Annotated in this window: 48 protein-coding genes and 3 pseudogenes (1 of these 51 cut by a window edge); 26 read left to right on the top strand and 25 right to left on the bottom strand. The window is 72.3% G+C overall.

Going from position 1 to position 56,269, the window contains the following annotated elements:
* Positions 1-224: 224 nt before the first annotated feature.
* From ACGFNN_RS29445 to ACGFNN_RS29435, 3 genes and pseudogenes are all read right to left on the bottom strand, one after another.
* Positions 225-1,370 carry an RNA polymerase sigma factor gene (locus ACGFNN_RS29445; protein ID WP_393560403.1) on the bottom strand — a complete coding sequence of 382 codons (1,146 nt, stop codon included), beginning with the start codon at positions 1,368-1,370 and terminating at the stop codon, positions 225-227.
* Between the two features lie 8 nt (positions 1,371-1,378).
* Positions 1,379-1,786 carry a YciI family protein gene (locus ACGFNN_RS29440; RefSeq protein WP_362548690.1) on the bottom strand — a complete coding sequence of 136 codons (408 nt, stop codon included), beginning with the start codon at positions 1,784-1,786 and terminating at the stop codon, positions 1,379-1,381.
* A gap of 205 nt (positions 1,787-1,991) precedes the next feature.
* A pseudogene (locus tag ACGFNN_RS29435) lies at positions 1,992-3,042 on the bottom strand (DUF3533 domain-containing protein).
* 155 nt (positions 3,043-3,197) lie between these two features.
* Between ACGFNN_RS29435 and ACGFNN_RS29430 the strand changes: the two are divergent.
* The 3 genes from ACGFNN_RS29430 to ACGFNN_RS29420 all read left to right on the top strand — a co-directional run bounded on the left by ACGFNN_RS29430 (position 3,198) and on the right by ACGFNN_RS29420 (position 8,717).
* Positions 3,198-6,692: a DNA polymerase III subunit alpha gene (locus ACGFNN_RS29430; protein ID WP_393560401.1), complete on the top strand. Its 3,495-nt coding sequence runs from the start codon at positions 3,198-3,200 to the stop codon at positions 6,690-6,692.
* Entirely contained in the window at positions 6,689-7,687 is a 999-nt protein-coding gene (locus ACGFNN_RS29425; RefSeq protein WP_393560399.1) for a hypothetical protein, read from the top strand. The genes ACGFNN_RS29430 and ACGFNN_RS29425 overlap by 4 nt, the downstream gene beginning before the upstream one ends.
* Before the next feature lie 154 nt (positions 7,688-7,841).
* Complete coding sequence (locus ACGFNN_RS29420) at positions 7,842-8,717, top strand: esterase/lipase family protein (RefSeq protein ID WP_393560397.1); 876 nt, start codon at positions 7,842-7,844, stop codon at positions 8,715-8,717.
* A 52-nt stretch (positions 8,718-8,769) separates the two neighbouring features.
* On the opposite strand, the gene ACGFNN_RS29415 is transcribed toward ACGFNN_RS29420, so the two are convergent.
* The 3 genes from ACGFNN_RS29415 to ACGFNN_RS29405 all read right to left on the bottom strand — a co-directional run bounded on the left by ACGFNN_RS29415 (position 8,770) and on the right by ACGFNN_RS29405 (position 12,355).
* Positions 8,770-9,795: a lytic polysaccharide monooxygenase gene (locus tag ACGFNN_RS29415; RefSeq protein WP_393560395.1), complete on the bottom strand. Its 1,026-nt coding sequence runs from the start codon at positions 9,793-9,795 to the stop codon at positions 8,770-8,772.
* 141 nt (positions 9,796-9,936) lie between these two features.
* Complete coding sequence (locus tag ACGFNN_RS29410; protein ID WP_393560393.1) at positions 9,937-10,686, bottom strand: hypothetical protein; 750 nt, start codon at positions 10,684-10,686, stop codon at positions 9,937-9,939.
* Between the two features lie 94 nt (positions 10,687-10,780).
* Positions 10,781-12,355, bottom strand: a complete 1,575-nt coding sequence (locus tag ACGFNN_RS29405) for an alkaline phosphatase D family protein (protein WP_393560391.1) — start codon at positions 12,353-12,355, stop codon at positions 10,781-10,783.
* Between the two features lie 157 nt (positions 12,356-12,512).
* Between ACGFNN_RS29405 and ACGFNN_RS29400 the strand changes: the two genes are divergently transcribed.
* Positions 12,513-13,982: a trifunctional class I SAM-dependent methyltransferase/NUDIX hydrolase/VOC family protein gene (locus ACGFNN_RS29400; RefSeq protein WP_393560389.1), complete on the top strand. Its 1,470-nt coding sequence runs from the start codon at positions 12,513-12,515 to the stop codon at positions 13,980-13,982.
* 77 nt (positions 13,983-14,059) lie between these two features.
* Here the strand turns inward: ACGFNN_RS29400 and ACGFNN_RS29395 are convergent, their stop codons facing one another.
* Complete coding sequence (locus ACGFNN_RS29395; protein WP_393560387.1) at positions 14,060-15,409, bottom strand: amidohydrolase family protein; 1,350 nt, start codon at positions 15,407-15,409, stop codon at positions 14,060-14,062.
* 492 nt (positions 15,410-15,901) lie between these two features.
* Between ACGFNN_RS29395 and ACGFNN_RS29390 the strand changes: the two genes are divergently transcribed.
* Positions 15,902-16,933 (top strand): isopenicillin N synthase family dioxygenase, encoded by a 1,032-nt coding sequence (locus ACGFNN_RS29390; RefSeq protein WP_393560385.1) that lies wholly within the window; start codon positions 15,902-15,904, stop codon positions 16,931-16,933.
* Between the two features lie 255 nt (positions 16,934-17,188).
* Here the strand turns inward: ACGFNN_RS29390 and ACGFNN_RS29385 are convergent, their stop codons facing one another.
* Complete coding sequence (locus ACGFNN_RS29385; protein WP_393560383.1) at positions 17,189-18,361, bottom strand: hypothetical protein; 1,173 nt, start codon at positions 18,359-18,361, stop codon at positions 17,189-17,191.
* A 384-nt stretch (positions 18,362-18,745) separates the two neighbouring features.
* On the opposite strand from ACGFNN_RS29385, the gene ACGFNN_RS29380 reads away from it, so the two are divergent.
* Entirely contained in the window at positions 18,746-19,525 is a 780-nt protein-coding gene (locus ACGFNN_RS29380; protein ID WP_393560381.1) for an ABC transporter ATP-binding protein, read from the top strand.
* On the top strand, positions 19,522-20,427 hold the full coding sequence (locus ACGFNN_RS29375) for an ABC transporter permease (RefSeq protein WP_393560379.1): 906 nt from the start codon (positions 19,522-19,524) through the stop codon (positions 20,425-20,427). Before ACGFNN_RS29380 ends, ACGFNN_RS29375 begins: the two co-directional genes overlap by 4 nt.
* 30 nt (positions 20,428-20,457) lie before the next feature.
* On the opposite strand, the gene ACGFNN_RS29370 is transcribed toward ACGFNN_RS29375, so the two are convergent.
* A complete protein-coding gene (locus tag ACGFNN_RS29370; RefSeq protein ID WP_393560378.1) occupies positions 20,458-20,844 on the bottom strand; it encodes a hypothetical protein in 387 nt (128 codons plus the stop codon).
* A gap of 330 nt (positions 20,845-21,174) precedes the next feature.
* On the opposite strand from ACGFNN_RS29370, the gene ACGFNN_RS29365 reads away from it, so the two are divergent.
* Entirely contained in the window at positions 21,175-21,834 is a 660-nt protein-coding gene (locus ACGFNN_RS29365; RefSeq protein ID WP_393560376.1) for a GntR family transcriptional regulator, read from the top strand.
* A gap of 8 nt (positions 21,835-21,842) precedes the next feature.
* Here ACGFNN_RS29365 and ACGFNN_RS29360 read toward each other — a convergent pair whose 3' ends face one another.
* Positions 21,843-22,343: a DUF402 domain-containing protein gene (locus ACGFNN_RS29360; RefSeq protein ID WP_393560374.1), complete on the bottom strand. Its 501-nt coding sequence runs from the start codon at positions 22,341-22,343 to the stop codon at positions 21,843-21,845.
* Between the two features lie 49 nt (positions 22,344-22,392).
* Positions 22,393-22,673, bottom strand: a pseudogene (locus ACGFNN_RS29355) (GNAT family N-acetyltransferase); the annotation flags it as partial.
* A 92-nt stretch (positions 22,674-22,765) separates the two neighbouring features.
* Between ACGFNN_RS29355 and ACGFNN_RS29350 the strand changes: the two are divergent.
* Positions 22,766-23,152: a GntR family transcriptional regulator gene (locus tag ACGFNN_RS29350; RefSeq protein ID WP_393560372.1), complete on the top strand. Its 387-nt coding sequence runs from the start codon at positions 22,766-22,768 to the stop codon at positions 23,150-23,152.
* A 67-nt stretch (positions 23,153-23,219) separates the two neighbouring features.
* Here the strand turns inward: ACGFNN_RS29350 and ACGFNN_RS29345 are convergent.
* A pseudogene (locus ACGFNN_RS29345) lies at positions 23,220-24,349 on the bottom strand (DUF5925 domain-containing protein).
* 203 nt (positions 24,350-24,552) lie between these two features.
* Between ACGFNN_RS29345 and ACGFNN_RS29340 the strand changes: the two are divergent.
* Positions 24,553-25,359 (top strand): SGNH/GDSL hydrolase family protein, encoded by an 807-nt coding sequence (locus ACGFNN_RS29340; RefSeq protein WP_393560370.1) that lies wholly within the window; start codon positions 24,553-24,555, stop codon positions 25,357-25,359.
* 126 nt (positions 25,360-25,485) lie between these two features.
* Here the strand turns inward: ACGFNN_RS29340 and ACGFNN_RS29335 are convergent, their stop codons facing one another.
* On the bottom strand, positions 25,486-26,610 hold the full coding sequence (locus tag ACGFNN_RS29335) for a serine/threonine-protein kinase (protein WP_393560368.1): 1,125 nt from the start codon (positions 26,608-26,610) through the stop codon (positions 25,486-25,488).
* Positions 26,611-26,818: 208 nt separating this feature from the next.
* On the opposite strand from ACGFNN_RS29335, the gene ACGFNN_RS29330 reads away from it, so the two are divergent.
* Positions 26,819-27,082, top strand: a complete 264-nt coding sequence (locus ACGFNN_RS29330) for a hypothetical protein (RefSeq protein ID WP_362548646.1) — start codon at positions 26,819-26,821, stop codon at positions 27,080-27,082.
* Positions 27,083-27,256: 174 nt separating this feature from the next.
* On the opposite strand, the gene ACGFNN_RS29325 is transcribed toward ACGFNN_RS29330, so the two are convergent.
* Positions 27,257-28,480, bottom strand: coding sequence for a type ISP restriction/modification enzyme (locus ACGFNN_RS29325; RefSeq protein ID WP_393560366.1), 1,224 nt, complete (start codon positions 28,478-28,480; stop codon positions 27,257-27,259).
* 72 nt (positions 28,481-28,552) lie between these two features.
* Positions 28,553-29,326 carry a GntR family transcriptional regulator gene (locus tag ACGFNN_RS29320; protein ID WP_393560364.1) on the bottom strand — a complete coding sequence of 258 codons (774 nt, stop codon included), beginning with the start codon at positions 29,324-29,326 and terminating at the stop codon, positions 28,553-28,555.
* Between the two features lie 152 nt (positions 29,327-29,478).
* On the opposite strand from ACGFNN_RS29320, the gene ACGFNN_RS29315 reads away from it, so the two are divergent.
* On the top strand, positions 29,479-30,642 hold the full coding sequence (locus tag ACGFNN_RS29315) for an RNA-guided endonuclease InsQ/TnpB family protein (protein WP_393560362.1): 1,164 nt from the start codon (positions 29,479-29,481) through the stop codon (positions 30,640-30,642).
* Between the two features lie 138 nt (positions 30,643-30,780).
* Here the strand turns inward: ACGFNN_RS29315 and hmgA are convergent, their stop codons facing one another.
* Positions 30,781-32,100: a homogentisate 1,2-dioxygenase gene (gene hmgA, locus ACGFNN_RS29310; RefSeq protein ID WP_393560361.1), complete on the bottom strand. Its 1,320-nt coding sequence runs from the start codon at positions 32,098-32,100 to the stop codon at positions 30,781-30,783.
* A 112-nt stretch (positions 32,101-32,212) separates the two neighbouring features.
* On the opposite strand from hmgA, the gene ACGFNN_RS29305 reads away from it, so the two are divergent.
* The 6 genes from ACGFNN_RS29305 (at position 32,213) to ACGFNN_RS29280 (ending at position 40,866) form a co-directional block, all read left to right on the top strand.
* Complete coding sequence (locus tag ACGFNN_RS29305) at positions 32,213-32,839, top strand: TetR/AcrR family transcriptional regulator (protein ID WP_393560359.1); 627 nt, start codon at positions 32,213-32,215, stop codon at positions 32,837-32,839.
* Between the two features lie 335 nt (positions 32,840-33,174).
* On the top strand, positions 33,175-35,355 hold the full coding sequence (locus tag ACGFNN_RS29300) for a molybdopterin oxidoreductase family protein (protein ID WP_393560357.1): 2,181 nt from the start codon (positions 33,175-33,177) through the stop codon (positions 35,353-35,355).
* A 120-nt stretch (positions 35,356-35,475) separates the two neighbouring features.
* Positions 35,476-36,894 (top strand): CitMHS family transporter, encoded by a 1,419-nt coding sequence (locus ACGFNN_RS29295; RefSeq protein ID WP_393560355.1) that lies wholly within the window; start codon positions 35,476-35,478, stop codon positions 36,892-36,894.
* A complete protein-coding gene (locus ACGFNN_RS29290; protein WP_393560353.1) occupies positions 36,894-38,144 on the top strand; it encodes an MFS transporter in 1,251 nt (416 codons plus the stop codon). Before ACGFNN_RS29295 ends, ACGFNN_RS29290 begins: the two co-directional genes overlap by 1 nt.
* Positions 38,145-38,361: 217 nt before the next feature.
* Entirely contained in the window at positions 38,362-39,756 is a 1,395-nt protein-coding gene (locus tag ACGFNN_RS29285; RefSeq protein ID WP_362669907.1) for an aldehyde dehydrogenase family protein, read from the top strand.
* A gap of 30 nt (positions 39,757-39,786) precedes the next feature.
* A complete protein-coding gene (locus tag ACGFNN_RS29280) occupies positions 39,787-40,866 on the top strand; it encodes a Zn-dependent alcohol dehydrogenase (RefSeq protein ID WP_393560351.1) in 1,080 nt (359 codons plus the stop codon).
* 54 nt (positions 40,867-40,920) lie between these two features.
* Here the strand turns inward: ACGFNN_RS29280 and ACGFNN_RS29275 are convergent, their stop codons facing one another.
* The 5 genes from ACGFNN_RS29275 to ACGFNN_RS29255 form a co-directional block, all read right to left on the bottom strand.
* Positions 40,921-41,256, bottom strand: coding sequence for a hypothetical protein (locus ACGFNN_RS29275; RefSeq protein WP_393560349.1), 336 nt, complete (start codon positions 41,254-41,256; stop codon positions 40,921-40,923).
* Between the two features lie 28 nt (positions 41,257-41,284).
* Positions 41,285-41,467: a hypothetical protein gene (locus tag ACGFNN_RS29270; RefSeq protein WP_393560348.1), complete on the bottom strand. Its 183-nt coding sequence runs from the start codon at positions 41,465-41,467 to the stop codon at positions 41,285-41,287.
* Between the two features lie 150 nt (positions 41,468-41,617).
* Entirely contained in the window at positions 41,618-42,610 is a 993-nt protein-coding gene (locus ACGFNN_RS29265; protein ID WP_393560346.1) for a DMT family transporter, read from the bottom strand.
* Between the two features lie 10 nt (positions 42,611-42,620).
* Positions 42,621-43,388, bottom strand: coding sequence for an ArsR/SmtB family transcription factor (locus ACGFNN_RS29260; RefSeq protein WP_393560344.1), 768 nt, complete (start codon positions 43,386-43,388; stop codon positions 42,621-42,623).
* A gap of 14 nt (positions 43,389-43,402) precedes the next feature.
* On the bottom strand, positions 43,403-44,077 hold the full coding sequence (locus ACGFNN_RS29255) for a TetR/AcrR family transcriptional regulator (RefSeq protein WP_362548608.1): 675 nt from the start codon (positions 44,075-44,077) through the stop codon (positions 43,403-43,405).
* A gap of 65 nt (positions 44,078-44,142) precedes the next feature.
* Between ACGFNN_RS29255 and ACGFNN_RS29250 the strand changes: the two genes are divergently transcribed.
* The 3 genes from ACGFNN_RS29250 to ACGFNN_RS29240 all read left to right on the top strand — a co-directional run bounded on the left by ACGFNN_RS29250 (position 44,143) and on the right by ACGFNN_RS29240 (position 46,448).
* On the top strand, positions 44,143-45,294 hold the full coding sequence (locus tag ACGFNN_RS29250; RefSeq protein WP_393560342.1) for an acyl-CoA dehydrogenase family protein: 1,152 nt from the start codon (positions 44,143-44,145) through the stop codon (positions 45,292-45,294).
* Between the two features lie 81 nt (positions 45,295-45,375).
* Positions 45,376-45,666 (top strand): YiaA/YiaB family inner membrane protein, encoded by a 291-nt coding sequence (locus tag ACGFNN_RS29245; protein WP_393560341.1) that lies wholly within the window; start codon positions 45,376-45,378, stop codon positions 45,664-45,666.
* 158 nt (positions 45,667-45,824) lie between these two features.
* Positions 45,825-46,448 (top strand): TetR/AcrR family transcriptional regulator, encoded by a 624-nt coding sequence (locus ACGFNN_RS29240; protein ID WP_393560339.1) that lies wholly within the window; start codon positions 45,825-45,827, stop codon positions 46,446-46,448.
* A gap of 40 nt (positions 46,449-46,488) precedes the next feature.
* Here the strand turns inward: ACGFNN_RS29240 and ACGFNN_RS29235 are convergent, their stop codons facing one another.
* Positions 46,489-46,950: a MaoC family dehydratase gene (locus tag ACGFNN_RS29235; protein ID WP_362548596.1), complete on the bottom strand. Its 462-nt coding sequence runs from the start codon at positions 46,948-46,950 to the stop codon at positions 46,489-46,491.
* 158 nt (positions 46,951-47,108) lie between these two features.
* Between ACGFNN_RS29235 and soxR the strand changes: the two genes are divergently transcribed.
* The gene (gene soxR, locus ACGFNN_RS29230) at positions 47,109-47,579 is read left to right on the top strand and encodes a redox-sensitive transcriptional activator SoxR (protein ID WP_362548593.1); all 471 of its coding nucleotides are present in this window, start codon (positions 47,109-47,111) and stop codon (positions 47,577-47,579) included.
* A gap of 66 nt (positions 47,580-47,645) precedes the next feature.
* Here soxR and ACGFNN_RS29225 read toward each other — a convergent pair whose 3' ends face one another.
* Complete coding sequence (locus ACGFNN_RS29225) at positions 47,646-48,257, bottom strand: hypothetical protein (RefSeq protein ID WP_393560337.1); 612 nt, start codon at positions 48,255-48,257, stop codon at positions 47,646-47,648.
* A 209-nt stretch (positions 48,258-48,466) separates the two neighbouring features.
* Between ACGFNN_RS29225 and ACGFNN_RS29220 the strand changes: the two genes are divergently transcribed.
* Positions 48,467-51,295: a penicillin acylase family protein gene (locus tag ACGFNN_RS29220; protein WP_393560335.1), complete on the top strand. Its 2,829-nt coding sequence runs from the start codon at positions 48,467-48,469 to the stop codon at positions 51,293-51,295.
* A gap of 70 nt (positions 51,296-51,365) precedes the next feature.
* Here ACGFNN_RS29220 and ACGFNN_RS29215 read toward each other — a convergent pair whose 3' ends face one another.
* A complete protein-coding gene (locus tag ACGFNN_RS29215) occupies positions 51,366-52,628 on the bottom strand; it encodes an exo-beta-N-acetylmuramidase NamZ domain-containing protein (RefSeq protein ID WP_393560333.1) in 1,263 nt (420 codons plus the stop codon).
* A 172-nt stretch (positions 52,629-52,800) separates the two neighbouring features.
* Here ACGFNN_RS29215 and ACGFNN_RS29210 point away from each other — a divergent pair, with 172 nt between their 5' ends.
* Genes ACGFNN_RS29210 through ACGFNN_RS29200 form a run of 3 tightly spaced genes read left to right on the top strand, consistent with a single transcriptional unit; the run spans position 52,801 to position 55,861 of the window.
* A complete protein-coding gene (locus ACGFNN_RS29210) occupies positions 52,801-53,565 on the top strand; it encodes an SDR family oxidoreductase (RefSeq protein WP_393560331.1) in 765 nt (254 codons plus the stop codon).
* A complete protein-coding gene (locus ACGFNN_RS29205) occupies positions 53,562-55,229 on the top strand; it encodes an AMP-binding protein (RefSeq protein WP_393560329.1) in 1,668 nt (555 codons plus the stop codon). The genes ACGFNN_RS29210 and ACGFNN_RS29205 overlap by 4 nt, the downstream gene beginning before the upstream one ends.
* Before the next feature lie 38 nt (positions 55,230-55,267).
* Positions 55,268-55,861 carry a TetR/AcrR family transcriptional regulator gene (locus ACGFNN_RS29200; protein WP_393560328.1) on the top strand — a complete coding sequence of 198 codons (594 nt, stop codon included), beginning with the start codon at positions 55,268-55,270 and terminating at the stop codon, positions 55,859-55,861.
* Here ACGFNN_RS29200 and ACGFNN_RS29195 read toward each other — a convergent pair.
* Positions 55,842-56,269, bottom strand: partial view of a LysR family transcriptional regulator gene (locus ACGFNN_RS29195; protein ID WP_393560514.1) — the end only. 484 nt of this gene lie beyond the right edge of the window; the window shows 428 of its 912 coding nt (coding positions 485-912); its start codon lies off the right edge, out of view; its stop codon occupies positions 55,842-55,844. The two genes, ACGFNN_RS29200 and ACGFNN_RS29195, sit on opposite strands and share 20 nt — an antisense overlap.

Genomic DNA, 56,269 nt, shown 5'->3' with positions numbered 1-56,269 from the left:
GAGGCCGCTCCAGAATGCCGCCATGCACCTGTCATGGCTAGTGGCTTCGCTCACTGGTCACCAGGAGTTCGACCGTGCCTCGGGCGCTCCGGCAGGAGTGCCCGCCCTCGTGGCGGGTCAGGGCGTACGGAAGTGCCCCGGCCGCGGTGCTCGACACGTGTGAGCACTACGGCCGGGGCGCGCCTCGGGCCTCAGGCGGCGGAAGGATTCCGGCGGTGGGTCCGTCAGAGGTGCCGCCGGGAGTTGAGCCGGGCTGCCTGGCGGGTCAGGTGGTCGCGTTCGGCGAGGTTGGATGCCGCGCGGGCCGCCTCGGCGTACAGCCGTGCCGCCGTGGCCGTGTCACCGTCGCGCTCGTGGAGGTAGGCCGCCACCGCGGTGTGGCGGGGAAGGGAGGCGTCCAGCTCCGCGAGCGCCGCCAGGCCGGCGCGCGGTCCGTCGGCCTCCCCGACGGCGACCGCCCGGTTGAGCCGCACGACCGGGCTGTCGGTCAGGCGCGCCAGTTCGTCGTACCACTCGACGATCTGCACCCAGTCGGTCTCCTCGGCGGTGGGCGCGTCGGCGTGGAGTGCCGCGATGGCGGCCTGCGCCTGGAACTCGCCCAGCCTGTCGCGGGCGAGGGCCGCCTGGAGGATCCCGACGCCCTCGGCGATCAGCGCGGTGTCCCACCGGCCGCGGTCCTGTTCGGCGAGCGGGACCAGGCTGCCGTCGGGCGCGGTCCTGGCTCCGCGCCGGGCGTGGTGGAGCAGCATGAGGGCCAGCAGTCCCGCCGCCTCGGGGTGGTCGACGGCGGCGGTGAGCTGCCGGGTGAGCCGGATGGCCTCTCCGGCGAGGTCGACGTCGCCGGAGTAGCCCTCGTTGAAGACGAGGTAGAGGACGCGCAGCACGGTGGCGACGTCCCCGGGCCGGGTGAACCGCACGCCTGACACGGTGCGCTTCGCCCGGCTGATGCGCTGCGCCATGGTGGCCTCGGGCACCAGGTAGGCATCGGCGATCTGGCGTGTGGTGAGACCGCCGACGGCGCGCAGGGTGAGCGCGACGGCGGACGCCGGGGTGAGTGAGGGGTGGGCGCAGAGGAAGTAGAGCTGGAGCGTGTCGTCCACCTCGGGCGCGGGCCCCGGGGCCGGTTCCTCGTCGACGAGGTCCTCGCGGCGGCGTCGGGAGGCGTCCGCCCGGGCCCCGTCGAGGAACCGGTGCCAGGCCACGGTGACCAGCCAGCCCTTCGCGTCCCGCGGAGGTTCGGCCGGCCAGACGCGGACCGCTTGGAGCAGTGCGTCCTGCACGGCGTCCTCGGCCGCCGCGAAGTCGGCTCCGCGGCGGACGAGGATCGCGAGCACACCGGGGGTGAGGCTGCGCAGCAGTGCCTCATCCATGGGTGGGATCACTCCGTGACGGTGGGCAGCTCGGTCAGGAACGGGCGCAGCTCCAGCCACTCGTGGATCGGCTCCCCGCCGGCTCCGGGGGCGGCCGACAGCTCGCCGGCCAGTTCGACGGCGCGTTCGTAGGTGTCGACGTCGATCACCATCCAGCCGGCGATGAGGTCCTTGGTCTCGGCGAACGGGCCGTCGGTGACCGGCGGGCGTCCCTCGCCGTCGTACCGGACGAACGTGCCGGTGGGTGCCAGGGCCTGGCCGTCGACGTACTCGCCGGTCCCTTCGAGCCGGGTGGCGAAGTCCTGCATGTACTGCATGTGCGCCGAGATCTCCTGGGGCGTCCACTTCTCCATCGGTACGTCGTTGGCCGGGGCCGGGGCGCCGCGGTAGTGCTTGAGAAGCAGGTACTTGGCCATGGTGTTCCTCCTTGCCGGTGCGACCATTGTGGTCGCGTTCACCACGGGGACGGAGCCGGTCCCGGGTTCTCGACATCGCCGCCCGATATTTTTTCGGAGACCTGGCTCCGGACGTGCGGGCGCTGCGGTGAACGTCCCCGAACGTCCCTGTACGCCGTGGTCCCAGGTGCCGCATCCCGTACGCGGGGTCCCCGTACGCGGGGTCTCAGCCGAGGTGCGAGCCGCCGCGGGGGACGGTCGTCGTCCGCCGCGTCCCGGCGGCGTCGCCCCGGCGGCGCATCGACAGCAGCAGGGTCAGGGCCGTACCCGCCACCGCCCAGGCGGAGAGGACCAGCAGGGGGCCGGTGACCGCGTTGCCGTGGAAGTACGCGACTGAGCGGGCGACCCACGTCCCCGCGCCGGGTGGCAGGGCAGGGCCGATCGCCCGCCAGAAGTCCGGCAGCATCGGCAGGGGGAAGGCGCCGCCCGCGCTCGGGTTGCCCGCGACGACGATGATCAGGACGGCCAGGCCGATGCCGACGATGCCGGTGAGCGCTTCCAGGGCGAGCGTGGTCATGCCGACCGCGAAGACGGTCAGGGCGCCCAGGCCGGCCAGGGCCCACACGCTGCCCGGCAGTGCTCCGAGGACCGGCCCGATGATGACCGCGCCGCCGATCCCGCCCGCGATCGAGTACAGCGCCATCACCGCCGTGCGGATCACGGCGCGCTGCCGGTCGGCGGGCTTGGCGCCGGCGCTGATCGCCAGGATCGAGGCGCAGAGGTAGCCGCCGACGCACCAGCCCACGACCAGGTAGAACGACGAGAGCCCGTCGAAGTCGTCCGGGGACGCGCGGGGCCACGTCCACGGTCCGTACCGTGCGCTTCCGGGGGCCTTCGGTCTCCTTGATGACCGTGGCCAGCGAGGTGGCCAGCACGGTGCCGCCGCCGGAGGCGACGAGCAGGGTGTCGGTCGTTCCGGTGGGGCTGACGATCAGGGCGCCGTCGATGTCGCGGTTCTCGACCTGCCGGCGGGCTTCGGCCGCGTCGGGGACCGCGCGTGGGTCCAGCGGTCCTCCCGGCAGGCCGTCGAGCTGGGTGACGAGCTGCCCGGACACCTGCTGCGGGGCGACGACCCCGAAGGGGACGTCCGTCGGGTCGGGCCGGTGCAGCGCGCCGACGTAGGAGGCGATGAACAGCAGCTGCAGTGCCAGCACACCGACGACCAGCAGCGCGGCCCGTGCGGTGACGGCGTTCTTCACCTCGTCAGCGAAAGCCATGCCCCCACGGTCGGAGAAGGGCGACGTCCGCGCAGGCGGGGGCGGGCCGAATGGCGGAGGGGGTCCCGTACCCCGGTTATCGTACGAACGTTCGAAACTTGGTTTATGGTGGAGAGCGAGGGGGTGGCGAGTACGGATCGGTCCAGGAGGTGCGGGTGCCCGGGTTCACGCATCTGCATACCGTCTCCGGGTTCTCCCTGCGCTATGGGGCGTCCCATCCGGAGCGGCTGGCCGAGCGTGCCGCCGAGCGGGGGATGGAGGCGCTGGCGCTGACCGACCGCGACAGCCTCGCGGGTGCGGTCCGCTTCGCCAGGGCCTGCGAGAAGGCCGGGATACGGCCCCTCTTCGGTGCGGAACTCGCGGTGGCGCGCTTCGCGACGGAAGGGGAGGCGGGCGCGCCCCGGAGAGCTCGCACGCCGGTCCGGGGCGGTTCCTTCGTCGATGAATCGGCACCCAGGGTGACCTTCCTCGCCCGGGACGGTGGCCTCGGCTGGGCCGAACTGTGCCGGCTGGTCACCGCCGCCCACTCCGGCAGCAGGGCCCCGGGCGCCGGGCAGCCCCTCGTCGGCCTGGACGCGCTGCCCGCCGAAGGGCTCACCGTGCTGCTCGGCCCCGCCTCCGAGGTGGGCGCCGCGCTCGCCGCGGGGCGTCCCGACCTGGCCGCCGCGCTGCTCGCGCCCTGGCGGGAGATGTACGGCGACGCCCTGCGTCTCGAAGCCGTCCACCACGGCCGCGAGGGCACCGGTCCCGGATCGCTGCGGCTCGCCGCCCGTACCGTCGGCCTCGCCGCGGAGCAGGGGGTGCGGGCCGTGCTGACCAACTCCGTCCGGTACGCCGACCCCGGGCAGGGGCCCGTCGCCGACGTGCTCGACTCGGCCCGCCGGCTCGTCCCCGTCGACCCGCGCCGCTCGCCCCTCGACACCGGGGAGCGCTGGCTCAAGGACACCAGGGCCATGCGGGAGACCGCCGAGCGGATCACCTCCGCCGCGGGGCTCGGGCGCGACGCCGGGGAGCTGCTGCTCGCGGAGACCCGGCGTACCGCCGACGCCTGCGCCGTCGATCCCGCGGACGACCTGGGACTCGGCAGCGTCCACTTCCCCGAGCCGCGTCTGGTCGGGGCCGGCCGGCGCACCGCCCAGCGGGTGCTGGCCTCGCGCGCCGCCGCGGGCATGGTGCGGCACGGTTACGACCGCAGGCGTGACTACTGGGAGCGGATGCACCACGAGCTGGACATCATCGCCCACCACGGTTTCGCCACCTACTTCCTGACGGTCTCCCAGGTCGTCGACGACGTGAAGAACATGGGCATACGGGTCGCGGCACGTGGCTCCGGGGCCGGATCCCTGGTCAACCACCTGCTCGGGATCGCCCACGCGGATCCGCTCGAACACGGACTGCTCATGGAGCGGTTCCTGTCCAAGCGGCGCTTCGTACTGCCCGACATCGACATCGACGTGGAGTCGGCCCGGCGGCTCGAGGTCTACCGCGCGATCATCGACCGCTTCGGTCCTGAGAGGGTCGCGGCCGTCTCCATGCCCGAGACCTACCGGGTGCGGCACGCCATCCGCGACGTCGGCGCCGCGCTCTCCATGGACCCGGCCGAGACCGACCGGCTCGCCAAGGCGTTTCCGCACATCCGCGCCAGGGACGCCCGCGCCGCCATGGAGGAACTGCCCGAACTGCGGGCCGTGGCGGGCACGAAGGAGAAGTACGGCAGGCTCTGGGACCTGGTGGAGTCGCTGGACGCGCTGCCGCGCGGTATCGCCATGCACCCGTGCGGGGTCCTCCTGTCGGACGACTCGCTGCTGCGGCGCACCCCGGTCGTGCCCACCAGCGGGGAGATCCCCCACGGCCCCGGCGGCGAGGGCGGATCGCCCATGCCGATGACGCAGTTCGACAAGGACGACGTGGAGCACCTCGGGCTGCTCAAGCTCGATGTGCTCGGTGTCCGGATGCAGTCGGCGATGGCGCACGCGGTGACGGAGCTGAAACGCGCCTCGGGGCAGGAGGTGGACCTCGACGCCGTCCCGCAGGGTGACCCGGAGACGTACCGGCTGATCAGGAGCACCGAGACGCTCGGCTGCTTCCAGATCGAGTCGCCCGGCCAGCGCGACCTGGTCGGCCGGCTCCAGCCCGCCACCTTCCACGACCTGGTGGTCGACATCTCGCTGTTCCGTCCGGGGCCGGTCGCCGCGGACATGGTGCGCCCCTTCATCGAGGCCAGGCACGGGCGGGCGCCCGTGCGCCATCCGCACCCCGACCTGGAGGGCGCGCTGCGCGACACCTACGGGGTGGTCGTCTTCCACGAGCAGATCATCGAGATGGTGGACATCATGACCGGCTGCGGGCGCGGCGAGGCCGACCGGGTGCGGCGCGGACTCTCCGACCCCGAGTCGCGGGACCGGATCAAGGTCTGGTTCGCGCAGCGCGCCGCGCAGCGGAAGTACGGGGCGGAGGTCGTCGCCCGCACCTGGGAGATCATCGAGGCCTTCGGCAGCTACGGCTTCTGCAAGGCGCACGCCGTCGCCTTCGCCGTACCGACGTACCAGTCCGCCTGGCTCAAGGCCCACCATCCGGCGGCTTTCTATGCCGGGCTGCTCACGCACGACCCCGGGATGTACCCGAAGCGGCTGCTGCTCGCGGACGCGCGGCGGCGGGGGGTGCCGGTGCTCCCGCTGGATGTGAACCTGTCGGCGGCAGCCCATCGGATCGAACTGGTGTCTGGCGAAAAGGGTGAGAAATGGGGACTGCGGCTGGCCCTCTCGGATGTCCACGGCATCAGTGAGGCCGAGGTGGCCCGGATCGAGGCCGGGCAGCCCTACGCCTCGCTGCTGGACTTCTGGCAGCGGGCCAGGCCGGGGAAGCCGGCCGCCGAACGGCTGGCCCAGGTCGGTGCGCTGGACGCCTTCGGCGCCAACCGCCGGGACCTGCTGCTGCACCTGTCCGAGCTCCACCGGGCTCAACGGGGTTCCGGCCCCAGGACGGCGGGTGCCCAGCTCCCGCTCGGCGGCGGACGGACCACCGGCGGCATCGGACTGCCCGACCTCAACGACGCCGAACGCCTCAGCGCCGAACTCGGCGTCCTCAGCATGGACGTGTCCCGTCATCTGATGGGCGACCACCACGCCTTCCTGGAGGAGCTCGGCGCGGTCTCCGCGAAGCGGCTGCGGGATGCCAGGCACGGGGAGACCGTGCTGGTCGCGGGTGCCAAGGCGGCCACCCAGACCCCACCGGTCCGTTCCGGGCGCCGGGTCATCTTCACCACCCTCGACGACGGCACCGGCCTGGTCGACCTCGCCTTCTTCGACGACAGCCACGCGGCCTGCGCGCACACCGTCTTCCACTCCTGGCTGCTGCTGGTGCGCGGGGTGGTCCAGCGGCGCGGCCCCCGCAGCATGAGCGTGGTCGGGGCAGCGGCCTGGAACCTGGCGGAGCTGGCCGAACTGCGGCGTACCGGGGGTCTCGACGCGGTCGCCGCGCGGCTGGCCGAGGAGCCCGCCTCCGGTGCCGAGGAGGCGTCGGACGACGGCCGCCGTATCCAGATGCCGACCGGATACGAGATGAACCCCTGGGCCGACCTCCAGCCGCCCGGCGAGGGGCCGCCCACAGGGAGGAAGCTGTGGCACCAGAGCCAGGGGAGCGCGGGATGAACGACCGGCCGGCCGTCCTGTGCCTGCGGTTCCGCCGGATCGGCGGCGGACTGCCGGACAGCGCGGGCTACGAAGGGCTGCTCGCCCTCCTCGGGGCGTTCACCCCGGTCGTCGAGGCGGCCCCGCCGGGGTCCGCGCTCGCCGATGTCGGCGGTGCGCTGCGCTACTTCGGGCAGGACGCGGCGGGTCTCGCCTCGGTGATCCGGGTGCGCGCCCTGGCCCTGCACGGCGTGGACTGCGCCATCGGGGCGGCCGCCAACCCCATGCTGGCCAGGATGGCCGCCCGGCAGGCGGCTGCCGGGACCACCTTCGTGGTTCCTCCCGGCGAACACGCCGGCTTTCTCGCCTCCAAGCCCGCCGCCGCGCTGGACGGTGTCGGCACGGCGACCGCCCGCACCCTGTGCGGATACGGCCTCGACTCCATCGGCCGGATCGCCACCGCACCCCTGGCCACCCTCCAGCGGATCATCGGGGTGAGGACCGGGCGCGAGGTGTGGGAGCGGGCCAACGGCATCGACCGTACGCGGGTCGTGCCCAACGCCGCGGCCCGGTCGATCGCCGCCGAACGGCCCTTCCCACGCGACGAACTCGACCCGGAACAGCACCGCCGCGCGCTCCTCTCCCTCACCGAGGAGCTGGGTGTCAGGCTGCGCGGCGACGGACTGGTGTGCCGCTCCCTCGCGGTCTCCGTGCGCTACGCCGACCGGACCGGGTACGCGACGCTGACCCGCAGCCGTACGCTCCCCGAGCCCACCGCCCACTCGGCGGCGCTCACCTCGCTCGCGTACCGGATCCAGGACTCGTTCGCCCTGCAACGGGCGAGGGTGCGGGGGATCGGACTGCGGGCGGAAGGGCTCCAGGACGCCGAAGGGGCCTCCCGGCAGCTGTCGTTCGACCCCGTGGACGAACGGGCGCGGACGATCGAGGCGGTGTCCGACAGACTACGGGCCCGGTTCGGCCCACAGGCCGTGAAACCGGGGCGGCTCGCGGCCTGACGCGATGGCGCGAGGTTTTACCGACGCGTAACTTCCCCAGCGGCCCTACCGATGCGTAACTTGGCATGAGCACGTTGAAAGTGAGATCCGCTGTGGTCCGGACCGCAGGGCGCACCGACATCGCAACTCCCTTGAGCCGCAAGGAGAAAACCCGATGCTGCCCTGGAACCGCCCCCTGCGTACAAGACGCGCGCTCGCCGCGCTGCTCCTCACCCTCGCCGCACTCCTCGCCCCCACGGCGACGGCCGGCGCCGCGGAGACCTCGGCTCCGTCGCGCGGGTGGAACGACTACTCCTGCAAGCCCGCCGCGGCGCACCCCCGCCCCGTCGTCCTCGTCCACGGGACCTTCGGGAACTCGATCGACAACTGGCTGGTGCTCGCGCCCTACCTCGTCAGCCGGGGCTACTGCGTCTTCTCGCTCGACTACGGCCAGCTCCCGGGCGTGCCGCTCTTCAACGGCCTCGGCCCGATCGAGAAGTCGGCCGGCCAGCTGGACGTCTTCGTCGACAAGGTGCTCGCCGCCACCGGCGCGGCCGAGGCCGATCTCGTCGGCCACTCCCAGGGCGGGATGATGCCCAACTACTACCTGAAGTTCCTCGGCGGTGCCGCCAAGGTCAACGCCCTCGTCGGAATCGCCCCCGACAACCACGGCACCACGCTCCTGGGCCTCACCAAGCTGCTGCCCTACTTCCCGGGGGTCGAGGACCTGCTCACCGCGAACACCCCGGGGCTCGCCGACCAGGTGGCCGGCTCCGCGTTCGTCACCAAGCTCAACTCCGTCCCCGACACCGTGCCCGGAGTGCGGTACACGGTCATCGCGACCCGGTACGACGAGGTCGTCACGCCGTACCGGACGCAGTACCTGGACGGGCCGAACGTACGCAACGTCCTGCTCCAGGACCTCTGCCCGGTCGACCTGTCCGAGCACGTCGCGATCGGGACGATCGACCGGATCGCCTTCCACGAGGTGGCCAACGCGCTCGACCCGGCGCGCGCCACCCCGACCACCTGCGCCTCGGCCGTCAGCTGACGGCCGACGCCGGGCCCCCGCTCCCCGGTACCGGGGGCCCGGCGCCACGGGATCAGGCGCGGTGCGCGCCGCCCGAGGTGCGGCGGCGGACGGAGACGAACAGGGCGCTCGCCCCGAGCGCCAGGGCCGCGGCCCCGCCCATCGCCAGGTACGAGGTGGTGCTGCTGCCACCCGTCTCGGCGAGGACCTCACCGGCGGGCGCCGTCGTCGCCGGAGAGGCGGCGACGTTGTTCGGCTCAGGCGCGTTGGCCCCGGCGGCCTCGGCCGGCGCGGCCGCCTCGGTCACCTCGGAGTTGGTCGAGGCGTCGTCGTCGCCGTGCCCGTGGTGCTCGACGGAGGACTGGCCCGCGCCCGCCTCGATGTCCTCGTCCGACGGGGCGGAGGCGGCCGGCGCCGGGACGGCGGCGACATCGCCGCTGCCGGACTCCTCACCACCGAAGACCACGTCCGAACAGGCGTAGAACGCCTCAGGGGAGTCGGACCGCTGCCAGACCGTGTAGATCAGCTGACGCCCCGAGGCCTGCGGCACGGTCCCGTCGAAGACGTACGAGCCGTCCTGGAGCGTCGGGTCGGTGGCCGTGGCGAAGGGCTTCTCCTGCAGGTCCGACCACTTCAAGGGCTGCGCCGGGTCGTAACCGGGCTTGGTCAGGTACAGCTCGAACGAGCCCTTGTGCGGGGCGGTGGCCCGGAAGCGGAAGGTGTGGGAACCCGCCTTCATGGGCGTGGACGGCCAGTCGGCGCGCGGCAGGTCGAGCCCCTTGAACTTGTCGTTGCCCGCGCTGCAGAGCTTGCCGTCCGGGATCAGCTGCCGGTGGTTCCCCGCCGCGTTGGCGATGTTCACACCGTTCCAGTCGTACAGCGCCTGGGTCCCGCCTGCCGCCACCGCCGCCTGGCACGCCCCCGACCGGGGGTTCTCCGGTCCCTCGGCGAAACAGGCCGAGACCCTGCTGACCGGGTCGCTCAGCGAACCGTGGGCCGCGGCCGGGGCGGCGGCGAGCCCGGTCAGCGCGAGGGGCACGGCGCCGAGCGCGACGACGGTTCCGGCGGTCCTGCGGCGAGCGGTGGTGAAGACGGGCATGGTGAGGGTTCTCCTTCGGCGGCACGGCTGTTGACCAGGTCTGGTGATCAGCAAACTAGCCGTCGCCGAGAGGGATTTCGGGCGTGGAAAGCCGCAGGTGGCGATCGTTATGGCGGGCTTAAGGGACGGTTAGGGGAGGGCTCAGGGAGCGGAGGACGCATCTCGCTCGGACCGGGCCCAGGCCTTCCCCGTGGACCGCCAGGAGGTCAGGACGGACACCTCGGCGTCGGGTGCCAGGCGCAGGCCGGCCGCAGCGAGGAAGTCGGGCAGGGAGATCTCCCCGCCGCCGGTTCCGTCCTCCCAGAGGGTCAGGAGCCGGGACCCCTCACCGTCCCAGGTGTCGCTGTCCTCGCTCGGGTGCTGCTCGACGGTGCCCTCGCCGTGCCGGTAGCGCAGGTACAGGTACTGGCCGTCCGTCGTCCAGGCGTCCCATTGCGAAGGGCTTGCCAGGCAGGTCCGGACGACCTGGGCCAGGGTCACGTCCTCGTGCAGGAAGTCCTCTATCGGGCCGAGGGCCGGAGCCCCGCCGTGGGCGAGGACCAGTTCCCCGTCGAGGGACAGCAGCCTGAACCAGCCCCCGGGGAAACGGAATGTGAGACCGCACGGCCGGTCCACCGGGCCGTTCCGGTAACGGATCTCCCGTACCGAGCGCACTTCCGTACCCGTGAACCGGTCCACCTGGAGGTCACGCACGGGGAACGCCGCCGCGGCGGCGCCCGGATCCAGGACCGGCGAGAGGCCGGCGTCCCCGGCGTCGAACCGGACCGGACCAAGCTCCTCGAAGTGGAGCCACAGCCGGGAGAGCGGGGCCGGGAGGCCGCTCCCGGCGGTCACCCCCAGCAGCCGTCTGCCGAGCAGATCGGAGGTGTACAACTCCTCGACGTCGGTCATGCGGCCGATGCTGGCAGGCGACGCGACACGGTGTCGAGGTGGTTTCGGTGCCGTCGGGGACCGGCCCCCGACGGCACCGAGGCGGTACAACACCTCAGATCTGCACGCCCGGCCTGCTGTCCTCCACCACCACGCTCGCGCGGGTGCTGACCGGGGCGTCAGGCCGGGTGACGTAGGGCACGACGCGGAAGTCGCTGGTCCAGCGCTCACGGTCCACCGTGACGCGCACGTAGCCGCGCTGGCTGTTGAAGAACTTCATGTGCGGGTTCGCCGCGAGGAAGGTCTCGCCCTGCGCCGTCATGTCGGCGCCGTCGCCGCCGCTGGTGATCGACGTGCCGACGAACTCCGAACCGACGGTGGCCGAGCCGGGGTCGGCGTAGTCGCGCTTCAGGTCCCAGGCGTAGTTCTGGTGGCGGTCGCCGGTGATGACGACCAGGTTGCGCACGCCACGGGTGTCCGCCTCCGCCAGCAGCCTGTTGCGCTCGGCGACGTAGCCGTCCCACGGGTCGGTCCACACGGTCACGCCGGCGCCCGGGTCCTGGTCGGTCTGGCCCATCGGCGCCTGGTTGCCCAGGATCTGCCAGCGCGCCTGCGAACGGCTGAAGCCCTTGAGGACCCAGTCCCGCTGACGGGAGCCGAGCAGGGTGCGGTTCTCGTCGAAGCGCTCGGCGCAGTCGGCCGTGGTGCCGTCACCGCACGCCTGGTCGTCGCGGTACTGGCGGGTGTCGAGCATGGTGAAGTCGGCGAGCCGGCCGTAGGGGAGCCGGCGGTACATCTGGACGTCGGGGCCGCTCGGCAACTGGGCCCGGCGCAGCGGGGCGTGTTCGTACAGGGCCTGGAAGGCGGCGGCCCTGCGGAGCAGGAAGGTCTCCGGGTCCTCGTTGTTCTCGGACGTCTCGTCCGCCCAGTTGTTCTCCACCTCGTGGTCGTCGAACGTCATGATCCACGGGAAGTTGGCGTGCGCCTCGCGCAGCGGGGCCTCGGACTTGTAGAGGCCGTACTGGAGCCGGTAGCGGGCCAGGTCGATGGTCTCGGTGTGGAACTTCGGGTCCGTCGTCACCCCGCGGCTGTTCGTCTTCACCCCGGACTCGTAGAGGTAGTCACCGAGGTGCACGACCAGGTCCAGGTCCTCCTGCGCCATGTGCTGGTACGCCGTGTAGTAGCCGGCCTGCCAGGCCTGGCACGACGCGAAGGCGAACTTCAGCTCGCGCGGGGAGTCCCACGGCGCGGGGGTGGTGCGGGTGCGGCCCACCGGGGAGATGGCGGAGCCGGCCTTGAAGCGGAACCAGTACGTGCGGTCGGGGGCGAGCCCGTGCACCTCCGGGTGTACGGAGTGGGCGAGTTCGGGACTCGCGACCACGCTGCCGCGGCGCACCACCCGGCGGAACCTTTCGTCGAGCGCCACCTCGTACTCGACGCGGACGAGGGTCGCCGGCATGCCGCCCATGCCGTCCTGCGCGAACGGGTCGGGAGCCAGCCGGGTCCAGAGCACGAAGCCGTCCCAGGTCGGGTCGCCGGAGGCCACCCCCAAGGTGAACGGATCGCCCTTCAGAGCGGGGGCGGCGTACGCGGACTGCGCTTCCCACGCCCCCGTGCCGAGCATCAGCGCGGCGGCCGCAGCGCCACCGAATCCGAACATCTGCCTGCGGGAAACGGAACTCACGACCACGGGTCCTCCTCGGTTGCCCTGCGCCAACCCGGGACACGCTGCCGGTGGTTGATGTCATGTGCACACGCAGCGCATGGCCGGAGGCCGAGCGATACGTGAACAGGACAGCCAGATGCGGTCGTGAGGTTCTGTCAGTGGTGGCTGGGAGTATGGACGCATGACCACGACCGACTGGGACGCCGCCGCGGACACCTTCGACGAGGAGCCGGACCACGGGCTCCTCGACCCCGTGGTGCGCAGCGCCTGGGCACACCGCATGGAGACCTGGCTGCCCACCGCCCGCTCCGCCGTGCTCGACCTCGGATGCGGGACGGGCAGCCTGTCCTTGCTCGTCGCGGGGCAGGGGCACCGGGTCACCGCCGTCGACCGGTCGCCACGCATGGCCGAGCTGGCCCGCGCCAAACTGGCCGGCACCGGCAGCGAGGTGCTCGTCGGGGACGCGGGGCGCCCCCCGGTCGGCAAGCAGCGCTTCGACGTGATCCTCGCCCGGCACGTGGTGTGGCTGCTCCCCGACCCCGCCGCCGTCCTGCGGCACTGGTTCTCGCTGCTGCGCCCGGGAGGCCGGCTGCTGCTGATCGAAGGTGTGTGGAACGGCGTGGGCATCCCCGCCGACCGTCTGGCCGCGATGCTCGCCGAGCACACGGAACGGGTCCACCACGAGCCGCTCTCGGGGGACGCGCGGCTCTGGGGCAAGGAGGTCGACGACGAGAGGTACGCCCTGGTGGCGCGTGCCGAACCGCCGCTCCGGCACGCGGAGGTGGTCGACGTCCACCTGATCCTGCGCAAGGGACCGGAGGTGCTGCTCGCCCGCCGCTCCGGCACGGGTTACGCGGACGGGCTGCTCCACGCGCCCTCGGGCCACGTGGAGGACGGCGAGGACGTCCGCGCCGCCGTGATCCGCGAGGCGGCCGAGGAGATCGGCGTCCGGCTCGATCCGGACGAGCTACGGGTCGCCCTGGTCATGCAGCACCGGGGCCCGGCCGGGCGGCCCCGGACGGGCTGGTTCTTCGAGGCGGACCACGACCCCGCCCGCCCGCCGCGCAACGCGGAGCCCGACAAGTGTTCCGAGGTGGGATGGTTCCCGCTCGACGCACTGCCCGACGACATGGTGGCGTACTGCCGCGCCGGACTCGACGGATACCGGGCGGAGCAGCGCTTCCTGATCCACTGGCACCAGGACACCGACGCGATCGCGTACGCGCCTCGGGAGCCGCGCCGCGCCGTGGCGCTCCCGGTCGCGGCGGGACCGACCGGCCGGCTGCACCACGTCGAGCTGAGGGTGCCGGATCTCGCGGAGGCCGAGAGGGAGTGGGGATGGCTGCTCGGCCTGCTCGGGCATGTCCCGTACCAGCGCTGGCCGGAGGGGTGCAGCTGGCGGAGTGGCGACACCTGCGTGGTGGCGGAACAGGACCCCACGGTGCGGGAGGGAAAGGCCCCCGGCGCTGGCCCACTGGCGTTCCACGTGCGCGACCGTGCGGAGCTGGAGGCATTGGCGGCGCTGGCGCCGGGCCACGGCTGGCGTCCGCTGGTGCCGCCGGGCGACGCCGGTCACGCGGGGGAGAGCCGGCCGCTCGTGGTCCGTCTCGCCAACAGGACCGGCCACGAGGTGGAGTTGATCGCTCCCTAGAGCCGAGGGGCGCGCGTCCCGGGGCCGGGCGGAGGGGGAGTCACCCGTCCGGCCCGGCGTGACCGTGCCCTCGTACCTCAGTGCTGCCCGGGGGCACCCACGCGATCGGGCGAGTTCCGCAGCAGCCTCCTGACGAGGTCCTCCTCCGATATCCGGGTGCTGTGACCGTCCACGACCACGGCCTCGCCGTCCACCATCACCGCCGCCACGGTCCGGCCGCCCGCGCAGGTGAGGAGGGTCGCGCCGGGGTCCCGCACAGGGAGGACCGCGTAGTCCCGCGCGAAGTGGTGCAGCACCAGGTCGGCCCGCGCGCCGGGAACGACGCCCAGGGCCCCGGACTCCAGCCCCAGGGCGGCGTTCGCTCCGTCCGTGCCGATCGCGATCATCTCCTCGAAACCGAGCAGATCGGCCTGTCGGCGAGAGGCGCGCTGGAGGTAGGAACCGATCCGCAGGGCTTCCATCACATCCTGTGTGTCGTTGCTCGCCGCGCCGTCGACCCCGATGCCGACGCGCAGGCCCGCCGCGAGGAAGTCCGGGACCGGCGCGACACCGCTGCCGAGACGCATGTTGCTGAGCGGGTTGTAGGAGACCGCCACCCCGTGGGCGGCGAGGGTGCGCTGACCCGCGGCGTCGAGCTCGACACAGTGCACCGCGAGCAGCCGGTCCCAGAGGAAGCCGGCCTCCGCGAGGTACTCCACCGCGCCGAGCCCCGTGTGCTCCCTGCACATGTTCTCGTCGGTCGGTGTCTCCAGCAGGTGGATCGAGACGGGCATGGACCGCTCCTCGGCGAACGCCCTTACGGCCCGCATGCCTTCGGGCGTCAGTGTCCTCGGGTTCGGCACCGCCAGGCCGACACCGACACGACTGCCGCGCGCGGCCCGGCTCAGCGCCTCGGTATGGGCGAACACCTCGTCGAGCGGCTGCATCAGCCGTGGGTCCATGCCCCATCGGCGGCTCGGATCGGGCCGGTCGCACACCCCACGGCACAGCACGGCGCGGATCCCCGAGTCGTCGAGGGCGGCCAGCACCGCGTCATGGACCTCGGTCGACGGATGCGGCCACATGTGCTCGACGAGGGTGGTGGTCCCGCTCCGCAGCGCCTCCAGGGCGGCCGCGGCCGCCGCCGTGTACGCCTGTTCCGGAGTGAGGGCCACCGTCTCCTCGCCGACCAGGTGGAGCCAGTCGAGGAGCGGTCGCCCCTCCCCGATGCCCCGCATCCGTGCCTGGTGGAGATGGGTGTGCGTGTTCACGAGGCCGGGGATCAGATGGCCTCCGGAACCGTCCAGGGCTCGCGCCTCCCCGGGCACGGGCAGGCTGCCGGCGGGTTCGACCGACACCACCCTGCCGTCCGCGATCCGCACGTCCTGGCCGGGCAGCCACGCCCCACGGCTCCACACCGTGACGTCGGTGACGAGATCGACACGCATCACACGGCCTCCTCGTCGCCGGACCGGACGCGGCCTGCGGGGCGGGTGATGCCGGGCACGAGGCAGCCGTGTGCCATCGCTCCTCCTCTGCGGGGAAGGGGTGACGGCTGGTTCGCGACGCCGCGCGGCGTGGTGCCCGCCCGGAGGAGCCCACCGGCCGTTGCAGCCATGACCGGTGTGGCCCCGACGGTAGACGCCCTTTGTTTCCTGGCTGTTGCGTCGCCCCGGCGGGCCTGAACCACCGGATCGGAACACGGGCGTAACGCGCCGACACGCCGTCGCAACACGGTGCGGGCAGGCTCGGTCCATCGCGTACGGCCCAGGCCGTGCCAGCCGCGCCCCGGATCCCGGCCCTCACGGCCCCCGGCGGCGCAGCCGCGCCCCCGCGGTCCCGGGGAATCCGGTTCCGCCGACGGCAGCGGACGAGGAGCAGGGGCGGTGACTGCACCTCTCGCACCCACATCCGCGAGACGCGCACAGGGAGACACCGCCTTGAGACAGCACACCGACGACACCCTCCGCCCGGAACCCGCCACCGCGCCCATGGTCGAACTCGACCGGGAGTCCGCGATGGGCGGGCTCGGCGAGGAGACCGCGCGGCGCGACATCCGACGTATCGATCTGACCGACTTCGAGGCACGGCGCGCGGAGATCGGCGAGCAGCTCTGGGAGGCGGCCACCGACATCGGCTTCTTCCAGATCACCGGGCACGGGATCACCCCGGAGGAGACCGACGCCGCCTTCGCGGCCTCGGCCGCCTTCTTCGCGCTGCCCGCGGACGTCAAGCGGCGCTGTGCGATGGAGCCGGGCACGAACGCGGGCTGGGAGCACCGCAGTCAGGTCCGTCCTTCGGTCGGCATCCCCGACGAGAAGGAGTCCTACCAGCTCACACGCCCGCGCATGGAGGGGATGTGGCCCGGCGACGAGGAGGCCCGGGGCTTCCGCGAGACCGTCCTCGGTTTCGAGTCGCACTGCAGGGAGGTGGCGATGAGGGTGCTCTCCTGCTTCGCCGAACGGCTCGGCATGGAGCGGGACTTCTTCGCCCGAGCCCACGACCCGAACAGCCCGGGGCACCAGTCGACCCTCCGGCTGCTGCACTACTTCGAGGCGCCCCGGGTCCCGGCGGAGGCGGGCGTGTGGTGGCGGGCCGGGGCGCACACCGACTTCGACTGCCTGACCCTGCTCTTCCAGCGGGAAGGCCAGGGCGGACTACAGGTCTGCCCCGGGGCGGAACGCGAGGCGCAGGAGTGGACCCCGGTGCCCGCCACCGCCGACGCCATCACCTGCAACATCGGCGACATGCTGATGCGCTGGAGCGACGACCGTCTGCCGTCGAACTTCCACCGGGTCAAGGCCCCGGGCCCCGGTGACGACCACGGCGCCCGCCAGTCCATCGCCTACTTCGCCCAGGCGGACCGGGACGTGCTGATCGAGAGCCCGCAGGGTCTCTACCCGCCAATCACCGCCGGCGAGTACATCAAGCAGCGCATCGCCGCGAACTTCGCGGACGCCCCACGCGGCTGATCCGGCCGTATACGACCGAGCGCGCTGACGCCCCGCGGCATGTGGTCTCCTCCACGGCCGCGGGGCGTCCGCGCGTTCCCCGGGGTTCGCACCTGTTCCCCCGTGCCCGCGCCTTCCCTCGCCTTCCCTGGCATTCCCGCGCGTGACGGCCGTGGGGGCGCCCCGGGGCGCAGACCACGCGCCCGTACGCCGGGGCCCGAGGCCGGCGTACGGGCGCGCGGCACGAGACCCCGGCGTACGGGGGCGGAGATCCGGTCAGCCCAGGCCGACGGTGTGATCCGTGAAGGCGTCGGTGAAGATGTCCCCGGGCTTCAGGCCCGTCGGCACGGAGGACCCCTTCTCGCGTATCACGGGGGCGAGTTCGCCGGTGAAGGATGCCACGCGCTTCATGTCGTAGGTACCGAGCGAGCCGTCGGCCTCCTCCGCGATCAGTCCCTCCCTCTTGAGGAACGCGGCGCTGTAGTCGGCCTCGCCCTGGGTGTACGGGGCGTAGGAGCTGTCCTGGGAGACCACGTCGACGATCGTCTCGTTGGTGGCCTTCGGCTCACTTACGTAGGCGGCGCCCGCCTTCTGGACGAGCGGGACCAGCTTCTTCAGGCAGGGCGTGAGCTCCTTCAACCGGTCCGCGCGGACGGCCATATTGGAGGCGTAGACGTTGTACCCGGCGTCCCTGAGGAGCTCGAAGCCGACCTTCCTGCCCCAGGCGGGGGTCTCCTTCTCGTAGGTGTAGGGCTCGGAGTTGGCGAAGCCCTGCTGGACGACGTCCGGGTCGCCTACGAAACGGGCGGGGTTGCCGTCGTACCCGGTGTCGAGCTGCCGCTTCCGCACCAGGCCCTTGGCGACCAGCCAGTCCGGGTAGAACTGGTCCTTGGACACCAGCACCGTGGCACCGGAGCCCGCCAGCTTGTCGAGGGTGAGGCCGGGGTGCGCGGACGGGTCCCACATCAGCATGGCCGGGCTGTACTTGAGGAGCGGGGTGACCCCCACGACCCGCCGGCCTCCCGATGCGGCGATGAGCTGGTCGGAGTGGACGAGGCCGAAGTCCACCGTGTCGTCGGTGTACATCTGCGACGGTACGGACTGGAAGCCGATGGCGGGGCCGCCCGCCTTGAGGGTGAGCTCCACCCCGGTGTCCTTGCCATCCGCGACGAGGGGGCCCGTCACGGACTTGTCCGATGCGTCCACCCGGTAACCGGGGCCCAGCATCTCGAAGAGCGCGCCCATGTCGGACTGGGGCTGCCACTGGAGCTGGACCACGACGGTCGAGGGGCAGACCCCGTCCAGCCGCTGTGCCGCCGGAGCCGGCGCGATGTCCACCGATGCCGCGGCTGACCCTGCGTCCCCGCCCGAGCAGGCGGTGGTGGTGGTGAGGAGCGGACCGAGGGCGAGGGCGAGAGCGAGGGAACGGCGGACGGTCATGGGCCTCATGCGTTTCTCCAGGGATGTCGCGCCGGGAGGGCGGATACGGACGCTCCGGGGCACGCCGGCGGCGCGGTGTGCGGAGCGACTGGTGCGTCGATCCGCCACTGTGACCGAGCTCTGTTACGACGCTATTACATGCAATCAATGCGATGAGTAGTTCTTGCTCGGCAGATTGCATGTGATGCGCTCCGGGTTCGATCTCTCTGCCCGGTCGCCCTGGAATGAGCTGTTCACCAGCGTAAGGGCGAGTCGAAGCGCCTCGCGTCACACGAAGTTAACGTCACTCTCCTTGTGGTGAGTTACATGTAGTCAGCAGACTGGCACGCATTCCGGCCCGTCGATCCGCCGACCACGGCCGGGTACCCCCGGGACCAGCAGAACGGAGAGCCCGTGCACCTCGTCGACACCCTGCGGGACGTGGACGCCAGTCATCTGATGAAGGGGACGCGGGTCTCCTTCGATCACGTCTCGGTCCGCTACCCCACCGGCACCCAGGCCCTCGACGCCGTCACCCTGGAGGTGCCGGCGGGCCAGTTCACCGCCGTCGTGGGTCCCTCCGGCTGCGGCAAGTCCACCCTCCTCCGTCTCGCCGCCGGGCTGGAGAGGCCCACGGCCGGATCGGTCGCCCTGGACACCTCCTCCGTCGGATTCGTCTTCCAGGAGGCGACCCTGCTTCCCTGGTGCACGGTCCGGCACAACATCGGACTCCTCGCCCGGCTGGCGAAGGTCCCGAAGGCGGAACGCGAGGAACGCGTCGACGCCGTGATCCGGGCCGTCGGCCTCCAGGACTTCGCCGGCCAGCTGCCCCGGGCGCTCTCCGGCGGCATGCGGATGCGTGTCTCGCTGGCCCGGGCACTCGTGCTGCGCCCCGAGGTGATGCTCCTCGACGAGCCCTTCGGCGCCCTCGACGAACTCACCCGCCAGGACATGCAGGCCGAACTCCTGCGCCTGTACCAGGAGCGGCGCTTCACCGCGCTCTTCGTCACCCATTCCGTCGCGGAGGCGGTCCTGCTCGCCCAGAGGGTCGTCGTCATGTCCCCGCGCCCCGGCAGGATCGCCGCAGTCGTCGACATCGACCTGCCTCGCGCACGCGGCCCCGAACTCCGCTACGACCCGCGTTACGTGGAACACGTCGCGGCCGTCTCCGCTCTGCTCCAGGAGGTCCGATGACCCGCACGCTCGACCCCGCCACCGAGGTCCGCGGCGCCGCGCCGAAGAGCGCCGGGCCCGCCCGCCCGGCCGTCACCGCACCCGGGACCGTGCCTCCCCGTCGCCGGGGCCCCGTCCGGCGCGCCGTGTCCGCCGTGGGCGTGCCCGCCCTGGCGCTCGCCCTGGGCGTCGGCGTCTGGTACGCCGTCAGCTATCTGCTGCTGGTACCCGCCCGGCGCTTCCTGCTCCCGCCCCCGCACCAGGTGGTCGCGCGCTCGCTCGCCGACCCGGTCCACCTCGAGCCCATGCTCCAGGCGCTCGGCGTGACGGCCAGGATCGCGGCGATCGGCTTCGTGCTGGCCGCCCTGATCGGGATCGGCGTCGGATCACTGATGAACCAGGCCCGCTGGATCGAGCGCCTCGTCTATCCCTACGCCGTCATGCTCCAGGTCATCCCGGTCCTCGCGATCGTGCCGCTCATCGGACTCTGGTTCGGCTTCGGTACGGGCTCCCGGGTCGTCGTCTGCGTGATGATCGCGCTGTTCCCCGTCATCACCAACACCCACTTCGGGCTGCGTTCCGTCAACAAGGGGCTGCACGAGCTCTTCACCCTCGGCCGGGCCTCCAGGCCGCGCCGCCTGATACGCCTCGAACTGCCCGCCGCCCTGCCGTCGGTGTTCACCGGGCTGCGCATCGCCGCCGGGCAGGTCGTCATCGGCGCCATCCTCGGCGACATGTTCTTCGCCAAGGGCGAGCCGGGCATCGGCACCCTCCTCGACACCTACCGGGCGACCTTGCGCTCGGAGGACCTCATCGCCGCCATCGTCCTCGCGTCGGCTTTCGGAATCGCCGTGTACACCGTCTTCACGCTCGCGTCGCAGGCGGTCGTGGGCCGCTGGCACAGTTCGGGTGACAGGGGATGAGCAGCCGGCCGTCGCGAGGGCGGGCAGGGCTCATCTCCCGCCGGTCGCCGCGCCGCCCTTCCCCGTCGTCAGCCACCGCCAACGCGGCAGCTCGGCGACGAGTGCCGCCGCCGCCAGCGCGGTCACCAGGCACCCCGCCCACACGGGCCAGGCCAGCCAGGCCGACACGAGAGCCGCCGCCAGTTGCAGCAGGACGAGCAGGACCGTGACCGAACCCGGCACCGCGACGATCACCCGGGCCTTGTCGCCGGGCGTGGATAAGACCGTGGGCAGCCCGATCAGTACGAACACCGCGAGGACCGCGAGCCACCAGGAGTGCGAGGACAGCGCCCACGGGGTGGCCACCCAGGCGACGAGCTCGGTCGAGAACCGCAGGAACGATGCGACCCGTTCGTCCGGGCGGCTGACGGCGCTCATGTCTTCCCCCACACCGTTGTCGGATCAAGTGCACCACACGGTATGCCGGTTGAGGCGAACCTGACGGAGTGCGGATCTCCGTGCCGGTGCGCAGGGGGAGCGGCCCTCCGGTTCCGGAAGGGCGCCGACGCCGGCCTGCCGGCCCTTCCCGCCCTGCCCCGGCCCAGAGGGGCACACCACCGACCAGTTGCCGCGCCCACTATGCTCGGCCCGGAATGTGAGGGACGACCACCCCGCATGACCACCACACCAGCCCCCGCCGTCCCGCTGCCGGGACGCGGAACCGCGCGCCGGGCCCCCGGTGGCGCGGGACCCGTGCCCAGGAGAACGATGACCACCGACAGCGGCGAGCTCCTGGCCGACGCGGTCTACCACCGCCTGCTCGACCGGATCTTCGGCGGAGACCTGGCGCCGGGAGCCCCGCTCAGCGTCCCCGCGCTCGCCGCCGAGATGGACGTCAGCCGCAGCCCGGTGCGTGAGTCCGTCCAGCGCCTCATCTACGACGGCCTCGCGGTGCACATCCCGCACGCCGGCGCGAAGGTCGCCCAGCTCGACCAGGAGTCCGTCTTCGCCGTCCTGCAGGTGCGCGAGGTGCTGGACGGCCTGGCCGCGAAGGAGGCGACCCTCCGGGCCTCGACGCGCGACATCGGCGCTCTCGAAGCGCTCGTCGCACGGCAGGAGGCGCTGCTCGGCGAGGCCCCCGACCCGCAGCGCGAGGCGGCCCTCGACCTGGAGTTCCACACCGCGATCCGCGCGCTCGCGGACAACACCGCGCTCAGCGACGCCCTGCACCGGCTGGACGCCCAGGCCCACCTCTACCGTTCGGCCCTCTGGTCCTCCCAGCACAACCGGGAACTGGCCCTCAGGGAGCACCGCACCATCCTCGCGGCCATCGACGCCGGCGACGCCCCCGCGGCGCAGAGCGCCGCGGCCGCCCATGTCGCCGCCCTCACCGTCAGGATGCGGCGCTGGGCGGCCGCGGAGGAGTGACCATCGGGTCAGCGCAACAGAGCCGCGATCCCGTCCGCGCGCGCGAGACGCTCCAGTTCGTCCAGGGCGCGGATCGCCTCCGCCGCCGCCGGCGGGTCGCGCTCCGCCAGACCGCTCTCCTCGAACTCGTCCTCGTCCAGCCGCAGCACGCACGAACCGTCGGCCGACATCCAGAGATCCAGGTCCAGGTCCTCGACCACGAGCTCCCCGTCCCGCAGCACGGCGGGCCGGGTGATGTCGCAGTACCAGCCCTTCAGCTCGCCGTCGGCCGTGCGGACCTCCTTCACCGCGTACCACCGGTCGCGCCAGTAGTGCTCGGTGAAGACGTCGCCCGGCTCGAACCGTACGAAGCCGAAGTCGCGGACGCCGGGAGCCGCCCAGTGCGCCCGCACGGTGATCCAAGTGCCGTCGTCGCCGGCTGGCTCGGCCGGGTAACGGATCTTGGTGCGGCCCCCTTTGACGAGGGTCACCGTCAACGTGGGGGCGGCCTCAGCCGAGGGTTCGGACATGGCATACCTCCGTCGCGCAGATCTCGTAGCCGAACCAGCGGTTGACCGTCAGCAGCGATCCCGCGCCCCGGCGCCTCCTGTCCGCACATACGTATTGCAGAAGCCCTGCCCCGGCAGCGGGCTCTCGTGGGAGATGCCCACCTGCGCGGTCCCGATCACCTCGCCGTCCTCCTCGGCGACCAGCAGCCGGTAGCACCGGTCGGGATGAGCGTCGGCGAGATCGCTCAGGACCTGCTCCGGAGTCGTCACCATGTAAGGCAGGGCGGCACGCCGCACCCGTACCCAGGCCTCTCCGTCGGCGGCCAGGAAGTCACGCACGCGAACCGTCATGCGGGGACGCTAGCCCGGGACCGCCGCCGGACGCCTCCGGTTTTCCGGTGGTGGGACCGGTGGCGGGACGCCTGGTGGGAGAGAATCGGTCCGTGACCCTCAAGATCGCCGTTGATCCGGACTCCGCCACCGCCCCGTACGAGCAGCTGCGTGCGCAGCTGTCCGAACAGGCCCGCTCCGGCACGCTCCCCGTCGGCTACCGGCTCCCGACCGTGCGGGGACTCGCCGGCGAACTGGGCCTCGCGGCCAACACGGTGGCCAAGGCGTACCGCGCCCTGGAGGCCGACGGGGTGATCGAGACCCGTGGGCGCAACGGCACGTTCGTGGCCGCCGCCGGTGACGCCGCGGCGCGCCACGCGGCGACGGCGGCGCAGGAGTACGCCGAACAGGCGCGGCGCCTCGGCCTGTCGGAGGCCGACGCACGGGCGCACGCGGAGGACGCGGTCCGCGCCGCGTACGCCCGCCAGGGCCCGCATTGAGCTCCCCGTCGCCCGCCCTACGGGCGGACGACGCGGAACTCAACACAGGCCCTTGGGGCCCGCCGCCTCAGAGGTACAGCCCCGCGTCCGATCCCGCGTCCTGCCTCGGCACGGACGCGGGGCCGCTGCCCCGGCGCAGTGCGTAGAGCTCGGCGAGCGTCGCCCCCTCGCGGCCGACGCCCTCCTCGGTTCCCAGCCAGGACACCGACTCCGCGCGGGTCAGCGATCCGACCTCGATACGGGCCAGGCATCGGCCGGGCCGCACGACGGCGGGGTGCAGGCGCTCCAGGTCCTCGTTGGTCGTCACCCCCACGAGTACGTTGCGGCCCTGGCCCAGCAGCCCGTCGGTCAGATTGAGCAGCCGTGAGAGCGCCTGGCCGGCCGTGTGCTTCGCCTCGCCGCGGATCAGCTCGTCGCAGTCCTCCAGCAGCAGCAGCCGCCAACGGCCCTTCGCGGAACCGTCGTCCTCGCCGATCGCGATGTCCATCAGATAGCCGACGTCGTTGAAGAGGCGTTCCGGATCCAGGACGCAGTCGACCTGGCACCAGTCACGCCAGGACCGGGCCAGGGTGCGCAGCGCGGAGGTCTTCCCCGTTCCCGGAGGCCCGTGCAGCAGGAGCAGCCGGCCGGCGATGTCGTCGGGGGTGACCTTCATCAGCCGGTCCATCGCGCCGGCCACCGGGGCCGTGTAGTTGGACCGGACCTCGTCCCAGGTGCCGGCGGCGATCTGCCGGGTGGTGCGGTGCGGCCCACGACGGGGGGAGACGTACCAGAAGCCCATGGTCACGTTCTCCGGCTGCGGTTCCGGTTCGTCCTTCGCGCCGTCGGTCGCCTCGGCCAGGACCTTCTCGGCCAGTTCGGGGCTCGTGGCGGTGACGGTGACGTCGGCGCCCCTGCTCCACCGCGAGACCAGCAGGGTCCACCCGTCGCCCTCGGCGAGGGTCGCACTGCGGTCGTCGTCACGGGCCGCCCGCAGGATCTCGGCGCCGGGGGGCAGCAGGGTCGCGCCGGACTTCACCCGGTCCAGGGACGAACTGTGCGAGTAAGGCTGCTCGCCCGTCGCGAAGCGGCCCAGGAAGAGCGCGTCCACGATGTCGGACGGCGCATCGCTGTCATCGACGTTGAGCCGGATGGGCAGCGTGGACTCGGGATTGGCAGGCATGGGGCCATGATCCGGCACGGCCGGGTGGAGCGCATCAGGTTTCGTGAGCTGCCATCCGGGTGGCGGACGGCTGCCGTCCGCCGGCCGGCCCGGAGGCGAAACACAGGCTGATGGAACGTCAACTGACCCAGGGGCAAAGGCCGGACGTCCTCGCGGAGCCATTTTGGCATGAACACTTCCGGAGATCGGGTCGATGGGCTACTACGTAGTAGGCAGAGATCCTGCCCAAGGAGGTTACATGAAGATGTCCAGACCCGTGGCTTTGTCGTTCTCCCTCCTGCTCGGTGCCGTACTCGCTCTGACCGGCGCGGGTGTCGCCCAGGCCCAGGCGTCCGCGGCCGTCGACTACGTCGCCCTGGGCGACTCGTACGCGTCGGGCGTCGGCGCCGGCAGCTACGACAGTGCCAGCGGCGACTGCAAGCGCAGCACCCGCGCCTATCCCGTCCTCTGGCAGGCGGCCAACAAGCCCTCCTCCTTCGCCTTCACCGCCTGTTCGGGGGCCAGGACCGGAGATGTGACGGCAAGTCAGCTGGGGCCGCTGAACTCCGCGACCGACCTGGTGTCCATCTCCATCGGCGGCAACGACGCAGGGTTCGCGGACGTCATGACCACCTGCGTACTGCAGTCCGAAGCCACCTGTCTGAGCCGTGTCGCCACCGCACGCGCCTACGTCGACTCCACCCTGCCGGGCAAACTGGACTCCGTGTACGCGGCGATCAGCGCCAAGGCGCCCTCGGCCCATGTCGTCGTCCTCGGATACCCCCGCTTCTACAAGCTCGGCGGCAACTGCATCGCCGGGCTGAGCGAGAAGGAACGCTCCGCCATCAACGGCGCGGCCGACTACCTCAACGCCGCCACCGCCAAGCGCGCGGCCGATCACGGCTTCACCTTCGGCGACGTCACCCCGACCTTCACCGGGCACGAGATCTGCTCCGGCAGCGCCTGGCTGCACAGCGTCAACTGGCTCAACATCGGCGAGTCCTACCACCCCACCGCCGCAGGGCAGTCGGGCGGCTATCTGCCGGTGCTCACCTCCAAGGCCTGACCGGACCCCGGTCGGCCGGGGATGCCGGTGGGCGGCATCCCCGGCCGACCGGCGCCTTCCGGGGAGGAGGCCGGTGCCACCGGTCTCCTCCCTCCCGGCTCAGCCGCCCGTTCCCTACCTCCCGGGTCATGAGGACGACGGCGCGCCCCATGTGCTCGCGGGGGCCCGCACGCCGCTCGTGCCCTCCGGGTCGTCGTCGGACATCAGAGCCCAGACGATTCCTCCTGCCAGGATCAGAGCCACCAGTGCCACCGCCAGCAGGATGCCCGGGCGCCGGACCGGACCGGCGGTCTCCGGCTCCGTGTCGCCGAGGACCGGTGCGCCGGCCGTCGCCGGCCCGCCCGGCTCCGACGTCCCGCCGCCCACGGGGAGAGCGGGGCCGGAGCCTGCGCCCGGTGAGCCGTTCCCTCCGGCCGCGAGGATCCGCAGGCGGCGCTCGGCCTCCTCGGCCGAGAGCCGTTCCGCCGGGTCCTCGCGCAGCAGTCCCTCGATGACCGGAGCCAGCGCACCGGCGCGCACGAAGGGCGACGGCTCCGCGGCCGTGGCGCGACGGGTCGCCGGCCCACCGTCCGGCGGGAAGGGCGAGCGGCCCTCGGTGACGGCGTAGAGGAGCACACCGAGCGACCAGAGATCGGATCCGGGCCCCGGCTCGCGCCCCGGCGCACATTCGGGAGCGCGGTAATCGGGCGCCCCGTAGGACAGTTCGACCGCCGGGGTGGCCGCGGGTGAATCGCCGGCCCCGGACGCCGCCTCGGCCGGAAGGCCCGCGAAGTCCGTGAGCATCACCCGGCCGTCGTTGGCCAGCAGGACGTTGCCCGGCCGTACGTCCAGGTGCAGTACCCCGGCGTCGTGCGCTCCTCGCAACGCCGCGAGCACCTCCGCGCCGATCCTCGCCGCGCGCCGGACGGGCAGCGGTCCGTCCGCCTCCAGCACCTCGGAGAGCGGGAGTCCGCGGATCAGCTCCCTCACGATCCAGGGCCGGGACCCCTGGCTGACCACGTCGTGGACGGTCACGACGTTGCGGTGGCTGACCCGGGACGCGTCCCACGCCTCGCGCTCCAGCCGGGAGTGGAGGCGGTGAGCGCCGGCCTCGTCCAGTCCTGCCGGGGCCCGCACCTCCTTGACGGCCACCTCACGCCCCAGTACCTCGTCGCGAGCCCGCCACACGATGCCGGTCCGCCCCTCACCCACGGGGTCCAGGAGGCGGTAACGGTCGGCGATCACAAGTCCGTCGTCCGGAACTTCGTTCATCGGTGACCCTCCATCAGCAGCGGTGTGCAGTACGGACGAATCCCCTCCAAGCTAACTCAAGTCGCCCGTCGGCCGACAGGATGCGGTAACGGGGCGTCAACAGCGTTGCGCAGGTGTGTAATCATCCGGCCGGGATACACGAGTGTCACCGCGGGACGATAGGGTTAACCTGCCCGGGCCGGGTGCCCTCGTACGGGTGGGGAGTGACATGGAACAGATAACGGTGCGCAGCAGGCCGCGTGTGCCTGCCATCACATGTGGGAGCGGCGCGACCAGTTCGCGGCTCGACCGCCACCTCGCGGTGCTGGGCGGTCCCGCCGTTCCGCAGCGGGAGACGGCGGAGGCGACGCTGCTCATGCTGGAACTCACCGCGCGGGACGCCTCGCACAGCCGACGGAGCAGGAGCGCGCGTGTCTCGCTCTTCGCTCCGCTGCGGCGGCTGCGGCGCTCGCTCTTCGGTAGCCGCCACTGACCGACGGCTGTCACCACAGGTACGGCCCTGTCTCCGGGGCCGTGTCCACGACCACTCCGCCCGGCGCGGCGCCGCTGTCCGCCCGGTCCGTCATCCCCCGGGCCGCGGCGTCGCGCCGGTGCGTTCCCCTGGGCCCGGCGCCGGCCCGGCATCCACCGGCGCGGCTGATTCGACTCACAGGAGGGCGAACTGCCCCTCGGGCCCTTCCTCCTGGTGGTCCAGGACCGAGGCCGGCCGACGGTGACGCGCGGGCACGGGAAGTATCCCGGCCGCTCCCAGGTCCTGTCGTGTGAGGGTGGCAGCGCTGTCGAGGCGCCCGCGCAGTTCCCGTTGCCGTGGCCGCAGGCCGGCGAGCAGGGCGAGCACGGTCACCAGTTCCAGCAGCTCCGAGGTCCGCTCCCGCGGCCAGTCGCGAGGCCCCACCGCCGCAAGCCCCTCCCCGGCACCGGCGCGGCGTCCGAACCAGAGCTCCAGCATCCGCACCCCCGAGACGTGGAAGTCCCAGGCACCCGCCGGGACCGGGGAGATCCGTCCCTCGCCGAGGACGAGCGCCTCCTCCCCGGCCTCGTAGCGCAGGCCGTCGGGCCGGGCCGGGACGGTGGCCCGTACGTACGGTCGCCGTCCTCCGGGCAGACGGGGGCGCTCGCCGCCGTGCGCACCGCGCAACTGCACCCGCAGGATCTCCCGGCCGAGCTCCACACCACGGGCCCACAGGCCGCCGTCGGCGGGCAGCGGCACGAGCGGTCCCGACGGGGAGGGGAGCGCGGCGGCGAGCGTCCAGGCGAGGAAGGACTCGGCGGAGACGGGCTCGCCGTAGCGATCGGCCAGCAGCTCCGGCAGCCCGGCTGCGAGATTGGGCTCCTGCCCGCCGGGCCGCCGGTAGAGCGGCCGGATCCGGCCCGGCCGGCCGGCGGGGGAGTGCCCGTCCGGCAGCAGTGCTGTCGCCGAGAGCGCGGGGCCGTCCTGCCCGGGGACGTACCCGTGCTCGACGGCGAAGAGCTGACGGCCGTCGGCGACCCGCCACAGTTCCGGGCGCGCCGCGTCGAGCAGCCGGTGGTCGGGGATCAGCCACTGCTCGTCGAACGGCCCGTGCAGGATGCGCACCGGGTCGGGATACGGCCCGGGGTCACGGGCGAAGGCGCTCGTACCGCCGGCCCGGCCGGGCAGCGCGGCAGCAGGGGTCGACGGCGTACGGGAGCGGGACGGCAGGAACAGCCTCTCCTGCTCCTCGCCCTCGGCCGCCGCCAGGAGATCCCACCGCGCCCGCAGCGAAGCGGCCTCGGGCGCCGTCACCCAGGGGCGGCCCGGTCTCATGGGGCGCACCGACCAGGGCATGAGGTCCTCCAGCAGGGGGACCGTACCGGTCCCGTCCGCTCCGGCCGTCAGCCGTGCCGCCACCGTGTGCCGCCCTCCCCGTCGCCACGTCCGTCGCCCCCGGCATCGTAACGACCTCCGGCCGGGGACCCGCGGTCAGTGGGCGTCGACGGTCACCGAGAAGGAGAATCGGTCCCCCCGGTAGCGGATGCGTGCTACGTCCACCACGGTGCCGTCCTCGTCGTAGGTCACGCCGGTGTAGTGCAGGATCGGGCTGAGCAGCGGGACCTGGAGCAGTTCCGCCGTCGCGGGGTCCGCGAGGCGCGCCTCGACGGTGTCGGTGATCCGGGAGATCCGTACGCCGACGGCGTCCCGCAGCACCTTCGTCATGGGCCACCGCTCCAGGTCGGCCACGTCGATCAGCGCCGCGATCTCCGGACGCACGGCGTTCTCCGCCCAGTTGGTGGGTTCCTCGGTCTGCTCGTCGCAGCGCAGCCGCCGGTAGCTGACGACCTCGGGGCAGTCCGGGAAGAACTCGGAGAGATCGCCGGGTACGGGCGTCCGCCCGTGGCCGAGCACGGTGGTCCGCTCGCCCGACTGCTGGGCGACGATCGCGTCGATGGAGCCCATGAGCCGGACCGGCGACACCCGCCGGGCGCGGGGCTCGATGAACGTGCCCCGCCGCCGGTGCCGGCTGATGAGGCCCTCACCCTCCAGCTCCTTGAGGGCCTGGCGCATGGTGAGGACGCTGACCCCGTAGTGCGCGGCCAGCTGCTCCTCGGTGGGCAGCCGGGTGGACGCGTCCTGGGGCCGGCCCAGTATCGAGGCCCGCAGGGACTGCGAGACCTGGTACCAGAGCGGCAGCTTCCGGTTCAGTACCAGGGAGTCGGGGGCGAAGCCGGGCCGACTCGCCTCGTTCACCTGATTCATCCGGATTCACCTGATTTCCCCAAGGAAGCCCGGGGCTTCAGCCCCGGGAGGAATTGGTCCTTGGCGCGGAGGTGCTGAGCGCCGGAGTTCTCTGCGCATCTGCCGGTACCTCAACTTGATCTCCCGCGCTCAGCCCTACTAGCGTGCTCTGCGTGAAGATCGTAGTGCAGGTGAAGTTGCTGCCTGTGTCCGCTTATGACGCGGACGCACTGGCGGCGACGCTGCGCGCCTGCAACCGGGCCGCGAACGCGGCCTCCGAGGTTGCGTTCGCCAAGGACCTCAAGCGGCGGAACATGTTGCAGGACGCCGTCTATCACCGGCTCCGGGCCGAGTTCGACCTCGGCGCCCAGGCGGCGGTGCGCACGATCACGAAGGTGTGCGACGCGTACACCACGCTCAAGGCCAACATCAAGGCCGGGAACCTCGGCCGTGACGGGTCCAGGCGCCGCGTACGCGCCGAGTCCAGGCCGATCAGCTTCCGTGAGGGCGCGGCGCAGCCGTACGACGACCGGATGCTGACCTGGAACCTGGACGCCCGTACGGTGTCGATCTGGACAGTGGCCGGGCGGCTCAAGCACGTTCCGTTCGTGTGCTCGCCCGAGGGGCTGGAACTCCTGCGCTCCCGCAGGGGGGAGTCGGACCTGGTGATGCGCGACGGCGTGTTCTTCCTGGTCGCCACCATCGACCTGCCCGAGCCCGAGGTGTTCGAGCCGGGCGGCTTCCTCGGTGTGGACCTCGGGATCGTGAACATCGCCACCACCTCGGACGGGGAGATCCTGGCCGCACGTCGGCTGAACCGCTACCGGCAGCGGCATCGTGACCTGCGGACCAAGTTGCAGAAGAAGCGCACCAAGTCCGCCAAGCGGGTCTTGAAGCGCATCCGCCGCCGCGAAGCCCGGCACGTGGCCAACACCAACCACATCATCGCCAAGAAGCTTGTCGCCACCGCTGAACGCACCTCGCGCGGTATCGGACTGGAAGACCTGTCCGGCATCCGTGCCAGGGTTACGGCCAAGAAGGACCAGCGGGCCAGGCTGCACTCCTGGGCATTCGCCCAGCTCGGCGCATTCGTCGCCTACAAGGCGAAGCGGGCAGGTGTCCCCGTGGTCCACGTGGACCCCCGGAACACTTCCCGCCAGTGCTCGGAGTGCTGGCACGTCCACCGCACCAACCGCGTCTCGCAAGCACGGTTCGAGTGCCGGTCCTGCGGCAGCATCATGCACGCGGACCACAACGGCTCCCGCAACATCGCCCACCGGGCCGATGCTGTGTGGCAGCGGGGCGCAGTCAACCGCCCCAGAACCAGCGCAAGCTGATTCCGGACGCAGGGGACCACGCGGCAGCCATCCGCGCTCCACCTGCAATCACGGCCTTTCACGGATCGAGTGACAAGCTCGGTCCTTCAGGCCGAGAAGTTGACCTGAGCTCTCTGCGCTGCGGCCCGCCGCGAGGACTCACGGCCTGAAGTTGCGGCTCAGACCCTGCCACACGTCGTCGTACCCGCGCTGAAGATGACCGGCGCCCGCCGCCTGTGCGGTCGCCGTGACCGGCCAGCGCGTCTCGAACATGAACGCCAGGCCGTCGTCGACGCGCTGCGGCTTCAGCTCCGCCGCGCTCGCCCGGTCGAACGTCTCACGGTCCGGCCCGTGCGCCGACATCATGTTGTGCAGCGACCCGCCGCCCGGTACGAACCCGCCCGCCTTGGCGTCGTAGGCGCCTTCGATCAGGCCCATGTACTCGCTCATCACGTTGCGGTGGAAGTACGGCGGGCGGAAGGTGTCCTCGCCGACCAGCCAGCGCGGCGCGAAGACGACGAAGTCGACGCCCGCCAGTCCCGGGGTGTCGGACGGCGAGGTCAGCACCGTGAAGATCGACGGGTCCGGGTGGTCGTAGCTGATCGTGCCCAGGACGTTGAAGCGGCGGAGGTCGTAGACGTAGGGGGTGTGGTTGCCGTGCCAGGCGACCACGTCGAGCGGGGAGTGGCCGTACGTCGCCGACCAGAGGTTCCCGCAGAACTTGTTGACCACCTCGACAGGTCCCTCGCGGTCCTCGAAGGCGGCCACGGGTGCCAGGAAGTCCCTGGCGTTGGCCAGGCCGTTGGCGCCGATCGGGCCGAGATCGGGCAGGACGAAGGGCTGGCCGTAGTTCTCGCAGACGTAGCCGCGGGCGGTGGCGTCCAGCAGCTCGACCCGGAAGCGCACCCCGCGCGGGATGAGCGCGATCTGGCCCGGCCGGGCCGCGAGCAGCCCCAGCTCGGTGCGGAGCAGCAGACCGCCGCGCTCGGGCACGATCAGCAGCTCGCCGTCGGAGTCGCTGAACACCCGGTCCGTCATGGAGGTGTCGGCGCTGTAGAGGTGAACCGCCATGCCGGTCCGCTGCGTGGCGTCACCGTTCCCGCCGAGCGTCCACAGACCGGCCAGGAAGTCCGTGCCCGGGACGGGATCGGGCAGCGGGTCCCAGCGCAGCCGGTTGGGGTCGGGCACGGCCTCGGTGAACGGCGCGGTGCGCAGGGAGCCGTTGTCGACGCGGACGAAGGCGGGGTGGGCCGCCGAGGGGCGGATCCGGTAGAGCCAGGACCGCCGGTTGCGGGCCCGGGGTTCGGTGAAGGCCGAGCCGCTGAGCTGCTCCGCGTACAGCCCGAGGGGCGCGCGCTGGGGCGAGTTGCGGCCGTGTGGAAGCGCTCCCGGCACGGCCTCCGAGCTGTGCTCGTTGCCGAAGCCGGAGTGGTGGGCGAGGTTCTCCGCCGTCTTCCTCGCCTGTTCGATACCGCTCATCTTGCTCTCCCGTCGGATGAGGAATCCCCGAGGACCCCCTGACGGAGAATCCTATGCATCACCGTAGGAATGGAAAGGTGGCTCGTCAACGGCATGCGGGCATCATGGGGTCGTGTCCCAAGCTCATTCGAACCTCCGACGCGTCCCCGTGCAGCAGCGCAGCGCCGACCGGCTCGCCCGCATCCTCGACGCGGGCGCCGCGCTGCTCGACGAGACCGGCTACGAGCAGCTCTCCACCCGGGCGGTCGCCGACCGCGCCGGAGTGCCGATCGGCTCGGTGTACCGCTTCTTCAGCGACAAGAGAGCCCTGGTCGAAGCCCTGGCCGAGCGCAACCTGGAGGTCTACGTCCGGCGGGTCGTGGCCAGACTCGAGGCGATCCCCGAGCGGGAGTGGCGTGCGGCCATCGACGCCGTGCTCGACGAGTACCTGGCGATGAAGCGTTCCGTCCCCGGCTTCGCCCTGGTCGACTTCGGCCCGCCCGCGCCCGTCGCGGACCCGCTCGACGAGGTCAACCGCCGGGTGGCGGGGCGGCTGGCCGAACTGCTCGCGGGGCATCTCGGCTCCGGGGGGGAGGGTGCGGACGCCGGGGCGGCCCTGTACCGCACGGTGCTGGTCTGCGTGCAGGCGGCCGACGCGCTCCTCCAACTCGCCTTCCGGGCCGACCCGGAGGGCGACTCGGAGCTCGTAGAGGAGACCCGCGTCCTGCTCCAGGCCTATCTCGCGCGGGTACTCGCGTAGGAACTCCCGCCGGGCGGACCGTCCTCGGCGGACCCGCCTCCGGCCGGGCCTGCCGGCCGAGTGCGGCGGGCCGTGCGTGTGTCGCGTGCCCGCCCGCCGCGGCGGCCGGCGACCGCGGTCCGAGTGGCTACCCGGTCACGGTCCACCGTGCCCGCCGCCCGAGTGGTCACCCGGTCACGGGCCCACGCGGCCGCTGTCCGGGCCGCCCCAAGCCCTCGCCAGCATCCGTACCGGTCGGTATGCTCGATCCGCCGGGAGCCCGAACCAGCCGAACGCGGTGCGGATCGCCGGTACATGCCCGCGCGCCACCGCTGCCGCCGCCCCGGGGAGGGCCCGTGTCCCACGATTCCCGTACCGCTCTGCGCGTCTGCCCGCTCTGCGAGGCCGCCTGCGGACTCACCCTCACCGTCGAGGGGAGCCGGGTGACCGGAGCCCGGGGGGATCGCGAGGACGTCCTCAGCCAGGGCTTCATCTGCCCCAAGGGCGCCTCCTTCGGCGGCCTCGACGGCGACCCGGACCGGCTGCGCACCCCGCTCGTCCGCACCGACGGCGTCCTGCGCGAGGCGACCTGGGGCGAGGCATTCGCCCTGATCGCCGAGAGGATCCCGGACCTGGTGGACCAACACGGCCCACAGTCCGTCGGGGTCTACCTCGGCAACCCCAACGTGCACACCATGGCCGGCGGGCTCTACCCGCCGCTCCTCCTGGCGGCGCTCGGCACCCGGAACGTCTTCACCGCGAGCACCCTGGACCAGATGCCCAAGCACGTCTCCAGCGGACTGCTCTTCGGGGACGCCCACGCCATCCCCGTACCCGACCTGGACCGTACGGCCCATCTGCTCCTGATCGGCGCCAACCCGATGGAGTCCAACGGAAGCCTCTGCACCGCCCCCGACTTCCCCGGCAAGCTCAAGGCCCTCCGGCGGCGCGGCGGGACCCTCACCGTCGTCGATCCCCGCCGTACCCGCACCGCGCGTCTCGCGGACCGGCACGCCGCCATCAGGCCGGGGGCCGACGCCCTGCTGCTCGCCGCCCTCACCCAGGTCGTCGTCGAGGAGAAGCTGGCCGACCCCGGCGTGCTCAGCGGTCACCTGGAGGGCTACGACGAACTCGCCCGGGCCGTCGCGGACTTCACTCCGGAGGCGGTCGGTGCGGCCTGCGACCTGGACCCGGAGACGATCAGGGAGATCGCGCGGGAGCTGGCGGCCGCCCCTGCCGCGGCCGTCTACGGACGCATCGGCAGCTGCACCGTCGAGCACGGGACACTGGCCAGCTGGCTCGTCGACGTACTGAACATCCTCACCGGGAACCTCGACCGCCCGGGCGGCGCGCTCTTCCCGCTCTCCGCCACCGCACGCGCCCCGCGGCCCGCGGGCCCTGGCAAGGGCTTCGACCTCGGCCGCTGGGCGAGCCGGGTCTCCGGCCACCCCGAGGCCAAGGGCGAACTGCCCGTCGCCGCGCTCGCCGAGGAGATCGAGACGCCGGGCCGAGGACGCATCCGCGCCCTGATCGTCGTCGCGGGGAACCCCGTGCTCAGCGCCCCGGACGGGAACCGCCTGGACCGGGCGCTCGCCGACGGCCTGGACTTCATGGTCAGCGTCGACCCCTACCTCAACGAGACGGCCCGCCACGCGGACGTCGTGCTGCCACCGCCACCGCCCTCGCAGAGCGCCCACTTCGACTTCGCGCTCAACTCCCTGGCCGTCCGCAACCAGGTCCGGTACAGCCGTCCCGCGGTGCCGCTCGACGAAGGGAGGATGGACGAGTGCGAGATCCTCGCGCGGCTCGTCCTCGCCGTCGGCGGGAACCACGGCACCCCCCATGAGGCCGTGGACGACCAGGTCATCGCCGCCACGCTCGACAAGGCGGGCATGCCCCGGGAGTTCGCCACGGAGCTGACCGGCACGACCGGCGCCGAACGGCGGCTCGACCTGATGCTCCGCCTCGGTCCGTACGGCCTGACGCTGGAACGGCTCCTCGCGCATCCGCACGGGATCGACCTCGGACCGCTGGAGCCGCGGGTGCCCCAGGTGCTCCGGACCCGCAGCGGCCGCATCGAGCTCCTTCCGGCCCCCATCGCCGCCGATCTGCCGCGGCTGCGCGCCGCACTCGGGGCGAAGCCCGCGGAGTTCGTCCTCGTCGGCCGCCGCCATCTGCGGTCCAACAACAGCTGGATGCACAACATCGCCTCGCTGCGCGGAGGTTCGAACGTCTGCACCCTGCAGATCCACCCCGAGGACGCGGCCCGGATCGGCATCGCCCAGGGCGACACCGCCCGGATCACCGCCACCGGCGGCCAGGTCGAAGCGCCCGCCGAGATCACCGACTCCGTACGCCCCGGGGTCGTGAGCCTTCCGCACGGCTGGGGCCACGACCGGCCGGGCACCCGCACGGAGGTCGCGGCGGGCGACCCCGGCGTCAACGTGAACCAGCTCCTGGACGGCACCCTGCTGGACCCGCTGTCGGGCACCGCGGTGCTCAACGCGGTCCCCGTCTCCGTAGCACCAGCCACTTGACCTGGGGTTTTGCTCGTATTGCTCACGCTCCGAGGTATTGCTGACGCTGCTTCGGGGCCCCTAACGTCATCCGGACGCCGACACCGGTGACAGTTCAAAGGTGAACGTTAGGTACCCCATATGCTGACAATCCTCGGCTTCGCCATGATCGCCACATTCCTGGTCCTGATCATGACGAAGAAGATGTCGCCGATCGCGGCGCTCGTCCTGATCCCGGCCCTCTTCTGCGTGGCCGTCGGGCAGGGTGCCCGGCTCGGCGACTACGTCATCGAAGGGGTCGGCGATCTGGCGCCGACCGCGGCGATGCTGATGTTCGCGATCGTCTACTTCGGCGTGATGATCGACGTCGGCCTCTTCGACCCCGTCGTGCGGGCCATCCTGCGCTTCTGCAAGGCCGATCCGATGCGGATCGTCGTCGGGACCGCGCTGCTCGCGGCCGTCGTCTCGCTGGACGGCGACGGCTCGACCACCTTCATGATCACCGTTTCCGCCATGTACCCGCTGTACAAGCGGCTGAAGATGAGCCTCGTGGTGATGACCGGCGTCGCCGCCACGGCGAACGGGGTCATGAACACGCTGCCCTGGGGCGGCCCCACCGCCCGCGCCGCCACCGCGCTCAAGGTGGACGCCGCCGACATCTTCGTGCCGATGGTCCCGGCCCTCGCGGTCGGCCTGATCGCCGTCGTCCTGCTCGCGGTCGCCCTGGGGCGCCGGGAGCGCAAGCGGCTCGGCGTGCTCAGCCTCGAAGGGCCGCCCGCGGCCGAGCCCGAGGCCGTGCTCGCCGCCGCGCCCGCCGGTGCGGCCGGTGCCCGGAGCGGCTCCGTGGCGTCCCTCGAGGGTCCCGGCGGCGATGCCGCGCGCGTGGGCGGCGCGGAAGAGGAGCCGGGCGAGGAGGAGTTCAAGGGGCTCGACCCCCACAGGGCCACTCTGCGCCCGAAGCTGTACTGGTTCAACGCCGGTCTCACCGTGGCCCTGCTCGCAGCGATGATCATGGAAATCATGCCGATCCCGGTGCTCTTCCTGCTCGGCGCCGCCCTCGCCCTCACCGTGAACTTCCCCCGCATGTCCGACCAACGGGCCAGGATCGCCGCACACGCCGACAACGTGCTCAACGTCTCCGGCATGGTCTTCGCCGCCGCCGTCTTCACAGGTGTGCTCACCGGCACCGGCATGGTCGAGCACATGGCGGACTGGCTCGTCGGGGCGATCCCCGACGCCATGGGGCCGCACATGGCCGTCGTCACCGGGGTGCTGAGCCTCCCGCTCACCTACTTCATGTCCAACGACGGCTTCTACTTCGGCGTGCTGCCGGTACTCGCCGAGGCGGGTGCGGCCCACGGCGTCTCGTCGCTGGAGATCGCCCGTGCCTCGATCGCCGGGCAGCCGCTGCACATGTCCTCGCCGCTCGTGCCCGCCGTCTACGTCCTGGTCGGCATGGCCAAGGTCGAGTTCGGCGATCACACGCGGTTCACGGTCAAGTGGGCCGTGCTCACCTCGCTGGTGGTGCTCGGCGCAGCGGTCCTCCTCGGCATCGTCTGATGCCTCCGTACGTACGGCCCGGCAGGGGATGGCTGCTGCGCCTCGTCATCGCCTTCTCCTTCGCGCAGGCGGCGGTGTCGATGGCGCGGCCCGCCGTCTCCTACCGGGCACTCTCCCTCGGCGCGGACGAGGGGGCGGTCGGCGTCATCGCAGGTGTCTACGCGCTGCTCCCGCTCTTCGTGGCCGTGCCGCTCGGCAGGCACACCGACCACGGCCGCTGCGCGCCCCTGCTGCCCGTCGGAGTCGTCCTGATCGGTGCGGGCTGCGCGGGCGGCGGAGGCGCGGGCACCCTCACCGGGCTCGCCGCCTGGAGCGGGCTGATGGGACTCGGCCACCTCTGCTTCGTGATCGGGGCGCAGTCGCTCGTCGCGCGGCAGTCCGCCCCCGCCGAACAGGACCGCAATTTCGGCCACTTCGCCATCGGCGCCTCCCTGGGCCAGCTCGTCGGCCCCGTCGCGGCCGGCTGCCTGATCTCCGAGCGGGACGGCGCCATGGCCCGTACGAGCGCCCTCGCCCTGCTCGTCTCCGCGGCCGTCGCCGCCGTCGCCCTCACCTCGCTGTGGCGGATCGAGCACCGCCGGCCCGTCCGCCGCGCCCCGCGTCCGGTCGCCAAGGTCCCGGTGGGCGGCATCCTGCGGACCAGGGGTGTGCCGGCCGGCATCTTCGTCAGCCTCGCCGTGCTCTGCGCCACCGACATCCTCACCGCCTATCTTCCGGTGGTCGGAGAGCAGCGGGGCATCGCCCCCGCCACCGTCGGACTGCTGCTCAGCCTCCGGGCCGCCGCGACCATCGCCTGCCGGCTGGTCATGACCCCGTTGCTGCGAGTGCTCGGACGCGCCCTCCTGCTCTCCGGTACGTGCCTGCTCGGCGGCCTGCTCTGCGTGGGCCTCGCCCTCCCGGTGCCGGTGTGGTCCCTCGCGCTCATGCTCGCCGTGCTGGGCTTCTGCCTCGGGGCGGGCCAGCCGCTCTCGATGACCACGGTGGTCCGGGCGGCCCCGGCCGCCGCCCGCTCCACCGCGCTCGCCCTGCGGCTCACCGGGAACCGTCTCGGTCAGGTCGCGGCCCCCGCGGCCGCCGGACTGGTCGCCGGAGCCGTGGGTACCGCCGCGCCGTTCGTCATGCTGGGCGCACTGCTCGTCGCGGCGGCCGGGCTCGGGTCGAGGGAGCGTGCCGCCGGTGCGGATCCCGGGCCGGGTCCCGCTCTGCCGCTACCGGCCGAACGCCCGTGTGCCGAGCGGGACTCCGCCTGAGGGGCGCCCGTTCCCGGACACCGGGCCGGCCGGAGCCGTCCCGCCCCGGGACATTCCGGGCCGGGCGTGCCAGTGTGGCTGTCGGCCGTGCGTGACCTGTGTCTCCAGCGGTTCCCTGGCGCCAAAAAACTAACAGCGCTAGTTTGGGCCCGGACGGCATCCGTCGGTACGACGCACGGCTTCGGCGGCAGGCACAGCGAGCCCGGGAGGAACGGTCATGAAGGCGCATGACGGGATGTACATCGGCGGGGAGTGGCGGCCCGCCGTGGGCAGGGACACGATCGCGGTCGTGAACCCGGCCGACGAGCAGGTCATCGGCCACGTCCCGGCGGGAACCGCCGAGGACGTCGACGCCGCGGTACGCGCCGCGCGCGCCGCCTTCCCCGGCTGGGCGGCCACGCCGCCGGCCCGGCGCGCGGAGCTGATCGCCGCCCTGCGTGACGCGCTCGCCGCGCGCAAGGACGAGATCGCCGAGACGGTCACGGCGGAGCTCGGTTCACCGCTGCCGCTCTCCCAGATGGTGCACGCGGGCGTTCCGGTACTGGTCGCCGGCTCCTACGCCGACCTCGCCGCCTCCTACTCCTTCGAGGAGAAGCTCGGCAACTCCACCGTCCTGCTGGAGCCCGTCGGGGTGGTCGGCGCGATCACCCCCTGGAACTACCCGCTCCACCAGATCGTCGCCAAGGTGGCCCCGGCACTCGCCGCGGGCTGCACCGTCGTCCTCAAGCCCGCCGAGGACACCCCGCTCACCGCCCAGCTCTTCGCCGAGGTCACCCAGGAGGCCGGGCTGCCGGCCGGCGTCTTCAACCTGGTCACCGGCATCGGCGCGGTCGCGGGCCAGGCGCTCGCCGAGCACGAGGGGGTCGACCTCGTCTCGTTCACCGGCTCGACCGCCGTCGGCAAGCAGATCGGTGCCACCGCGGGGGCGGCCGTCAAGCGCGTCGCGCTGGAGCTCGGAGGCAAGTCCGCCAATGTGATCCTTCCGGGCGCCGACCTGGCCAAGGCCGTCAACGTCGGCGTGGCCAACGTGATGTCCAACTCCGGCCAGACCTGCAGTGCGTGGACCCGGATGCTGGTCGATGCCGAGCGGTACGAGGAGGCCGTGGCCCTCGCCGCCACCGCCGTCGCCAAGTACGTGCCGGGGGAGCGGGTGGGCCCCGTCGTCAACGCCAAGCAGCAGGCCCGGGTGCGCGGGTACATCGAGAAGGGCGTCGAGGAGGGCGCCCGCCTCGTCGCGGGAGGCCCCGAGGCCCCCAAGGACCAGGGCTACTACGTCAGCCCCACCGTGTTCGCCGACGTGACCCCCGAGATGACCATCGCGCGGGAGGAGATCTTCGGCCCGGTGCTCTCGATCCTGCGGTACGAGGACGTCGACGACGCCCTGCGGATCGCCAACGACACCGTGTACGGACTGGCCGGCGCCGTCTGGGGAGCGGACGAGGCCGAGGCCGTGGCCTTCGCCCGCCGGATGGACACCGGCCAGGTCGACATCAACGGCGGCCGCTTCAACCCCCTGGCACCGTTCGGCGGTTACAAGCAGTCCGGGGTGGGGCGCGAGCTCGGTCCGCACGGTCTCTCCGAGTACCTCCAGACCAAGTCCCTCCAGTTCTGATCCCAAGCCGATCCACCGAGGAGTCTGTTCGTGGTCCGCGCCGCCGTACTGCCCGCCGTCGGAGCTCCCCTGGAGATCACCGACATCGAACTCCCGGAGCCCGGCCCCGGCCAGGTGAGCATCAGCCTCGCCGCCGCCGGTGTCTGCCACTCCGACCTGTCCCTGTCCAACGGCACCATGCGGCTGCCCGTCCCCGCCGTCCTCGGGCACGAGGGTGCCGGGACGGTGCTCGCCGTCGGTGAGGGTGTCACCCATGTCTCGGCCGGCGACGCGGTCGTCCTCAACTGGGCCCCGTCCTGCGGAGCGTGCTTCCACTGCGGGATCGGTGAGGTGTGGCTGTGCGCCGACGCGCTGAAGGGGGCCGCGAACATCCACGCCCGCACCGCCGACGGCACCGAGCTCCACCCCGGCCTGAACGTCGCGGCTTTCGCCCAGGAGACCGTCGTCGCGGCCAACTGCGTGCTGCCCGCCCCGGCGGGCGTGCCGCTCGAGGACGCCGCCCTGCTCGGCTGCGCGGTTCTCACCGGATACGGGGCGGTCCACCACTCGGCCAGGGTCCGCGAGGGCGAGAGCGTCGTCGTGTTCGGCATCGGCGGCGTAGGCCTCGCCGTGCTCCAGGCCGCCCGCATCGCCGGTGCGTCGAAGATCATCGCGGTGGACGTCTCCCCGGAGAAGGAGGAACTCGCACGCGGCGCCGGGGCCACCGACTACGTCGTGGCGTCCGACAAGACCCCGCGCGCCATCCGGGCGCTCACCGGCGGCCAGGGTGCCGACGTCGCCGTGGAGTGCGTGGGCAGGCCCGCCACCATCCGCGGCGCCTGGGAGTCGACCCGCCGCGGCGGCCGCACCACGGTCGTCGGCATCGGCGGCAAGGACCAGCAGGTGACCTTCAACGCACTGGAGATCTTCCACTGGGGCCGCTCCCTCACGGGATGCGTCTACGGCAACAGCGACCCGGAGCGCGACCTGCCGGTGCTCGCAGAGCACATCCGCGCCGGACGGTTCGACCTGTCCTCACTCGTCACCGAGCGCATCTCGCTGGACGGCATCCCCGCCGCCTTCGAGAACATGATCGCGGGCAAGGGCGGACGTGCGCTGGTCGTCTTCTGACGCTGCCACGGCCACGGCCGGGTGCCCGTGCCGCGTGCACCTGCCCGGCCGTGGTCAGGCGTCCGCGTACCTGACCACCTCGTCCAGCGGGCGTCGCGGAGCCGCCGGCGGCCGTGCCGTCGCGTAGCCCATCCGTAGAACCATCCGGGGGTGGCCGTGGTGCGCGGCACCGGCGGCCACCTCCGTCCGCAGCCAGGCGTCCTCGAGGGGCTGATTGGCGAACGAGGCCACCACGCCGTGCCCGGTGGCCTCCAGCAGCAGTCTCTGGAGTGCCTGGCCCGCGCCGATCCATGCCTCCGGTCCGTCGTCGGCCGTCTCCAGAACCGCCAGGTCCGGATGCCGTTCGAAGGCGGCGCTGCCGCGACCCGGGACGTCGAGCCCTACCGCCATGTCCCGGACCGGACGATCGTCGGGCGGTTCACGCCGGGGTACGGGTCCGAGGTCGGCCGGCGTCCCTGGACTCCGCCCGCACCTCCAGTCCGTCGTCGGTGAAGGTGAACGACCACGGCTGGGCGTTGAACACCGAGGGAGCGGCGGCCCCCGCGGCCGCCACGACGAGCTTCTCCGACGCGTCGAGCGCGGCGTGACCGGTGTGCTGCATGAGTGATGTCCTCCCTCGGGGTACGACCGTGCGGAGAGGCGGACCCTCCCCCCTGTGTGACGCATCTCTCAGGGTGCGACGCCGGCGCGGCGGGCGTGAGGGACCTCCGCCACCGGCCGGAAGGACTTCGGGCCCCTCCCGCAGGGCCGTTCAGCGCCGCTCCACCCTCGCCTGCCCGGCCTCCACCGTCGCCTGCTCCGGCTCCGGAACCACCGGGCCCGTACCGCTCCGCCGCGCGGTGCCGCGCCCCCGGGAGACCGCGACGCCGGCCAGGCAGAGCAGTCCGCCCGCGACGGCGAGCGGCGCCGGGACCTCGTCCAGCAGCAGCCAGGACATCAGCACCACCAGGGCGGGCACCGCGTACGTCGTCGCGCCCATCCGGCCCGCGGTCGTCCTGGACAGGGCGTACGCCCAGGTCGTGAAGGCGAGCGCGGTCGGGAACACCCCGAGATAGACCATGTTCAGCGTGGCGGACACGGGCGCGGCGGCGGCCTCGGAGAGCAGAGCGCCGGTGAACGGCAGGCAGGCGACCGTACCGGTGAGGCAGCCGAACGTGGTGATCTGCAGGGCGGAACCGTGCCGGAGTGCGGGCTTCTGGCTCACCACGCCGCCCGCGTACGCCACCGCCGCCACCAGGCACAGCACCACGCCGAGCACGGACGAACCGCCATGACCGGACATCGACAGCCCGACCACCGCCGCGCCCGCGAAGGAGACGCCCATGCCGATCAGGAGCCGGCGTGGCAGCCCTTCACCGAGGAGCCCCGCGCCGAGCAGGGCGATCAGGATCGGGCCGATGTTCACCACCATCGCCGCGGTCCCGGCGTCCACCTGCTGCTCGCCCCAGTTCAGCACCACCATGTAGAGCCCGAACCAGAGCAGCCCCGACGCCGCGATGCCCGGCCAGGCCGCTCGCGCGGGCAGCCCTTCCCGGCGCACGAGGAGGATCGTGCCGAGCGCCAGTGACCCCGCGAGGAGCCGTCCCAGCGCGAGGGCGCCCGGTGAGTACGCCTCCCCGGCGGTGCGGATGGAGACGAAGGCGGAGGCCCAGAGGATGACCGTGGTGCAGGCGGCGGCGGGGGCGCGCCAGTCACGCGCGGATGCTCCGGGCGCGCGGGATCCTGATCTCGGTGTCGTCGTCATCGCCACGACGTTAGGCCGGTGAGGTTGCGGCGCCCACCGAATTGTCGGGTGCGCCGAGGTCCTCCGGTCCGATGCCGAGGAGCTCCCGCAGCGCGCGCACCCCGGTGGGGGTCGCCCGGACGGCCCGTCCCGTCCCGACCCGCTCGCACCACCCGGAGTCCAGCGCGTGCGCGCACAGGGCGGCGCCGGCCGTTCCCGCCAGATGCGGCCGCCGTTCGGTCCAGTCCAGGCAGGCGCGGGCCAGGGGGCGCCGGGACGGCGTCGGGCCGGAACCGAGGTCGACACCGAGTCCGGCGAACCACCGCAGGCCGTCGTCGGTGAGTGCGAAACCGGTGTCCTGGCGCAGGAGTCCCCGCGCTGTCATCGCGTCGGTGATGCGGATCCCGAGCCGCCCGGCGAGGTGGTCGTAGCAGGTGCGTCCCCGGGCCAGCGCGTGCTGGAGGCTCGCCTCGCGCAGGGTGCGCGCGGGCGCCGGGGCGCCGGGGAGCACATGGGCGGCCAGCGCCTCCACGAGCTGCGCGGTCCGTGCGTCGGCGAGCCGTACGTAGCGGTGGCGGCCCTGACGCTCCTGTGCCAACAGCCCGCCGGCGACCAGTTTGCCCAGGTGCTCGCTCGCCGTGGAGGGTGCGACCCCCGCACAGCGGGCCAGCTCCCCGGCAGTCCAGGCCCTGCCGTCGAGCAGCGCCAGGCAGAAGGAGGCGCGGGTCTCGTCCGCGAGCAGGGCCGCGAGTGCCGCGAGGCGGGGTGCCGCGGGGTCGCGGGGCGTCGTACGGGTCATGCGTCCAGGATGCGTCAGCCACCGTTCGGCGGGTGCCGAACGGTGCGGTCGGGCACCGTCTGCGCGTACTGGAGCACGAGGCCGTCCAGCAGGGCGCGCAGCCCGGTCTCGAAGGCGCCCTCGTCCACCTGCTGGCGGCGCTCGGCCAGCAGGTGGGCCTGGCCGAGGTGCGGGTAGTCGGCGGGGTCGTAGGCCGTCTCGTCGTCGACGAACCCGCGGGCGAAGGAGCCGAGCGCCGATCCGGTGATGAAGTAGCGCATCAGGGCTCCGATGTAGGTGGCCTGGGCGGGCGGCCAGCCGGCCCGGACCATGGCGCCGAAGACCGCGTCCGCGACCCGCAGACCGGCCGGACGGCGGCCGGGCCCCTGGGCGAGCACCGGGACGATGTGCGGATGCGCCGCGAGAGCGGCGCGGTAGGAGACGGCCCAGTCGTGCAGGGCGGCCGGCCAGTCGCGCGGATCGGACTCCTCGAACATCGACAGGTCGACCTGGGCGGACACCGCGTCCGCCACGGCGTCGAGGATCTCGTCCTTGTTCCGGAAGTGGTTGTAGAGCGAGGGCCCGCTCACCCCCAGTTCCGCCGCCAGGCGACGGGTCGAGACGGCGTCCAGCCCTTCGGCGTCCACGAGCGAGCTCGCCGCCTCGACGATGCGGTCTCTGCTCAGGAGGGGCTTGCGCGGTCGGGCCATGCGGCACATAGTAGGGCCTGCAAGCGATAAACTAGCAGTGCTAATTAAAAGTGGGGTGTCGCAGGATGAACCTGGAGCTGAGCGAGGAGCAGGACGCCGTCCGGCAGCTCGCCGAGGACTTCGTCGCGCGGGAGATCACCCCGCACGTCGTCGCATGGGACCGCGCCGAGAGTGTCGACAAGTCGATCGTGAAGAAGCTGGGCGCCCTCGGCTTCCTCGGGCTGACGATCCCGGAGGAGTACGGCGGGTCGGGCGGCGACCACCTCGCCTACTGCCTGGTGACCGAGGAGCTCGGCCGCGGCGATTCCTCGGTGCGCGGCATCGTCTCGGTCTCCCTCGGCCTGGTCGCCAAGACGATCGCGTCCTGGGGCAGCGAGGAGCAGAAGCGGCAGTGGCTGCCCCGGCTCACCGCGGGTGAGGCGGTCGGCTGCTTCGGCCTCACCGAGCCGGGCACCGGCTCCGACGCCGGGAACCTGACCACCCGCGCCGTCCGGGACGGTGACGACTACGTCATCAACGGCTCCAAGATGTTCATCACCAACGGCACCTGGGCCGATGTCGTCCTGCTGTTCGCCCGCACCGGGGACACTCCCGGCCACCGGGGCGTCTCCGCCTTCCTGGTGCCGGCCGACAGCCCCGGGCTCACCAGGCGCACCGTCCACGGGAAGCTGGGACTGCGCGGGCAGGCCACCGCCGAACTGGTGCTGGAGGACGTCCGCGTCCCCGCCTCCACGCTCATGGGTCCCGAGGGCAAGGGCTTCTCCATCGCGATGTCCGCCCTCGCCAAGGGCCGGATGTCCGTCGCGGCGGGCTGCGTCGGCATCGCGCAGGCGGCCCTCGACGCCGCCGTACGGTACGCGGGTGAGCGCGAGCAGTTCGGCAGGTCCATCGCGAACTACCAGCTCGTCCAGGAGCTCATCAGCGACATCTCCGTGGACGTGGACGCGGCCCGCATGCTGACCTGGCGTGTCGCCGACCTGATCGACCGCGGCCAGGACTTCGCCACCGCGGCCTCCACCGCCAAGCTGTTCGCGTCGGAAGCCGCGGTCCGCGCGGCGAACAACGCCCTCCAGGTCTTCGGCGGCTACGGCTACATCGACGAGTACCCCGTCGGCAAGCTGGTCAGGGACGCCCGCGTAATGACGCTCTACGAGGGCACCAGCCAGATCCAGAAGCTCATCATCGGCCGCGCGCTGACGGGTGTCTCCGCCTTCTGAGCCCTCCGGACGGGACGCTGAGTACGGGGTGAGTACGCCGGCGGATACCGGCGTACTCCGCCGCGCCGGATGCTGGGCGGCATGAGCGACTCACCTACGGTCAAACAGCAGTCCACCGCCGCCTTCTACGGCCAGGCCGTCCTCTCCTTCGGTGTCGCGCTGGGCGCGGTGGCCCTCGGGATCTTCTTCCTCGACGCCGACGCCTGGGTGCGGGCCTTCCTCGCCATCGGCGTCCTGTATCTCGTCACCTCGTGCTTCACTCTCGCCAAGGTCATCAGGGACCGGCAGGAGGAGGGCAGGATCCTCAGCAGGGTCGATCAGGCCAGGCTGGAGAAGATCCTCGCCGAGCACGACCCCTTCCAGAAGCTCTGACGACCCCGGCTCCGACGGCTCCAGGGGCTTTCGTCCGGATCATGTCGGACCAGGGAGCGGGGCGCGCGAGCCCGACAAGATCCGCACGAGGCCCTAAGCGCTTGCTCAGGTTCGCGGTATGGTGTTCGTCCTGCCAGCGGAAAGGGGCACGTGGCGATATGAGCACGGTGGAGGAGACCGACGGCGAGAACGCGCCGTGGAGCGAGGTCACGCCCGAAGCGGCGAGGCGACTGCTCGTCGCGGCCGTCGAGGCCTTCGCCGAGCGTGGCTACCACGCCACCACCACCCGCGACATCGCCGGGCGGGCGGGGATGAGCCCGGCGGCCCTCTACATCCACTACAAGACCAAGGAGGAGCTGCTCCACCGGATCAGCCGGATCGGGCACGACCGCGCCCTGCTCCTCCTGGAGGACGCGGCCGCCAAGGACGGCACCGCGGCCGAGCGGCTCGCCGAGGCGGTCCGCTCCTTCGTCAGCTGGCACGCCGAGCGGCACACCACCGCCCGGGTCGTGCAGTACGAGCTCGAGGCGCTCGGCGAGGAACACCGTGCCGAGATCGTCGCGCTGCGCCGGCGGTCCGACGGGGCGGTGCGCGGGATCATCGACGACGGTGTCCGGGCGGGCGAGTTCGACGTCGCGGACATCCCGGGCACCGCGCTCGCCGTGCTGTCCCTCTGCATCGACGTCGCGCGCTGGTTCAACGTGCGCGGCAGCCGCACCCCCGAAGAGGTCGGCGAGCTCTACGCCGGCCTGGTCCTGCGCATGGTGGGCGCGCGGAAGTGACGCCGGGCGCCTCCCGCGGGCCCGGCGCACCCCCGGCGGATCAGAAGTAGTAGCGGGAGACCGACTCCGCGACGCAGGCCGGCTTGTCGCCGCCCTCACGCTCGATGGTGACAAGGGCGGTCACCTGGACGCCGCCGCCCGCCTCCTCGACGCTCTGCAGCACGGCCGTGGCGCGCAGGCGCGAGCCCACCGGGACGGTCGAGGGGAAGCGGACCTTGTTGGTGCCGTAGTTGATGCCCATCTTCGCGCCCTCGACCGCGAGGACCTGGGGTACCAGGGCGGGCAGCAGTGACAGCGTCAGGTAGCCGTGCGCGATCGTCGTGCCGAAGGGGCCCGCCGCCGCGCGCTCGGGGTCGACGTGGATCCACTGGTGGTCGCCCGTCGCCTCCGCGAACTGGTCGATCCTCTTCTGCTCGACCTCCAGCCAGTCGCTGTGCCCCAGCTGCTCGCCCACGGCGTCCCGCAGCTCCTGTGCGGAGGTGAAGATCTTCGGCTCTGCCATGTTCCTGGTCCCTGCCTTCCGGCTGTCCGATCGCCCCGTCCGGGCGATGTCTAAGCGCTTGCTCAGCATGGTTGGACGGCGCGCCCCTGTCAACGACGGACCGGCCGGGATCGCGGAGCGGAGGGTGGGGTGCCCCGGACAGGGCCTAGGGTCGGGGCGTGCCACAGATCCCGCAGACCCACCACGAGCTCACCGTCGGGCAGCTCTCCGCGCGCAGCGGCGCCGCGGTGTCCGCGCTGCACTTCTACGAGGCCAAGGGCCTGATCAGCAGCACCCGTACGAGCGGCAACCAGCGCCGCTACACCAGGGACGCGCTGCGCCGGGTGGCGTTCGTCCGCGCCGCGCAGCGGGTGGGCATCCCGCTCGCCACCATCAGGGACGCGCTCACCGAGCTGCCGGAGGAGCGCACGCCGACGCGCGAGGACTGGGCCCGGCTCTCCCGGTCGTGGCGCTCGGAGCTGGACGAGCGCATCAAGCAGCTGGCGCGGCTGCGCGACCACCTCACCGACTGCATCGGCTGTGGATGCCTGTCGCTGGAGACCTGTGTGCTGTCCAACCCGGACGACGTGTTCGGCGAACGGCTGACCGGCTCGCGTCTGATGCCCGAGCGGAGCGCGCCCGAAGCCTGAGCGGAGCGCACCAGGCCGTTCCCGAGTGCGTCCCCGCTCCGTCGCGCCGCTCCTCGTAGCCTGCCTTCAGGCGGCCGACGCCAGGCTCCCGGAGCGTGCCCCGCGCGCCTTCGCCAGGGCGCCGGCCGTGAGGACGGGCCGGGGGACCGCGATGCCGCACCCTGTGCAGACGGGCCCCGACCACGGCTCGTGGTCCAGGTCGCTGCGCCAGGTGATGCCCCCGCCCGAGCAGACCGGGCAGGTGGCGCCGGGCTGGGTCCCGAGCGCCGTGATCAGCCTGCCCAGGACCTCCGCGAGGGGTGCGTCGGGGTGGACCTCCGGGTCCTCGCAGTGGGCGATCCCATGGCCGCCCCAGGTCTTGCGGTGCCAGTCGTCGAAGGAGCCTGGCCGGCGCAGGCCGTCGTGCTTCTCCCGGCGCCGCCGCTCGGCGAAGCCGGCCTCGTACGCGAGCCACACGGCCCGCGCCTCCTCGAGTTCGTCCAGTGCGCCGATCAGCCGCACCGGGTCGGGCGTCCGGTCCTCGGGCTCGATCCCGTGCCGGACGCACAGATGGTCCCAGGTCGCCCGGTGACCGTACGGGGCGAACCGTTCCAGGCATTTGCGCAGCGAGTACCGCCGCAGGGGCAGATCGCCCCGTGGATCGCGGACCTGTCTCGCAAGACTCCGGAAACCGGCCATGGCCGCCACCTCCGTCGCTCGTTCATCGCGTCAAGGGATGGACGTACGACTGCCCGTTTCGGCTCCATCGAAAGGTGAAAAGCGTCCACGGATCGAGACGGCCCGTGCGGGACCGTGTGACGATTCGGAAAAAGTGACTGATGTTCATCTTACCGGCGGGCCGTACCGCCAGTAACCTCCGGCGCAATCGGCCACCCGGAGGAGCACGCATGCCCCCACGCACCCGCACCCTCAGAACCGCCGCAGCCGCGGCCGTCCTCGCCCTCGGTACCTCCCTCCTCGCCTCGGCACCTCCGGCGGGAGCGGCGCAGCCGGCACCCCTCGCCGTCACCGATCACTGCGGCAGCCAGTGCGCGGACATCCTGCCGCCCGGTGAGAACGGCAACGCCACGCTCGTCGAGATCCTCGGGAACAAGACGCTGGGCACGCACCCCGCGCACAGCGACGACCAGCTCGACCGCTACAGCGCCCTGGTGGCCGGGCACGCAGGCCTCACCGACGGCAAACTGACGGACTTCTTCAACGACGCCTCCTTCGGGGTCGCCGCCGACCAGGTGGAGTCCGTCACGAAGCCCCGCGAGGACGTCACGATCACCCGGGACAAGAAGACCGGCGTCCCCCACATCAAGGGCACCACCCGCTACGGCACCGAGTTCGGAGCCGGCTTCGCCGCCGGACAGGACCGGCTCTGGCTGATGGACCTCTTCCGGCACATCGGACGGGGCGAACTGACCTCCTTCGCCGGGGGAGCACTGGCCAACCAGGGCCTCGAGCAGCAGTTCTGGCCGCAGGCCCCGTACACCGAGGCGGACCTGGAGGCCCAGATCGAACGGATCAGGACCACCGAGGGCGCCCACGGCGAGCAGGCCATGGCAGACGCGCAGGCCTACGTCGACGGGATCAACGCCTACCGGGTGAAGTCGAAGAAGGGCCGCTACTTCCCGGGTGAGTACGTCCTCACCGGGAAGATCGACGCGATCACCAACATCGGCGACATCCAGCCGTTCCGGCTCACGGACCTGATCTCGATCGCCTCGGTCGTGGGCGGGCAGTTCGGCGGCGGAGGGGGCGGCGAGGTCGAGGCGGCACTGTCGCTCCTCGCGGCCCAGCAGAAGTACGGGGTCGAGGAGGGCACCCGGGTCTGGGAGTCCTTCCGGCAGCGCAACGACCCCGAGGCCGTCCTCACCGTGCACGACGGCACCTCCTTCCCCTACGCGGGCAAGCCCGGGAAGGCGCGCGGGACAGCCCTTCCCGACCCGGGCTCCGTCACGCCCGAGCCCCTGATCTTCGACCGCACCGGTTCGGCGGGCACGGACCGGAAGGCGCCGGTCAAGGCGCCGGCCGCCCTGAAGCCGCTCCAGGGCATGTACGACGACGGGGTGATCCCGGAGGGCTCGCTGCCCGGCTCCGGGGAAGGCGCACAGCGGCGCGGGATGTCCAACGCCCTGCTGGTGTCCGGCAAGCACACCGCGAGCGGGAACCCGGTCGCCGTCATGGGCCCGCAGACCGGCTACTTCGCACCCCAGCTGATGATGCTCCAGGAGCTGCAGGGCCCGGGGATCAGCGCCCGCGGGGTGTCCTTCGCCGGGGTCGGCATGTACATCCAGATGGGCCGGGGTCAGGACTACGCGTGGAGCGCGACCTCCGCCGCCCAGGACATCACCGACACCTACGCCGTCGAGCTGTGCGAGCCCGACGGCTCCGCGCCCACCAAGGACTCGACGCACTACCGCCGCGACGGTTCGTGCACCGCCATGGAGAAGCTGGAACGGGTCAACTCCTGGAAGCCCACCGTCGCCGACTCCACCGCCAAGGGCTCCTACCGGATGCAGGTGTGGCGCACCGACTACGGGATCGTCACCCACCGCGCCACCGTCGGGTCGAAGCCCGTCGCGTACACCTCGCTCCGCACCACCTACCGGCACGAGGCCGACTCCATCATCGGCTTCCAGCTGCTCAACGACCCGGCGTACGTGACGGACGCGGCCTCCTTCCAGCAGGCGGCCGGTCACATCGACTACGCCTTCAACTGGTTCTACGCCGACTCCCGCACCACCGCCTACTACAACAGCGGCATGAACCCGGTCCGCGCCGAGGGCGTGGACGCCGCCCTGCCCGTCAAGGCGGAGAAGGCGTACGAGTGGCGGGGCTACGACCCCGCGGCCAACACCACCGACTACACGCCGTTCGCCGAACACCCGCACTCCAGCGGCCAGGACTACTACATCTCCTGGAACAACCGTCAGGCGCGGGACTACTCCACGGCGGGGTTCGGCTTCGGCTCCGTGCACCGGGGCGACCTGCTCGACGACCGGGTGTCCGAACTCGTCGCGGAGGGCGGGGTGACCAGGGCCTCCCTCACCCGCGCCATGGAGGAGGCGGCACTCACCGACCTGCGGGGGGAGCAGCTGCTGCCCGAGCTCCTGAAGGTGATCCGCTCCCAGCCGGTCACCGACCCGGAGCTGAACGCGGTGGTGCAGCAGCTGGACGCCTGGCGGTCCGCCGGGGCGCAGCGCAAGGAGACGGCCCCGGGATCCCGCACCTACACCCACGCCGACGCGGTCCGGATCATGGACGCGTGGTGGCCGAAGCTGATAGAGGCGGAGTTCCGCCCCGGCCTCGGCGACGGTCTCTACGACGCGCTGACGGCGAGCCTCGCCACCGACGAGTCGCCCGCCGCGAGCCACGGGCCGAGCGGTGCGCACAGCGGCTCGGCCTTCCAGTACGGATGGTGGGGCTTCGCCGACAAGGACCTGCGGCAGGTCCTCGGACAGCCCGTCAAGGGCCCGCTGGCGAAGACCTACTGCGGCAACGGTGACCTGAGCACCTGCCGCGCGTCGCTGCTGAGCACCCTGAAGTCGGCGGCGGCCGAGCCCGCGGACGAGGTGTATCCCGGCGACGACAGCTGCGGTGCAGGTGAGCAGTGGTGCACCGACGCGATCATCCACCGTCCGCTGGGCGGGATCTCGCAGAAGTCGATCCACTGGCAGAACCGGCCCACCTACCAGCAGGTCGTGGAGTTCCCCTCGCACCGCTGACCTCCGCACACACGGCCGCCGGACGGGCCCCTGCGAGCCCGTCCGGCGGCCGTGCCGTGTCCCCGGACGGTCAGCGGTACTGCAGGTACCGCCTGCGCTTGGCCCGGAAGGCGGCCAGCTCCCCGGACCAGGCGCCCACGACCTCGTCCGTGTCCGCCCCGGCGTCGATCATCGTGCGGACCCTGGTGCTGCCCGAGAGCCGGTCGATCGCGTTGTCCGGCCGCCAGCCGAAGTCGCTCCAGGTCTTCTTGGCCGTCACCAGCAGGCCGATTCCCGTGCGGACGGGGTCGAAGGCCACCCGGTCCTGGACGTGCACCTGGACCCCGCCCACCGTCTTCCCGGCGAACTTGGAGAAGGTCGGCGCGAAGTAGGCCTCACGGAAGGCCACTCCGGGCAGTTCCAGCGCGTTCGCCGCGTCCGCCCAGCGGTGGTCGATCCCCTCGGCGCCGAGCAGCTCGAACGGCCGCGTCGTCCCCCGCCCCTCGGAGAGCAGCGTGCCCTCGAAGAGGCAGGTGCCCGAGTAGACCACCGCGGTCTCCGGCGTCGGCATGTTGGGGCTTGGCGGCACCCACGGCAGGCCGGACGCGTCGAAGAAGTCCTCACGGCGCCACCCGGACATCTTCACGATCTCCAGCTCCACCGGCCGCTCCGCCAGGAACTCCGCGTTGAAGAGGAGCGCCAGCTCCGCCACCGTCATCCCGTGCGCCTGCGAGATCTCGCGGCGCCCCACGAAGGACGCGAAGGCCGGATCCAGCACCGGGCCCAGTGCCGCCCGGCCGGTCATCGGGTTCGGCCGGTCCAGGACGACGAAGCGCTTGCCGGCGAGGGCCGCGGCCTCCATGCAGTCGTACAGCGTCCAGATGTACGTGTAGAACCGGGCACCCACGTCCTGGATGTCGAAGACGACGGTGTCGACGCCCGAGGCGGTGAAGATGTCGGCCAGCGGCTGACCGTTCTTCAGATAGGTGTCGTAGACCGGGAGCCCGGTCGCCGGGTCGTCGTAGCGCCCCTCCGAACCGCCCGCCTGCGCGGTGCCCCGGAAGCCGTGCTCGGGACCGAAGACGGCGGTGAGGTTCACCCGGTCGTCCGGGTGCATCACGTCGACGATGTGGCGTACGTCGGAGGTGATCCCGGTCGGGTTGGTGACGACGCCGACCTTCTCGCCGGAGAGCAGCCGGTACCCGTCGGCGGCGAGCCGGTCGAAGCCGGTACGGACCCCGGGCCGCCCTCCGCCGTGCCCGCCCGCCACCGCCGTACCGGTGACCGAAGCGGTCGTCGCGAGGGCGCCCACCGCGCCGCCGACAGCCAGCAAACCACGCCTGGACAGGGTCATCGTGCTACCTCCATGATCACGTCGATGGTCATGGTCACGCACGCTAGCGCGGCTGTCGCCTACACGGAACGGCCATGACTGGGCAGATTCCCAGACCTGCCACAGACCCCTTCCCCGATCACATACCGACTGGTTAGTCTGCCCGGAGGACGGCTTGAGAGAGGCGGAACCGATGAGCACGGTGCAGGGCGCTGGCGTAGTGGTGACCGGAGCGGGAGGCGGCATCGGAGCCGCGATCGCCCGCAGATTCGCCGCGGAGGGCGCGCGCGTGGTCGTCAACGACCTCGACGGCGGCCGTGTCCGGGCGCTCGCCGAGGAGATCGGCGGCACCGTCGTCGCGGGCGACGCCTCCGTCGTCGTCGACGCCGCGCGCGAGGCGCTCGGCGGCAGGATCGACGTGTTCTGCGCCAACGCCGGCCTCGCCTCGGGTGGCGACGCCTTCGCCGAGGAGGATGTCTGGGCCAGGGCCTGGGACGTCAACGTGATGGCGCACGTCCGCGCGGCCAAGGCCCTGCTGCCCGAGTGGCTGGAGCGCGGCAGCGGCCGTTTCGTCTCCACCGCCTCCGCGGCCGGACTGCTGACCATGATCGGCGCGGCCCCCTACAGCGTCACCAAACACGGCGCCGTCGCCTTCGCGGAGTGGCTCTCGCTGACCTACCGCCACCGGGGCGTCCAGGTCCACTCCATCTGCCCCCAGGGGGTGCGCACGGACATGCTGTCGAACGCGGGCTCCGCGGGTGACCTGGTGCTGGCGCCCACCGCCATCGAACCGGAGGCAGTCGCCGACGCGCTGTTCGAGGCGATGGCCGAGGACCGCTTCATGGTCCTGCCGCACCCCGAGGTCGCCGGCTACTACCGCCACCGCGCGAGCGACCCCGACCAGTGGATCGGCAACATGAACCGGCTGCAGCAGAAGTGGGAGGGAGCCCGGGCATGACCGACTCGATCTACGCGGCGAAGCCCTGGACCGCCCTGCTCAGCGAGGCCCAGCTCGCCCCCGTCCACCCCGCCGAGACCGTGGTGCACGCCTTCCGCGCGGCCGTCGACAGGGCCCCGGAACACACCGCGCTCGCCTACTTCGACGGACGCCTCGGCTACCGGGAGACCGACGAACTGTCCGACTCCGTCGCGGGGCACCTCGCGGCCGAAGGGCTGGAGCGCGGCGACCGTGTCGCGATCATGCTCCAGAACACCCCGCACTTCGTGCTGGCCCTGCTCGGCGCCTGGAAGGCCGGCGCGACCGTGGTCCCCCTCAACCCGATGTACAAGTCGGGCGAGGTGGGACACGTGCTGAACGACGCGGGAGTGACCGCGCTGATCTGCTCCGACCGGGCCTGGGACTCCTACCTGCGGGCCACCGCGGAGGCCGCCCCGAGTGTCCGGATCGCCCTCACCGCCTGCGAACGCGACCTCCAGAGCACCGACGACCCCCGGGTGCTGGGCTTCGAACGGCTCCCCGCGCCCGCCGCCGACGACCGGGCACGCGACCTCGTCGAAGTGGCCCGCCGAGGGCTCGCCGCCCCGCGGGACCGCGAACTCACCGCCTCGGACACGGCCCTGATCAGCTACACCTCGGGCACGAGCGGCACGCCCAAGGGAGCCATGAACTCCCACGGCAACATCATGGTCAACGCCGAGCGCCAGCGCGCCGGTCACCCCGTCGCCGAGGGCTCCGCCTACTTCGCGCTCGCACCCCTCTTCCACATCACCGGCATGGTGTGCCAGCTCGCCGCCTGCCTGGCCAACGCGGGCACCCTGGTCCTCGCCTACCGATTCGAGGCGAGCGTCGTCCTGGAGGCCTTCGCCGAGCACCGCCCGGCCTACACGGTCGGCCCCTCGACCGCCTTCATGGCGCTCGCCGCGCACCCCGCCGCCACCCGGGAGCACTTCGCCTCCTTCGAGGTGATCTCCTCCGGCGGCGCTCCGCTCCCGCCCGCGCTGGTGGAGAAGTTCCGCGAGACCTTCGGCCCGTACATCCGCAACGGGTACGGACTCACCGAGTGCACCGCGCCCTGCGCCTCCGTGCCGCCGGAGCGAGAGGCTCCTGTCGACCCCGTCTCCGGGACGCTGTCCGTCGGTGTGCCCGGCCCCGACACGGTCGTGCGGATCATCGACGAGAAGGGCGACGAGGTCCCCTTCGGCGAGCTGGGCGAGATCGCCGTACGCGGACCCCAGGTCGTCTCCGGCTACTGGAACCTCCCCGAGGCCACCGAAGCCGGCTTCCCCGACGGGGAACTGCGCACCGGGGACATCGGCTTCATGGACACGGCCGGCTGGCTCTACGTCGTGGACCGGAAGAAGGACATGATCAACGCCTCCGGCTTCAAGGTCTGGCCCCGGGAGGTCGAGGATGTCCTCTACACCCACCCGGCCGTATGGGAGGCCGCCGTCGTCGGTGTTCCCGACGCCTACCGCGGCGAGACCGTACGGGCCTACGTCAGTCTGCGGCCCGGTGCGGAGGCGGACGCCGCGGAGCTCGGCGCGTACTGCAAGGACCGGCTCGCCGCGTACAAGTACCCGCGCGAAGTCGAGATCCTGGCCGAACTCCCGAAGACGGCGAGTGGGAAGATCCTCAGGCGGGAACTGCGTTCCCCCCGTTAGAACAGTTGACGCACGGTACGAAGGGGCAGGTGGCGGCAATGGCCAAGGCGACGGACGGGGACGGTGCGCCCGTCCCCCAGAGGCTGCTGGCCGCCGCCACCCGGCTCTTCGCGGAGTGCGGTTACGACCGCACCTCCGTCCAGGAGATCGTCGAGGCCGCGGGCGTCACCAAGGGTGCGCTGTACCACTACTTCGGCTCCAAGGAGGACCTCCTCCAGGAGGTGTACGCCCGGGTGCTGCGGCTTCAGCAGGAGCGGCTGGACGCCTTCGCCGGTTCCGGGGCGCCGGTCGAGACGCGGCTGCGTGACGCGGCGGCGGACGTGGTCGTCACCACCATCGACAACCTCGACGACGCCTCGATCTTCTTCCGCTCGATGCACCATCTGAGCCCGGAGAAGAACAAGCAGGTCAGGATGGAGAGACGCCGCTACCACGAGCGTTTCCGGGCCCTGATCGAGGAAGGCCAGCAGGCCGGGGTGTTCTCCACCGCGACCCCGGCCGACCTGGTCGTCGACTACCACTTCGGCTCCATCCACCACCTGTCCACCTGGTACAGCCCGGACGGCTCGCTGAGCCGGCGGGAGGTCGCGGACCACCTGGCGGACCTGCTGCTCAGGGCCCTTCGCCCCTGAGCGGTTCACCGGAGGTGTCCGCGTCACCCGCCAGCATCTCCAGCAGCGCCCCGGCCGCCGGATTGCGCGGCGCGGGGGAGCGGCCCACCAGGACCACGGTCCGCCCCGGCTCCGGCTGACTGATGCCGACGCACGGCAGCCCGGCGTCCTCGCCGATGCGGCGGGGCACGATGGCCACGCCGATGCCGGCCCGGACGAGATCGACGAGCAGCCGGATCTGTGTGACGTCACAGGTGATGCGGCGTTCGAGGCCGCAGTGGGCGGCCAGCCTGCGGACCGCGGTCTCCAGGCCCGTGCCCGCCCGGAAGTCCACGAACGGTTCGTCGGCGAGATCTCTGATCAGGGTGCGCCCGGCGCCCGCGAGCGGGTGGCCCGGAGCGGTGATCAGCACCAGTTCCTCGTGCCACG

The sequence above is a fragment of the Streptomyces sp. NPDC048590 genome (genome assembly GCF_043199535.1).
Lineage (GTDB): Bacteria > Actinomycetota > Actinomycetes > Streptomycetales > Streptomycetaceae > Streptomyces.
Note: the sequence above shows the minus strand (reverse complement) of the source record. Positions and strands in the feature narration are given on the sequence as shown.

Coding starts and splice junctions, on each gene's coding strand:
- ACGFNN_RS29445 (WP_393560403.1), bottom strand. CDS start 1,370: ATGGATGAGGCACTGCTGCGCAGCCTCACCCCCGGTGTGCTCGCGATC.
- ACGFNN_RS29440 (WP_362548690.1), bottom strand. CDS start 1,786: ATGGCCAAGTACCTGCTTCTCAAGCACTACCGCGGCGCCCCGGCCCCG.
- ACGFNN_RS29425 (WP_393560399.1), top strand. CDS start 6,689: ATGAACGACCGGCCGGCCGTCCTGTGCCTGCGGTTCCGCCGGATCGGC.
- ACGFNN_RS29420 (WP_393560397.1), top strand. CDS start 7,842: ATGCTGCCCTGGAACCGCCCCCTGCGTACAAGACGCGCGCTCGCCGCG.
- ACGFNN_RS29415 (WP_393560395.1), bottom strand. CDS start 9,795: ATGCCCGTCTTCACCACCGCTCGCCGCAGGACCGCCGGAACCGTCGTC.
- ACGFNN_RS29410 (WP_393560393.1), bottom strand. CDS start 10,686: ATGACCGACGTCGAGGAGTTGTACACCTCCGATCTGCTCGGCAGACGG.
- ACGFNN_RS29400 (WP_393560389.1), top strand. CDS start 12,513: ATGACCACGACCGACTGGGACGCCGCCGCGGACACCTTCGACGAGGAG.
- ACGFNN_RS29395 (WP_393560387.1), bottom strand. CDS start 15,409: ATGCGTGTCGATCTCGTCACCGACGTCACGGTGTGGAGCCGTGGGGCG.
- ACGFNN_RS29385 (WP_393560383.1), bottom strand. CDS start 18,361: ATGAGGCCCATGACCGTCCGCCGTTCCCTCGCTCTCGCCCTCGCCCTC.
- ACGFNN_RS29375 (WP_393560379.1), top strand. CDS start 19,522: ATGACCCGCACGCTCGACCCCGCCACCGAGGTCCGCGGCGCCGCGCCG.
- ACGFNN_RS29370 (WP_393560378.1), bottom strand. CDS start 20,844: ATGAGCGCCGTCAGCCGCCCGGACGAACGGGTCGCATCGTTCCTGCGG.
- ACGFNN_RS29365 (WP_393560376.1), top strand. CDS start 21,175: ATGACCACCGACAGCGGCGAGCTCCTGGCCGACGCGGTCTACCACCGC.
- ACGFNN_RS29360 (WP_393560374.1), bottom strand. CDS start 22,343: ATGTCCGAACCCTCGGCTGAGGCCGCCCCCACGTTGACGGTGACCCTC.
- ACGFNN_RS29340 (WP_393560370.1), top strand. CDS start 24,553: ATGAAGATGTCCAGACCCGTGGCTTTGTCGTTCTCCCTCCTGCTCGGT.
- ACGFNN_RS29335 (WP_393560368.1), bottom strand. CDS start 26,610: ATGAACGAAGTTCCGGACGACGGACTTGTGATCGCCGACCGTTACCGC.
- ACGFNN_RS29330 (WP_362548646.1), top strand. CDS start 26,819: ATGGAACAGATAACGGTGCGCAGCAGGCCGCGTGTGCCTGCCATCACA.
- ACGFNN_RS29320 (WP_393560364.1), bottom strand. CDS start 29,326: ATGAATCAGGTGAACGAGGCGAGTCGGCCCGGCTTCGCCCCCGACTCC.
- hmgA (WP_393560361.1), bottom strand. CDS start 32,100: ATGAGCGGTATCGAACAGGCGAGGAAGACGGCGGAGAACCTCGCCCAC.
- ACGFNN_RS29295 (WP_393560355.1), top strand. CDS start 35,476: ATGCTGACAATCCTCGGCTTCGCCATGATCGCCACATTCCTGGTCCTG.
- ACGFNN_RS29290 (WP_393560353.1), top strand. CDS start 36,894: ATGCCTCCGTACGTACGGCCCGGCAGGGGATGGCTGCTGCGCCTCGTC.
- ACGFNN_RS29285 (WP_362669907.1), top strand. CDS start 38,362: ATGAAGGCGCATGACGGGATGTACATCGGCGGGGAGTGGCGGCCCGCC.
- ACGFNN_RS29275 (WP_393560349.1), bottom strand. CDS start 41,256: ATGGCGGTAGGGCTCGACGTCCCGGGTCGCGGCAGCGCCGCCTTCGAA.
- ACGFNN_RS29270 (WP_393560348.1), bottom strand. CDS start 41,467: ATGCAGCACACCGGTCACGCCGCGCTCGACGCGTCGGAGAAGCTCGTC.
- ACGFNN_RS29265 (WP_393560346.1), bottom strand. CDS start 42,610: ATGACGACGACACCGAGATCAGGATCCCGCGCGCCCGGAGCATCCGCG.
- ACGFNN_RS29260 (WP_393560344.1), bottom strand. CDS start 43,388: ATGACCCGTACGACGCCCCGCGACCCCGCGGCACCCCGCCTCGCGGCA.
- ACGFNN_RS29255 (WP_362548608.1), bottom strand. CDS start 44,077: ATGGCCCGACCGCGCAAGCCCCTCCTGAGCAGAGACCGCATCGTCGAG.
- ACGFNN_RS29250 (WP_393560342.1), top strand. CDS start 44,143: ATGAACCTGGAGCTGAGCGAGGAGCAGGACGCCGTCCGGCAGCTCGCC.
- ACGFNN_RS29245 (WP_393560341.1), top strand. CDS start 45,376: ATGAGCGACTCACCTACGGTCAAACAGCAGTCCACCGCCGCCTTCTAC.
- ACGFNN_RS29240 (WP_393560339.1), top strand. CDS start 45,825: ATGAGCACGGTGGAGGAGACCGACGGCGAGAACGCGCCGTGGAGCGAG.
- ACGFNN_RS29235 (WP_362548596.1), bottom strand. CDS start 46,950: ATGGCAGAGCCGAAGATCTTCACCTCCGCACAGGAGCTGCGGGACGCC.
- ACGFNN_RS29225 (WP_393560337.1), bottom strand. CDS start 48,257: ATGGCCGGTTTCCGGAGTCTTGCGAGACAGGTCCGCGATCCACGGGGC.
- ACGFNN_RS29220 (WP_393560335.1), top strand. CDS start 48,467: ATGCCCCCACGCACCCGCACCCTCAGAACCGCCGCAGCCGCGGCCGTC.
- ACGFNN_RS29215 (WP_393560333.1), bottom strand. CDS start 52,628: ATGACCCTGTCCAGGCGTGGTTTGCTGGCTGTCGGCGGCGCGGTGGGC.
- ACGFNN_RS29210 (WP_393560331.1), top strand. CDS start 52,801: ATGAGCACGGTGCAGGGCGCTGGCGTAGTGGTGACCGGAGCGGGAGGC.
- ACGFNN_RS29205 (WP_393560329.1), top strand. CDS start 53,562: ATGACCGACTCGATCTACGCGGCGAAGCCCTGGACCGCCCTGCTCAGC.
- ACGFNN_RS29200 (WP_393560328.1), top strand. CDS start 55,268: ATGGCCAAGGCGACGGACGGGGACGGTGCGCCCGTCCCCCAGAGGCTG.